The organism is Chloroflexaceae bacterium, assembly GCA_025057155.1.
Lineage (GTDB): Bacteria > Chloroflexota > Chloroflexia > Chloroflexales > Chloroflexaceae > JACAEO01.
Map to the genome: position 1 here is coordinate 217,868 of JANWYD010000005.1, position 57,671 is coordinate 275,538.

35 protein-coding genes (1 of these 35 cut by a window edge) are annotated in these 57,671 nt (G+C 65.9%); 15 read left to right on the forward strand and 20 right to left on the reverse strand.

The genetic code is table 11. From position 1 onward, the window contains the following. Positions 1 to 129: 129 nt before the first annotated feature. Positions 130 to 1,920, reverse strand: coding sequence for a CapA family protein (locus NZU74_05975; GenBank protein MCS6880862.1), 1,791 nt, complete (start codon positions 1,918 to 1,920; stop codon positions 130 to 132). A gap of 106 nt (positions 1,921 to 2,026) precedes the next feature. Beyond that, on the reverse strand, positions 2,027 to 4,684 hold the full coding sequence (locus tag NZU74_05980; protein ID MCS6880863.1) for a DUF3160 domain-containing protein: 2,658 nt from the start codon (positions 4,682 to 4,684) through the stop codon (positions 2,027 to 2,029). Positions 4,685 to 5,364: 680 nt separating this feature from the next. Between NZU74_05980 and NZU74_05985 the strand changes: the two genes are divergently transcribed. Continuing rightward, positions 5,365 to 9,747 (forward strand): tetratricopeptide repeat protein, encoded by a 4,383-nt coding sequence (locus NZU74_05985; protein ID MCS6880864.1) that lies wholly within the window; start codon positions 5,365 to 5,367, stop codon positions 9,745 to 9,747. Between the two features lie 2 nt (positions 9,748 to 9,749). Continuing rightward, positions 9,750 to 9,968 (forward strand): Franean1_4349 family RiPP, encoded by a 219-nt coding sequence (locus tag NZU74_05990; protein MCS6880865.1) that lies wholly within the window; start codon positions 9,750 to 9,752, stop codon positions 9,966 to 9,968. 131 nt (positions 9,969 to 10,099) lie between these two features. Here the strand turns inward: NZU74_05990 and leuB are convergent, their stop codons facing one another. Continuing rightward, entirely contained in the window at positions 10,100 to 11,176 is a 1,077-nt protein-coding gene (gene leuB, locus NZU74_05995; protein MCS6880866.1) for a 3-isopropylmalate dehydrogenase, read from the reverse strand. A 405-nt stretch (positions 11,177 to 11,581) separates the two neighbouring features. On the opposite strand from leuB, the gene NZU74_06000 reads away from it, so the two are divergent. Further along, on the forward strand, positions 11,582 to 11,824 hold the full coding sequence (locus NZU74_06000) for a hypothetical protein (protein MCS6880867.1): 243 nt from the start codon (positions 11,582 to 11,584) through the stop codon (positions 11,822 to 11,824). Between the two features lie 200 nt (positions 11,825 to 12,024). Here the strand turns inward: NZU74_06000 and NZU74_06005 are convergent, their stop codons facing one another. Next, complete coding sequence (locus tag NZU74_06005) at positions 12,025 to 15,543, reverse strand: transcriptional regulator (protein MCS6880868.1); 3,519 nt, start codon at positions 15,541 to 15,543, stop codon at positions 12,025 to 12,027. A gap of 174 nt (positions 15,544 to 15,717) precedes the next feature. Further along, positions 15,718 to 17,661 (reverse strand): protein kinase, encoded by a 1,944-nt coding sequence (locus tag NZU74_06010; protein MCS6880869.1) that lies wholly within the window; start codon positions 17,659 to 17,661, stop codon positions 15,718 to 15,720. Between the two features lie 233 nt (positions 17,662 to 17,894). Between NZU74_06010 and NZU74_06015 the strand changes: the two genes are divergently transcribed. Continuing rightward, positions 17,895 to 18,818 (forward strand): hypothetical protein, encoded by a 924-nt coding sequence (locus NZU74_06015; GenBank protein ID MCS6880870.1) that lies wholly within the window; start codon positions 17,895 to 17,897, stop codon positions 18,816 to 18,818. Between the two features lie 385 nt (positions 18,819 to 19,203). After that, complete coding sequence (locus NZU74_06020) at positions 19,204 to 22,281, forward strand: transglycosylase domain-containing protein (protein MCS6880871.1); 3,078 nt, start codon at positions 19,204 to 19,206, stop codon at positions 22,279 to 22,281. 95 nt (positions 22,282 to 22,376) lie between these two features. Here the strand turns inward: NZU74_06020 and phoU are convergent, their stop codons facing one another. Beyond that, positions 22,377 to 23,036 (reverse strand): phosphate signaling complex protein PhoU, encoded by a 660-nt coding sequence (gene phoU, locus NZU74_06025; protein ID MCS6880872.1) that lies wholly within the window; start codon positions 23,034 to 23,036, stop codon positions 22,377 to 22,379. Between the two features lie 434 nt (positions 23,037 to 23,470). Between phoU and NZU74_06030 the strand changes: the two genes are divergently transcribed. Then, positions 23,471 to 24,043, forward strand: a complete 573-nt coding sequence (locus NZU74_06030; protein ID MCS6880873.1) for a hypothetical protein — start codon at positions 23,471 to 23,473, stop codon at positions 24,041 to 24,043. Here NZU74_06030 and clpB read toward each other — a convergent pair. Further along, positions 23,947 to 26,553 (reverse strand): ATP-dependent chaperone ClpB, encoded by a 2,607-nt coding sequence (gene clpB, locus NZU74_06035; GenBank protein ID MCS6880874.1) that lies wholly within the window; start codon positions 26,551 to 26,553, stop codon positions 23,947 to 23,949. The genes NZU74_06030 and clpB overlap by 97 nt on opposite strands. Positions 26,554 to 26,776: 223 nt before the next feature. Beyond that, positions 26,777 to 28,714, reverse strand: a complete 1,938-nt coding sequence (locus NZU74_06040; protein MCS6880875.1) for a protein kinase — start codon at positions 28,712 to 28,714, stop codon at positions 26,777 to 26,779. A gap of 243 nt (positions 28,715 to 28,957) precedes the next feature. On the opposite strand from NZU74_06040, the gene NZU74_06045 reads away from it, so the two are divergent. The 7 genes from NZU74_06045 (at position 28,958) to pruA (ending at position 40,495) form a co-directional block, all read left to right on the forward strand. Further along, the gene (locus tag NZU74_06045) at positions 28,958 to 29,596 is read left to right on the forward strand and encodes a helix-hairpin-helix domain-containing protein (GenBank protein MCS6880876.1); all 639 of its coding nucleotides are present in this window, start codon (positions 28,958 to 28,960) and stop codon (positions 29,594 to 29,596) included. A 40-nt stretch (positions 29,597 to 29,636) separates the two neighbouring features. Next, positions 29,637 to 31,064: a pyruvate kinase gene (gene pyk, locus NZU74_06050; GenBank protein ID MCS6880877.1), complete on the forward strand. Its 1,428-nt coding sequence runs from the start codon at positions 29,637 to 29,639 to the stop codon at positions 31,062 to 31,064. A gap of 493 nt (positions 31,065 to 31,557) precedes the next feature. Beyond that, positions 31,558 to 33,042, forward strand: a complete 1,485-nt coding sequence (locus NZU74_06055; GenBank protein ID MCS6880878.1) for a hypothetical protein — start codon at positions 31,558 to 31,560, stop codon at positions 33,040 to 33,042. A 774-nt stretch (positions 33,043 to 33,816) separates the two neighbouring features. Beyond that, entirely contained in the window at positions 33,817 to 34,746 is a 930-nt protein-coding gene (locus tag NZU74_06060) for a cobalamin-binding protein (protein MCS6880879.1), read from the forward strand. Between the two features lie 313 nt (positions 34,747 to 35,059). Beyond that, entirely contained in the window at positions 35,060 to 36,886 is a 1,827-nt protein-coding gene (locus NZU74_06065) for a hypothetical protein (protein ID MCS6880880.1), read from the forward strand. Between the two features lie 267 nt (positions 36,887 to 37,153). Then, positions 37,154 to 38,893 (forward strand): PDZ domain-containing protein, encoded by a 1,740-nt coding sequence (locus tag NZU74_06070; protein ID MCS6880881.1) that lies wholly within the window; start codon positions 37,154 to 37,156, stop codon positions 38,891 to 38,893. 36 nt (positions 38,894 to 38,929) lie between these two features. After that, on the forward strand, positions 38,930 to 40,495 hold the full coding sequence (gene pruA, locus NZU74_06075) for an L-glutamate gamma-semialdehyde dehydrogenase (GenBank protein MCS6880882.1): 1,566 nt from the start codon (positions 38,930 to 38,932) through the stop codon (positions 40,493 to 40,495). Between the two features lie 167 nt (positions 40,496 to 40,662). Here pruA and NZU74_06080 read toward each other — a convergent pair whose 3' ends face one another. The 12 genes from NZU74_06080 to rpoD all read right to left on the reverse strand — a co-directional run bounded on the left by NZU74_06080 (position 40,663) and on the right by rpoD (position 54,309). Further along, positions 40,663 to 41,907 carry a beta-lactamase family protein gene (locus tag NZU74_06080; GenBank protein MCS6880883.1) on the reverse strand — a complete coding sequence of 415 codons (1,245 nt, stop codon included), beginning with the start codon at positions 41,905 to 41,907 and terminating at the stop codon, positions 40,663 to 40,665. Between the two features lie 283 nt (positions 41,908 to 42,190). After that, positions 42,191 to 42,607, reverse strand: a complete 417-nt coding sequence (locus NZU74_06085) for a YccF domain-containing protein (GenBank protein MCS6880884.1) — start codon at positions 42,605 to 42,607, stop codon at positions 42,191 to 42,193. Between the two features lie 191 nt (positions 42,608 to 42,798). Then, positions 42,799 to 43,623, reverse strand: coding sequence for a ligase (locus NZU74_06090; GenBank protein MCS6880885.1), 825 nt, complete (start codon positions 43,621 to 43,623; stop codon positions 42,799 to 42,801). A 26-nt stretch (positions 43,624 to 43,649) separates the two neighbouring features. Further along, complete coding sequence (locus NZU74_06095) at positions 43,650 to 44,420, reverse strand: IclR family transcriptional regulator (GenBank protein MCS6880886.1); 771 nt, start codon at positions 44,418 to 44,420, stop codon at positions 43,650 to 43,652. After that, entirely contained in the window at positions 44,417 to 45,250 is an 834-nt protein-coding gene (locus NZU74_06100; GenBank protein MCS6880887.1) for a putative hydro-lyase, read from the reverse strand. Before NZU74_06100 ends, NZU74_06095 begins: the two co-directional genes overlap by 4 nt. A 74-nt stretch (positions 45,251 to 45,324) precedes the next feature. Beyond that, positions 45,325 to 46,062, reverse strand: a complete 738-nt coding sequence (locus NZU74_06105) for an ABC transporter ATP-binding protein (protein ID MCS6880888.1) — start codon at positions 46,060 to 46,062, stop codon at positions 45,325 to 45,327. Next, entirely contained in the window at positions 46,046 to 46,774 is a 729-nt protein-coding gene (locus NZU74_06110) for an ABC transporter ATP-binding protein (GenBank protein MCS6880889.1), read from the reverse strand. Before NZU74_06110 ends, NZU74_06105 begins: the two co-directional genes overlap by 17 nt. Next, the gene (locus NZU74_06115; protein ID MCS6880890.1) at positions 46,771 to 47,823 is read right to left on the reverse strand and encodes a branched-chain amino acid ABC transporter permease; all 1,053 of its coding nucleotides are present in this window, start codon (positions 47,821 to 47,823) and stop codon (positions 46,771 to 46,773) included. Before NZU74_06115 ends, NZU74_06110 begins: the two co-directional genes overlap by 4 nt. Before the next feature lie 11 nt (positions 47,824 to 47,834). After that, complete coding sequence (locus NZU74_06120) at positions 47,835 to 48,719, reverse strand: branched-chain amino acid ABC transporter permease (protein ID MCS6880891.1); 885 nt, start codon at positions 48,717 to 48,719, stop codon at positions 47,835 to 47,837. Positions 48,720 to 48,860: 141 nt separating this feature from the next. Next, complete coding sequence (locus NZU74_06125; GenBank protein ID MCS6880892.1) at positions 48,861 to 50,219, reverse strand: ABC transporter substrate-binding protein; 1,359 nt, start codon at positions 50,217 to 50,219, stop codon at positions 48,861 to 48,863. A gap of 216 nt (positions 50,220 to 50,435) precedes the next feature. Further along, positions 50,436 to 52,976, reverse strand: a complete 2,541-nt coding sequence (locus NZU74_06130; GenBank protein ID MCS6880893.1) for a glycosyltransferase family 39 protein — start codon at positions 52,974 to 52,976, stop codon at positions 50,436 to 50,438. 196 nt (positions 52,977 to 53,172) lie between these two features. Further along, on the reverse strand, positions 53,173 to 54,309 hold the full coding sequence (rpoD, locus tag NZU74_06135; protein MCS6880894.1) for an RNA polymerase sigma factor RpoD: 1,137 nt from the start codon (positions 54,307 to 54,309) through the stop codon (positions 53,173 to 53,175). A gap of 630 nt (positions 54,310 to 54,939) precedes the next feature. Here rpoD and NZU74_06140 point away from each other — a divergent pair. Together NZU74_06140 and NZU74_06145 are read left to right on the forward strand one after the other, a co-directional pair. Beyond that, entirely contained in the window at positions 54,940 to 55,332 is a 393-nt protein-coding gene (locus tag NZU74_06140; protein ID MCS6880895.1) for a PPOX class F420-dependent oxidoreductase, read from the forward strand. A gap of 384 nt (positions 55,333 to 55,716) precedes the next feature. After that, positions 55,717 to 57,671: the 5' portion of a cation-translocating P-type ATPase gene (locus tag NZU74_06145; protein MCS6880896.1), read on the forward strand. 832 nt of this gene lie beyond the right edge of the window; the window shows 1,955 of its 2,787 coding nt (coding positions 1-1,955); the start codon lies at positions 55,717 to 55,719; its stop codon lies off the right edge, out of view.

The following is a 57,671-nucleotide window of genomic DNA, read 5'->3' on the forward strand; positions in this document are numbered from 1 at the left end:
CAACCCCGGGGGGGGGGTTGTCCCCCACCCCCCCCCGGCCCCCCCCCCTCCCCCCCGCGGGGGGGGGGGGGGGGGGCGCCGAGCGTAGCGAGGCGGGGGAGGGTGAGGACCAGCCCCCCGATCTTCACCTCAGGGCGCCGCCAGGATCTCGAAGCGTCTGTCGCCGTCCAGGTCCTCCAGGCCAACCCGGCGCCACCGGCCGGCCGCCGAACGCCATTCAAGCTGAAAGCCCCAGCCGTGCCAGCGCCAGACCGAGACATGCTCCCCGGCGTCTCCCGGCGCCGCCCCGCCCTCCAGCGCCACCAGTTCGCCCCGCCCATCGCCGTCCAGGTCGGCCCAGGCCAGATCCTGCACGGGTGTCGCGGGCGCCGAGCCGCCCCAGATGATCCGGAAGCGCCCTCCGCGCCAGCCCAGCAGATAGGGCTGCGAACGTAGCCGTCCGGCTTCATCGGGCTGCCACAGAAGCAGCAAGAGTTCGGCGCGCCCGTCGTCGTTGGGGTCGCCGGCCAGCACGCGGGTAATCCGCCAGGCCGGGCGTTCGTTGCGCCAGACCACCGGCGCGTCGGCTCCGGGGCCGTCGCGTAGCGTTACCACCCCTGCCGCGTCCAGCTCGGCCCACAGCGGTTCTCCATCGCCCCGCAGATCGGCGGGGACCAGGACGGGGTGTGGGGCCAGGGCGGCTGCTATGGTTACGGGCTGGCCGCTGGCGCCGTCCCAGCGCCATACGCTCGTGGCGCCAGGTTGCGCTGGCGTCTGGACCGGTGCAGGCATCGCTGGCGTCTCAGCCGGGGAAGGCGCGGACCCGCCCAGGGCCTCCAGCGCCGCGCGCCAGGCCGCGCTCTCCGGCGCAAGAGGGTAGGGCCGCCCGCCCGCCGTGGCCACCGGCGCGACGGCGAGCAGGGCGACGCCCTTATCGTCGAGCAGCGCTCGCAGCACCGCTCCGCTGCTCAGGGCCGGATTGGCCGGCCCATCAAAGAGAAAATCGCCCAGAGAATAGGCAACGATCCCTGCGCGTTCGCCTCGGGCCAGAGTTTCAACCGGCTGAAGCACGTGGGAGTGAGCGCCCAGCACCAGATCGGCCCCCGCGGCAACCAGCCGCGCCGCCCAGGCCCGTTGCCGCACCCCCGGCTCGGCGGCGTATTCCATACCCCAGTGCACCAGCGCCACCACCGCGTCGGCATCGGCGCGCGCCGCTGCTACAGCCTTCAGCGCCCGCGCGCTGAGCCAGGCGCGCCCGTGGGGGCATGGTTCCGCGCCGGGCGCACAGCCCGCGAAGTCGGGGTTCGGCCAGGCGCGATCGTCGGCCGGGGCCAGCCCGCCGCGCTCATCGGCAGGGTCGCGCACGTCGTTGAAGGCCAGCACCGCCACACGCAACCCGCGCGCCTTCAGCATCACCGGCGCCAGCGCCGCCGCCTCGCTCTGACCGGCCCCGGCAGCGGCCATGCCTGCCTCGCGCAGCGTGGCAAGCGTCTCGGCCAGGCCCTCCGGGCCAGCGTCGAGGGCGTGGTTGTTCGCCAGACCCAGCAGGTCGAAACCGGCGGAGCGCAACGCCGCGACGTGCGCCGGCGCCGCCAGCAGACGATACGGCCCCGGTCGCGCGGGGGCGCTGGCCGTAGTGAGCGGGCTTTCCAGGTTGCCCAGGGTCAGATCCCCCGCTAGCAACGAGCGGCTATCCGCCAGCAGCGCCGCTGCGCCCTGGCGCTCGACAGTGCGGGCCACCCCGCGCGCCAGCATCACATCGCCGACGGCCCGCAGATCGAGCGTGGCGCCGCCGGTCCACCCTGGTCGGATGTAGAGCGTCTGCCAGCCGCGCAGGTCAGGCAGCGCCGCCGGGCGCGCCGCGCACGCGCCTGCCAGCGCCGCCAGAATACCGACCAGCAGCGGGAGGGCCACGATGTGGATATGCCGGCTTGCCATCATCTGGCGGTCCTCTTATATCATTTTAGATTGTGGATTTTGGATTGCCGTATACGTCGGCCTCAGTGAGATCTGGCGATGTCACGCATGCACACTATTCAACAGAGTATTACGGCGCCTGCCATGCCGGAGGCTCCGGCGGGTCCAGCACGATGCGCGTGATGCGCCACCCTTCCCCTTCGCGCCGCAGGGTGTAGGTCACGTCGAGGGTGTACGGGGCGCGCACGCCAATCCGCACTGGCTCTCCCTGCTGGAGCTGGTCCTCGAAGTAGGGACTGCCGCGGTACAGTTCATCGCTCCAGCTCTCGCGGGTGGTGACAATGGCGTTGTCAGCGTCCACGAAGTCGAAGGAACGGAACTGCAGCATCAGCAGTTTGGAACCGACGAACTGCCCGGCCCGCTCCAGACTGGCGATGTATGCCCGGGTATCGGCCAGTTCCTCGGGGCCGAGATACTCAGCCACCCGCTCGGCGTCGGTGTACCAGATGGCCTCCACCAGCCGCTCGTTGAAGCGGCGGATAGTCGTCGCCAGCGGTTCGGCCGCGTTCGCCGCAACCATAAAGCTCTCCGTCCAGGCCGCCAGGGGTGGCGCCTCGCCAGCGTCCAGCCGGGCGCGCCATGCCTCGTCGGTCAGACGGTCGCTCAGCGGCTGTACGAACTCGTAGTGCGAGAAGACCCCGCCTTTGGTCAGCACCAGGCGTCCTTCAATCGGGGCCACGACGAAGATCTCGAAGACGCGCCCCACGGCGTTTTCAAGGACGACTCCTTCGACACCGTTGGTGGCGATGTCGGCGACCACCGCCGCCTGGAGATCCTCGCCGCCCGCGGGGGTGCCGCCGCGCCCCTGGTAGAAGGCTTCGTCGTCGGCGGCGAAGGTCAGGGCCTCGATCTCGGCCCCGTAGAAGCGGATCAGTTCATACTCCTCGTCGCTCAGGGCCTCGCCGCGCAGTTGCTTTTCGGCCATGATCTTCAGGCGCGTCGCCAGGCTCTCCATCGCCTCAAGCAAGGCCCGGTCCTCCTCCGCCAGCAACCCCCGCGCCGCCAGGCCCTCGATGGTCATGCGCGACAGACCGGCCACCCGGGCGAAGAGTTCCGGCACCGGCTCGACATAACCTTTGGCACGCTCGGGTTCGGGCGGTTCCAGCGCGTCGTAGCCCCGCTCAACATACACCTGCTTGGCGTAGAGAATGGTGTCGCGCTTCAGTTCGGTCCACGAGCCGAGGGCCGTGGTCAGTTGCTTGTCCAGCCAGGCTTCCGAGCGCATAAACGCGGGGTAGCCCTCTCCTGCCGGCTCGAGCAGCGGGCGCAGGCTGTGGATCCAGCTCCAGTACAGGTTCTGCGTCCAGGTGGCTTCATCGTAACTGGCGAAGGCGGCCCGCAGGGCGTCCATATTGGCGCGATACTTCGGCAGCGCCGTGTCGCCCAGGTTCTCCAGATGGCGCAGAGCGCGATCAGAGCCGATGGCGGCGAAGAAATCGAGGGAGCGGGGCAGAGTGCGATCCGGAACGTTCGGAATGATGAGCTTCTGGAAGACGAAGGCATCGGGCACGAAGCGTTGCCCCATCAGACGCAGGCCCTTGACCAGTTCCTCCGTCGTGCCGGGGATAACGACCATTCCCATAATCTGCGGTGGGCGCAGTTCCTTGACCGCTGCCTGGAAGGCGGCGAACTTCGCCGGGTCGAGCAGGTCGCGCGGGTCGCTCACCGGGCCATAGGCCGCGGCCAGGGCCTCGCCGTACTCGCGAGGCGTCAGGTCGTCGCTGCGGCCCACGAAGAAAACCGTCGGTTCGTAGATCCCGGCCCAGACCTGGTTGGCCGGCAGGCCGTCCACGCTGGTCTGCTGGTATGCGAGCGTGAGCAGCGCGGCCTGCTGCGTCTCCAGCGTGTCATTGGCGCGGAAGGTCATCCGCCCGTGCCACATCATGGCCCGGAAGTAACGCTTCAGGTCCTCGTTCTTAGTGTAGTGACCGCGCGGCACATACTGGCTCCAGTCTTCGCCCCGGGGGTAGCCGGGGAAAATCGCCGAGGGGCCGATGCGATTGTGAGCGGCGATGGCGGCCAGATCCGGCTCGGCCAGGTCGCGCAGTCCGGCGGGGATCTCCCAGTCGGGGTCGAGCAGTTTGAGCGCCACGGCGAAGTAGGCCGCGTTCCGGCGCGCGGCGTCGGCCCAGGGCGTGCCGGCCAGGGCTTCGTACTGGGCCACCGAGGTGCGCAGCAACTCGGCGTTGAGGCGCTTGAGCATCGGAATGAAGGCCGTCATCTCGGCGCGGCGCAGGGTCCTGTCGAAGAGCAGATGGTAGACGTGCAGCAGCGAGTCGGAGGTGACAAACACGGGGATGTTGTCGTAGCGCGCCCGTTCGTACAACTCGTAGAACTCCTTCGTCTCGCCAGGGCTGACGACGAAGCCGTTGGCCGCCACGCGGGCGCGCTGTTCAGGCGAGAGAGGCACGCTCAGGATGACGTTGCTCAGGTCCGCGGCCACCGGTTCGGCCCTGACGCGGGCCTCGACCCGCACCGGCGGCGGCTGGAAGGGCGCGAAGCCCGACCCTTCGGCGGGGCGGAAACCGGCGGGAAGGGCGACGGCGGGCAACTGCAACGCGCTGACGGATAATCCAGCAATTGGGGTCGGGACGATTACCATCGTAGGGGCCACGACAGCGGTTGGCTCGCCCGCTGCCGGCGTCGGGGCGGCCTGCCTGGGAACGCAGGCCGGCAGGAGCATCAGCAGTACCAGGGAGGCCAGGGCGAGAGCGCGTGAGGGCTTCATAGAACACCTCCTGATAAAACCCAGGAGCGCGCCGAAGACGCTTATCCTGAGATAAGACGTTGCACTGCCCTGCCGAGTTCCAGTATACCGCGAAGTAAGGCCAGAGCGGCGGCTCAGCCGCTGCCCTGGCCTTACGGCTGCTCCCGGCGTTCCGTCCCGACCTTATCTGTCGGTCCGGGCCGGTAGCCGGTAGAGTAGAGGCAGGCGTCCGGTCGCTTCGACGGCGCCGTTGCCGGCGTAGGGAGGCAGGTCGCACCCGCGCCAATACTTGTGGGTAATGCAAAAGCCTCCCCCTGGGCGAAGGCGCCCAATTCCCTCTCAGCGAGGGAGGATTAGCGAGAGGACAGGTTTAGGGGTGGGCAAAGCGGATCTCGCGGGCCTTTGTGACAGTTCCTTCATCTAAATGTCATCCCATGTATCGTTCGATCAGATGTGGCGATGACAGGCTCGTGGTTGTTTGAGCAATGTGCGCCTTCCACTGCATGTACAAAGCAAAGCTCTCCCAGACCCGCGGGAGCATCGGGGAGCCTGGTTCGTTCACCCCGTATGCAACCCGCAGGGTTGCTGCCGTCTCCAATCGGGCAGCGTAGCTTGCAAGCATGTAGCTCTAAGCAATCTCATTGTCATGTGAAGGGTCTATAATAACAGCACTAGCGAACCTCGACACACCGTGGAACCTGATGTGCCAGTCGACTGACCATTCTCTGCCGGTGCCGGAATCGGACGCTCTGGCTGCACTGTTGGCGCGCCACCTGGGGCCTGGCCCCGCCGCAGTGATGCTCGGCGCGACCCCGCGCCGGCGTCACTGGCAGGCTATATGCACGCATCTGCTGGCGGCGCGCGATACCATTGCCACCTACCTCCCCCGGCGCCTGCTGGCCCGCGAACTCGCCACCGACAGCGCCCCGCCCTGGATCGAGTGGGTCGAAGGCGCGTTGCTCTTTGCCGATGTGAGCGGTTCCACCGCCCTGGCCGAGCGCCTGGGCGCCCTGGGGCACGAGGGCGCCGAGATCGTCACCGAGACCCTCAACGCCTATTTCGCCACCATGATCCGCATCATTGCCGGAGCAGGGGGGGACGTGCTCGGCTTTGGCGGTGACGCGCTGCTGGCGCTCTTTGAAGGTCCGCAGGCTACTGCCGTTGCCGCCTCCGCTGCGCTGGACCTGTTGCGGGAGCTGGCGGGCTTCGAGCGCGAGGTGCCTGGAGTGGGCCGGTTTCCGCTCACGATGCATATCGGAGTCGAATCCGGAGCGATCGCCCTGGTGGGCGCCGGGCAGGCCCATTCGCGTCGCTACAGCGCGATGGGAGCGACGGTAAGCACTGTGGCTCGCGCCGAAGCCTGCGCCGGGCCGGGCGAGGTGGTGCTCGGTCCGCGGGCCTGGGCGGCGCTGGCCACCGTGGCCGAGGGCGAGTTGCTTGAGGGCGGCTTCGCGCGCGTCCGGGCGCTGCGGGTCGCGCCGCCGCTGGTTGCATTGCCTGCCCTGCCGCACGTGGACGAAACCGCCTCACCTTCATCCGAGATGATCGCCCATCTTGCAGCGCAGGTCGAGCGTTGCGGCGCCTATTTGCCTATCGAGCTGGTGACCCGGATCATTGCCGACCCCCGGCGCCCCCGCGTTGAAGCTGATCTGCGCCCGGTCACGGTGCTCTTTGCTCAGTTGGCGGGGTTGGAGGGGCTGATTGAGGGCCGGCCCGCCGAGGAGTCGGCCGCAGCGGTCAATGCCATCGTCAACCCGCTGCAGGTGGCGGTCGAGCGCTTTGGCGGCTTCGTCAACAAGCTCGATCTGGCTGAGGAGGGCATCCGGCTGATGGCCGTGTTTGGCGCGCCGCTGGCGCTGGAGGATCATGCCGAGCGGGCCGCGCGCGCCGCGCTGCTGATGCAGGCGGCCGTCCAGGCGGCCGAACAGCCGCTGCGCTTCCGCGCCGGGTTGAACACCGGCAATGTCTTCGCCGGCAACGTTGGCAGCGCTGAACGCAAAGAGTATACGGTGATGGGCGACGCGGTGAATGTGGCCGCCCGCGTTATGGCCGGCGCCGAGTGGGGGGAGGTGCGTTGCGCGAGCGCGACGGCGGCGCGGATCACCCATGCGCTGGTCTGCGCTGATCGGCGGAAAATCGCCGCCAAGGGCAAGCGTGAGCCGTTGGAAGTGCTTCGCGTGCTTGGCGAGCGCGAGCATCCCCTGGAGCCGGTGTACGCGGATGCGCCGCTGATTGGCCGCGACCGCGAGCTTGCCTGGCTGCGCGAACTCTGGGTTGCCGCCGCCGGCAGCGGCCGGGTGGCGCGGGTAAGCGGCGAGGCCGGGATCGGCAAGTCACGCCTGGTCGCCGCCCTTGCTGCCGAGGTCCGCGCCGCTGGCGCGCGCGTCTTCACTGTCCGCTGCCTGGCCTACAACAGCGCCACGCCCTACGCTCCCTGGAGCGAACTGCTGCGGTCCATGTGCGCCATCGCCGCCAGTGACGACCCATCTACGCGCATCCGGAAGCTAGCCGCTGCCCTGGAAGCTGCCGGCTTCGCCTCGACTGACTGGCTATCGCTGGTGGCTGATCTGGCCCGCGTCCAGGTTGAAGAAAGTTCCGTCGTGCGCGGTCTCGACCCCCAGCAGCGACGGACGCGGCGCTTCACGATCATGCTGGCGTTGCTGCGCGCGGCGGCCCGCCAGTCCCGCCCGGAAGCGCTGCCGGGGGCGCCAGTGGTGGTCATTTTCGACAATCTGCACTGGGCCGACCAGGTCTCGCTTGAACTCTGGCGGCATATCGCTACCCATCTGAGCGATGCGCCGATCCTGCTGCTGGGCCTTCACCGCGGCCCGCTGGCTTGGGAGGGCGACCCGGCCGCCGATGGCGCTGCGATGCTTGAACTGCGTCCGTTGACCGCCCGAGCGAGCGCGGCCCTGCTCGATGCCCTGGCCCCCTCGCGTCCTATTGCGCCCCATCTGCGTGACCGCCTCGTGGATCGCGCCGCTGGCAATCCGCTCTTTCTGGAAGAGTTGCTGCGGGCGGTCAGCGAACGGCCCGACGCCGCCGATGCTCTCCCCGACAGCTTGAGCGGCCTGCTGCTCTCACGCATTGACAGGCTCGATGAGACCTCGCGGGCCATTCTGCGCGTGGCCGCCGTGGTGGGCCAGCGCTTCCCGGCCAGCGTCGTCGAGTCGGTCCATCCTCTGGAGCACGAGGTGCTGATTCGCCAGTTGCTGCTGCTCGACCACGCCGAGATCACCACAACCGAGCGCGAGCATCCTGAGCGCATCCATCTCTTCCGCCACGCTCTGCTGCACGAAGTGGCCTACCAGAGCCTGCTCTACGCCCGGCGGCGCGAGTTGCATCGCCGGATTGGCGAGCACCTGGAGACACGCTACGCTGCCGAGTTGGCGCGGGTGCGCGCCTATTACCGCGACGACCGGAGCGCCTATCTGGTGCCGATCGGCCGCAACGGCTCGCTCCTGAACCGGAACGTCCAGGCCAGCGGCGCGCCGATCTTCCTGCTGGCCCATCACTTCCGGCTCAGCGACGCCGCCGAACGCGCCGTGCCCTACCTGTTGCTGGCCGGGCACATCGCCCGCGACAACTATGCCAACGACCAGGCGGTGCAACACTACCGCTGGGCGCTCGACATCCTCGCTGGCGCCTCAGGCGACCCGCAGGTCTGGGAGGCCCGCGAGGCCCTCGGCGACGTGCTCTGCACCCTCGGGCGCTACGATGAGGCCCAGCGCGAGTATGCCCTGCTGCTGGGCCGTGCGGGGTCGGATCCGGCGCCCGCGGTTGATCTGCCCCCGGCCGTGGCCGGCGAGGTGCTGCGCTCCTGGGGCGAGGCGCTAGAGAAGCAGGGGCGTTACGCCGAGGCCCTCGACCGCCTGCGCGAGGCCGAGGCGATCTGCCGGGCGCACATGGATGCCGTGCCGCCGCTGCTGCTGGCCGCCATTTACGTCGATATGGGCCAGGTGCTGCGCCGCCTCGGCGACTTCGACGCCGCCCTCGACATCTGCCGCACCGGGCTGAGCCTCATCCGCACTGACCGCCACAGTGTCGAAGATGAACGCATTGAAGCCGATCTGCAAACCCTGATGGGGTCGCTGTTTGCTATGCGCGGCGACTACGAGCAGGCTCGTTACCACTTTACCAGCGCCCTGGCGGCCCACGAGGCCATTGACGACCTCTACGGCTGCGCCCGCACGCATAACAACCTGGGGTACCTCGCGCAGTTGCAGAGCGATTATGGCCGCGCGGTGCGCCATTATAGCGAGGCCGAGAGTCTGGCCAGCAAGGTGCAGTCGAAGTACACCCTCAGCAGCGTGCTGCTTAACGCCGCCTACGCCTACTTTTGCCTCAGCCGCTATGAAGAGGCGCTGGGCGCCTGCCGCGACGCGCTGGCGTTGTGCCAGGAGATGGGCGATCAGCTCGGCGTGGCCCAGGCCGCCGACACGCTGGGAATGACCGTGTACCAGCAGGGCGACTACGCCGCCGCTGCCGCCAGTTACCGGAAGGCCCTGGCGATCTACCGTGAGCAGGCCAATCTCTTTCAGGAGGGGAACACCCTGGCGCTGCTCGCCCGCGTCACCCTGGCCCAGGGCGAGCCTGCCGCCGCGCGCGCGCTGGCCGAAGAGGCCCTGACCATCGCCCGCCGCGTGCACGCCCCGCAGCACGAAGCGGAGGCGCTGACCGTGCTGGCGGAGATCGCCCTCAGCGTCGGCGCCGAGGTGGTGATTGGCACCAGCCGCGCTGCGTTGCTCGATGAGGCGCAACGCTGTGCCACTGCAGCGGCGGAGCTGGCCGCGCGGCTCGGCAGCCAGCTCGACTATGGCGTCGCCCGGCGCCTGCAGGGCGAGATCGCCGCCGCCCGGCGCGAACCCTTTGCCGGGCATTTTCTGGCCGCCCTGGAGACCTTGCAGGCTATTGACAGCGCCTTCGAACGGGCCTGTGTCGAGGCGCGCTACAGCGAAGCCCTGGCCGCCCTGGGCGATCCTGCCGCTGCCGAGTATCGAAAACGCGCCGCAGAGACGTTTAGAAAGATCGGGGCCGTCGGCGAGTTACGCCGTCTTGGGCTCAGTGATGAAAGGAGTTGCTAGGGATGTCGCTCGAAGCCGTTCAGCAGGTTATTGGCCGCGCTGTGACCGATGCCGAGTTCCGCCAACAACTGATTGATAATGCCCGGGCCGCCTGTGCGGGCTACGATCTCACTGAAGAAGAACTCGACGCCCTCGAAGCCCTCGACCAGACCAGCCTGCAAGCCTTCGCCGGCACGCTTGATCCGCGCCTCTCCAAGACTGGCGGACGCGGATTTATTTGATAGTTACAACCTGGTGGAGCTTCACCTCCCCACCTCCACACCTCCACACCTCTACACCTCCACACCTCTACACTGGTTATGTGGAGGTGTGGAGCTGTGTAGCGTTGGGATGGCTGACCCCAAACCATGCCTTACGCGGCAATCCGCTCGGCGACGGCGTCGCCGACCGCCGCGGTGCTCGCCGGGGCCTGGCCCGGGCGAGCGATGTCACTGGTAAGAATCCCCGCTTCGATCACCGCGCTGACCGCCGCCTCGACGGCCCTGGCCTCCGCCTCAAGGCCCAGGGAATGGCGGAGCAACAGGGCTACGCTGAGGATTGTCGCCAGCGGATTGGCCCTGCCCTGGCCGGCAATGTCGGGGGCCGAACCGTGGATCGGCTCGTACAGGCCGATCGCTCCCGCGCCGAGGGAGGCGGAGGGCAGCATGCCCATGGAGCCGGCCAGCATTGAGGCCTCGTCGGTAAGAATGTCGCCGAACATGTTTTCGGTGACGATGACATCAAAGTCAGCCGGCCGGCGCAGGAGGTGCATGGCGCAGGCATCCACCAGCATCCAGTCATAGCTCAGATCCGGGTACTCAGCCTGAACAATCGCGCTGGTCACGCTGCGCCAGAGCCGGCTTGTCTCCAGCACATTGGCCTTGTCCACCAGCGTAAGCCTGCCGTTCCGGCTGCGGGCCAGGTTGGCGGCGACACGCACCACGCGGGCGATCTCGGTCTCGTGGTAGATGCACAGGTCGCTGGCCCATTCGCCCTCGGCGTCGCGGCCGCGGCGCTTCTCTCCGAAGTAGATCCCTCCGGTCAATTCGCGCACCACCAGCAGATCCACGCCCTCCAGACGCTCCCGGCGCAACGGCGAGGCGTCAATGAGGAGCGGATGCACCGTAACCGGGCGCAGGTTGGCGTACAGCCCCAGTTCTTTCCGCAGGCCCAGCAGCCCCTGCTCAGGACGCACACTGGCGCGCGGATCGTCCCATTTCGGGCCGCCAACCGCGCCGAGGAGCACGGCGTTGGCGGCCCGGCACGCAGCCACCGTTTCAGGCGGTAGCGCAACGCCGGTGGCGTCAATCGCCGCGCCGCCGATCAGCGCCTCCTGGAAGGTGAAACTGTGCCCGAAGCGCGCGCCAACAGCCTGGAGCGCCTTGACCCCCTCTGCGGTTACCTCTGGTCCGATCCCATCGCCTGGGAGTACCGTAATTGTGTAGTTCACGTGTCCCTACCTCGGACGTTTATGCGCTGTGTACACACTCAGGTTGGTACGGGTTCACACTGCTCCTGGGAGCGAGGGCATCTTGCCCTCGAATCCTGATGAGGGCGGGACGCCCTCGCTCCCAGGTCTGCGGGCTTGCCCCAACTCTGAACACGTACTCAGGTTTCGCTGCGCGGCCTGTTACGTACCTGTTCGGACAGGTGCGGAGGGCTGATGTTAAAATAACCGATAACCAATAGACGATAGTATGTCGCTGGTGTTTTTATCGTGGCAGTATGCGCCCCGCGAACGGCGCTTCGCCAGTGGTAACGAACCCGTTATGTGCCCAACGTATGCTTCACGCGTAAGGCGATGCCTGTCTGCAAGATGAGCGCGCCGCATAGAGCGGCGAGAGAGGAAAAGCGCATGGCTACGCGCAGGGTCGAGTCCTTCCTGCTCCGGATCGTTGTCTCGGAGGATCGCGCGGCGACTCCGCAGCGCTGGCGGGGCAGGATCCAGCATATTGCCACTGGCGCCGAGCAGCAGATCGGCGAATTGTCCCAGGTAGTGGATTTCATCAATGCTCACCTCTACGCCATAGCTGAGCCGGAGGCCTCGAATACCGGTGCGGAGACGCCGGATTTACCCGCCTTCCCCAATCCATCGTAGCATGCTGCCGAGAGCGCCTCTCGGCGGGGGTGGTGCAGTCAGCGGGCCCCCGCACGTTTCCTCATACCGACGCGGCATCGCTACTCCGTGCCGCTCAGAGGACCTTTGCCCCTTCGAGCTGCCCGATGATCGCAACCAGAGCGCATCGCAGGAGGGCCTTGCGCTGCCAGCGTCACGCCCCGGCGGACGGGAGGCGGCGCTTACGGCGTCAGAGGATGGTTCCCGCGGATTTTCTGATAGATCGCCACCGTTTCGGGGAGCGGCTCAACGCCTAGCTCCTGGTGCAGCGCGGCCACGCAGCGGTTATAGAGTCGCAGCGCCGTGCTACGTTCACCCAGAATGCCGTAGGCGCGCATGAGCAGTTGGTAGGCTTCTTCCTGGGCCTGGTCATACTCCAGCACGCGCCAGGCCAGACCGATAGCCTCGTGGGGATTGCCATCTTCGAGCAGCAGGGCGCCGAGGCGCAGCGACGCCTCGGTGAAGAGCAGCTCCAGACGTTCCCGTTCGACGACGGACCAGTCCTCGTAGAGGCAGTCGGGCAAGAACGGGCCGCCATAGAGGCTGATGGCGTGGCGGAAGCGCGCGATCGCCTCGGCGCGTTGCCCGCGCTGCAACGCGGCGCGTCCCTGTTCTACCGCCTCCGAGAACTCCGCGGCGTCATAGCCGTGGTCGCTTTCGATATTAAAGCCATACGTATCGCCCTGTTGCAGGATATAGTACATTGGCGCGCCCTCGGGCCGGTTGGGTTCGATCGCCTTGGTCAAACGGCTGAGGGTGACGCGGAGGTTGTTGGCCGCAGCTTCGGTCTCAAGGCCGGGCCAGAGCATATCCATGATCCGGTCGCGGGGCAACATGCGCCCGCGTTCGACCAGCAGCAGTTGCAACAACTGACGCGCCTTGATGCTGCGCCAGTCGCGATCGCGGATCTCGACATCGCCGCGCCAGACGCCGAAGGCCCCCAGGGTGCGCACGTTAAGGCGATACGCCGGGCGATACACCAGGCGTTCCAGGGAACTCTCGGCGGCGCTCCGCACATCGGGATGGCGCTCCTTGAGCATCGTACGCAGGGTGGCGTAGGCCTGGGCCGATCCCAGGTCGCCCAGGAGGGTGGCGATGCGCGCGCGGATTGCCGGAGTAGTATGCCTGGAAAGCATCTGCATAAGTAACGCCGGAGCGGTCCTGGGGATCTGGCGGCGCAGCACCTGGCCGACCGCCTCGGGCGCAAGGCCCTGTTCGATGGCGCTGGCGACGGCCTGTTCAACTACGGTCTGCGGCAAGCCGGGCAAAAAACCGAAGCGGTGGCGCTCACACAGGTTCCAGCCGGCCCGCAGCGCCTCCAGAGCGGCCTCGGAGTGGCCGAGGCGTTGTTCAAGGGCTGCCCGGTAGATCTGTACCGAGGCCAGAAACAGGCCGTCGCCCCGGGCCAGCATCTCTGCGGCAAGCTCGGCGGCCAGGTTGGCGGCCCGCTCAGTTTCACCGCCTTCGCCAAGCACCACCAGCAGGTAGAGTTGGAGCCACAGATCGTGCGTGCTCTGGGCGGGAGGCGCCAGGTCGCCTGGCGCCTGGTTCCGGCGTGTCGCCGCGGCCGTCGCGAGATCGGCGCCTACGGCGCGAGCGTGTCGCATCAGGTCGAGAGCCGCGGCGGTGGCGGCGGCCTCTTGTCCGCTGCGGCGGGCCAGATAGGCCTCAATCACCCGGGCGCGGGTAAGCAGTGCAGCCAGGCCATTGGCATTCGCGATGCTCCGGGCGCGTGAAAGGTACGTCGTTGCTTCTTCTATTTCGCCCTGCTCGGCCAGCAAAAGGGCCAGGAAAGCGGCGCTCACACCGATGACGCTCTGTTGTTCGTAGACGCTCAGACGGCGATAGGCGTCGAGGGCCACGAACACCGCTTCGCTGATCTGACCCTGCTGGTAGAGCGCCAGGGCCTTGAGCAACAGCAGATTCTGGTGCAAACGGTCGTCCCGTTCCACCTGAGGCATCTCCAGGGCCTGGCCGATGGCGGTGAGCGCGGCTTCAGGGTAGCCCTGTTGCGTATGGATAGAACTGACAATCATAGCCAGCAGCCACTGCCAGAAGACGCTGCGCGGATGGCGCGTGGCATGCGCGGCGACGCGCAGGGCGGCGGCGTAGCGCCCCCGGCTGTAGAGCAGGGCGGCGGTCGAGGCCAGGGCGGCGCCCCTGGCCCAGGTGTCGCGCACGCGATTGGCGGCGCGCACGGCGCGCACGCAGACATCGGCGAAATCCGCGGGGCGCCCTTCCCAGAAGATCAGCGCGGCCACGTCGCTCAGGGCGCGCAACTCGCGCTGGTAATTCCCTTCGCGGCTGTACAACTCCGCGGCGCGGCTGATCGCCTGGAGGGCCTGGTCGGGATGCGAGGCGGCCATGCTCCAGCCCCACATATGCAACAACTCCGCGTCGCGCTCGCGTCGTTCAACGGGCAGGCTCTCCAGCCAGGCGCGAATGCTGTCGCGCTGCGGGCTTTCAATCAACGGCCAGGCCCGGCGGCGCAGGGCGCCGGCCATGGCCTCATCATCGCCAGCGGCGCTGTAGTGGGCCATGGCCACTTCGAGGCGGGACCGGCGCTCGAACGCCGCGCCGTAACGGGTGTGCAGTTCCACCAGCGCTTGCGGGCCCAGGGTTTGTTGCGCGCGTTCGCGCAACAGTCGGCTCCACAGCGGATGAAACCGGTATGTTGGCGCGCCGCTTTCTCCCGTATCAACCGGCGAGATCGGCAGACCCAGTTGCACACAGCGATTGATAAGCGCCTCGGCATCGGGGCGTCCTAGCACCTCGGCAATCAGCGGCGCGTCGAACTGATCGGTCAGCGCGGCCTGGGCAAGAAATTCCAGCAGATCCGGTGGCAGATTCGCCAGCACCTCTGAGGCCAGGTAGTCGAACAGACTGCGCTCACTGCTATCGAGGGTCTCCAGGTAGGTGCGGCGCTGCTCGGGCGCGAGGCGCGCCAGCGCTCGGGCGGCCAGTTGCACGCTCAACACCCAGCCCTCAGTGCGCTGGAGCAGCAGATCCAGTTCCCCGGCAGGGAGGTGCACCCCCGCGCGCGCAAGCAGTTCCGCCGCCTCCTCGCGGTTCAGCGACAGATCACCCTGCTCAACCTCTACCAGGGCGCCCTCGGCGCGCATGCGCGGAAGAGGGGAGATGTCAATCATGCGCCGCGAGGCCAGAATGACGTGCAAGGCGGGTGGCGCGGCTCGCAGCAGGTAGCCGATGAGCGCCGTCGTAATCGGCCCGTCGCTGATCAGGTGGAGGTCGTCAATGATTAAGAACGTCGGCGTGGTCAGCGCCGTCTGGAGTTCGCTCAGCAGCGCGCCGGCGACCACTGGCCAGTCGCGCTCCAGATCGGCAGCCGAGTGGATCACGCGCCACGACTCCTCGCCCACCTCGGGCAGATGGCGCTGGAAGGCGCGCACCAGGTAGGCCAGCAAAAGCGACGGGGCCTGGTCCTCGGCATCGAGGCCGAGCCAGAGCACGTGTGCGCCGGTGCGTTGCAACTCGTCGGCCCACTGGGCCAGCAGCGTGGTTTTGCCATACCCTGCCGGGGCGACTACCAGGGTCACGGGTCGCAGACGCACTTCAGCCAGCAGCGCCTGCAGATCGGGCCGTAGCAGGGTTTCGCTGCGCGGCACTGGCGGCGACAGTTTTAGCGGGAGCAGTGCCGGCCCCGGCTGCGATGCGGATCGAATGGCGGCTACCTGGGTCATATGTCTCGCTCCACGGATTAGCCACTGAGAGCCTATCCGGATACTATGTGTTGCAATTATAGCTCAGAGGTTGTGGGCGTCATCTGAGTTGCAAGACCATCTTTTTTCGGACAGGAAGAGATATGCGGCAATCAGGCCCCCCAACCCTTTGGCAGAAATTATTTAGACAGGTTCTTAATTGTCATTGTAGCGCTCGAATCTGCCGGTATTGTAAAGCACAAATATACTTGCGCGTTCAGCGGATCGATAGATCGGCGTGTAAATCATCGCGCCTTGCTCGTAGAATTGAATGACGCCGGGCGTGGCGTCGTCCAACACGATCTCCGGACTCAGCCAGGCGCCCAGGGTTTCGCGCACTCCGGGCTGGTAAAAATACACCCGTCCGAAACCGCGCACAGGCTGGTTGGGATCAGGCCCGGGAGTCGGCGCAGGCCCGAGGTCAGCCACGGCCGCGGGTGAGAGGGCCTGGTACGCGCCCTGATCCAGCCCTTCAAACACGAAGATATAGTCGCGCCACCGGGTGCGATTGGCCAGATCCCAGTACAGCATCGTCCCCCCTTCAAAAAACTGCACCGATCCCTTGCCGGCGCTTTCCGCGACCAGAGGGCAGCCCAGGCCCACGCGGACATTGACGTTTTCCCTGAACAGTCGCCCGAAACCGCCGGCCAGCAACTCATCCCGGCAGGCGGCCACTTCCGTGGCCGTGGGGGTCTCGGTGGGCCTGGGGGTGGCCGTTGGCGCTTCGGTAGGGATGGGCGTGGCCGAGGGAAGAGGCAGAGCTGTGGGGGCCTCGGTGGGCCTGGGGGTCGCCGTAGGATCGGGAGGCGCCGTGGAGGCCGCGGTCGGGGTGATGCCCGGCGTTGCCGTTGGCGCCGGGCTGGCTGTCGCCGTCGAGGTTGCGCTGGTGGTTGCCGTAGGCGCCGCGATCCCCGGCACGGTTGCCGTGGGTGGCTCAGTGCTGGGACTGGTCGCCGCAGTCGTGGTTTCGCCGAGAACCAGAGGCAGACTGGCGGAAGGCAGGGGCGGAGGTGGCGTACCGCCTGCGGAGCCGCCTCCGTTCGTAATCCAGACCAGGGTCAGCGCCAGCCCGCCCAGCGCCAGCACCGCTGCCAGAACCGTTAGCCACGGGCCAGACTGTATGCTTTGCGTCGCGGGACTCCCGGCTCCGGCCGTTGCCACGGTTGCGGCGCCCGGCGCCGGAGCGGTCGGCAAAGGGGCCGGGCGGGCGAGAGTGGCTCCGGCCAGCGCCAGGGCGGGCGTAGGGCCGGGCATAGTCGCCTCGCCGGCGCCCCGGGCCACGAGCCGCAGATCGCGCACAAAGGCCCCGGCGCTCTGGTAGCGATCAGCGGGGTTGCGCGCTGTTGCTCGGGCAAGCACCGCGTCAAGCGCGGGAGGCAGGGCTGGATTCACCTGTGACGGCGGGGCGGGTTGGCCGTACAGATGACCGAGGAGCACATCCTGGACGCTGCCATCGAATGCCCGGCGACCGGTCAGGGCGCGGTAGGTCAGCATGCCCAGAGCGTACACGTCGCCTGGCGGGCCGACCTGGCCTCCGGCGATCTGTTCGGGGGCCATGTAATCCGGTGTGCCGATCAGCGCCCCCGTTGTCGTCAATCCCGGCATATCGAGTTGCTTGGCGATCCCGAAATCGGCCAACACCACGCCGGGACCCTCGGCGGCATCGCTGAGAAAGATATTGCCCGGCTTCACATCCCGGTGGATCACGCCCCGCGCATGGGCGTAGTCGAGCGCCTCCGCCACCGGCGCCAGCACCTCGAGCAACGCCTCCAGGTTCAAAGTGCCGGTTTCCTGGAGCCGATCTTGCAGGGTTCGCCCGGTTAGCAACTGCATGGCGATAAAGACCAGGCCATCCTGTTCGCCCACGTCGTAGACAGCCACGATATGCGGATGGGCCAGCGAGGCCGCTGTAACAGCCTCGCGTTTGAAACGCTCCACCACTGCAGGGTCATCGCTGAAGTGGGGATAGAGGACCTTCAGGGCCACATCACGTTGCAGCACGGTATCGGCAGCCCGGTAGACTGCGGCCATTCCGCCACGGCCAAGCAACTCCTTGATATAATAGCGGCCAATATGTTGATGGATGAGGGAGCGTACCATAATAGCGGTGTGCGACCTGCCGATCCGGGCGCATTAGAGCTATTGTAACATACGCTTTGCCTTCGGCAAGTTATGTCATGCATCTATGCAGGCAATCCTCCGGGTGACGCTGCCCGCAATTCGGAGGGTTGCAACATAGGGATGAGAAAAGTTTTCTGAGAGGGCCTGGCTCTCCCAGACCCTTGCCTCGGGCATGGAGAATACCGCCTTCCCTCGTGCACCGAAGTGTTGTCATGAATGAAACGTTGCGCACCCGGCTTTTGGCGGCGGGGCGGCCATTGCGCGACCTGGCCCCGGCACGCATCGGCCCGGCGCTGCCGGCGGCACTGACCGCCGCCCTGCGCCTCACCCGGGCCGAGCGTGATCGGCTGGTAATCTTCGATCCGGCGGTCGCGCCGCTCATCCGTCCATTGAGCGACGCGGAGGATCTGGCCCCCTGGCACGTTGGCGCCACGGGGCGCTGGCTGATTGCCGTGCCCGCCTCTCGCGCCGCCGACCTTCCCGCGCGGCACCCGCAGCTCGCCCGGCATCTGGCAGACTTGCCCGTGCCGCCTGACGCCGCGCTAACTCGTCCCTGGTGGGTTCTCCCGCCAGACCAGGAGCGCCCGCCCGAAGCGCCGCGGATCATCGTCAGCGGTTCGCTGGTGGCCTGGGACGAAGCGACCGGTCCGGTTGGCGGCCGGGCGACGGTGATTGCCGCCGCCGAACCCTACTGGCTGGCGGTGCTGGCCTCTGCCGTCGGGCGCGCGCTGCTGGCCGCGGGCGTCGCCGTGGAAGATATGCCCATCCCCGAAGCTCCGGGTCCGGCGCGGGCAAACCTGGCGGGGCTGGCGCTGAGCGCGGCTACGCTGGCGGCCCGGCGCGATGAACTGGAGCGCTCTGTCACGCGCCGACTGATTGCCGACTTCGGGCCGCCCGGCGTTCAGCCGGGGCCGCGGCTGCGCCGCTGGTGGGAGCTGAGCTTCGCCGAGTTGCGCGCCGCGGTGAAGGAAGAGTTGCGTAACGATATTCCTGAGCGCTACCATCCCACCTGGACCGAGATCCACGCCGATGAGCGGGCCGCCCACGCCGACGCCTCGGCCCGCCTGGCCGACCTGGAGCGGGCCATTGATGCGCAGGTGGCGGCGCTCTTCGGGGTGGAAGTGGGCGATCGGTGAAGCCGAGGTTGTGGCGCTCACCCACCCCCCCGGCACGCTCTCGCTCCTCCTGCGGCAGAGCGGGAGCGGGCGCCGAGCGTAGCGAGGCGGGGGAGGGCGAGGACAGCGCCCGCCGGGATCGGTTTCCATTGGCGTGCCTCCAGGATGTTCGTTCCCCTCAGTATCCTATCAGCGCCATGCCAGACGACCCGTGCTATACTTGGGCCGTTTCATCGGAGTGGGCAAACTGGTTTCTCCACGCCCCACCTGAGGGGAGGGTTCGAGAGGGCCTGGCCCGCGGTTTTGCGCGACGCTGACGGGAGGCTTCGGGAGGGCCCGGCCTTCCCGGCATACACCTCCCCGCCACGATCAGGGTGGGGCGCCACCGGGTCGGGGATGAGAAGGCATGTATAGAGAACGTAAAATCAGACGCACCTATGGCGGCCACCCGGTTCCGCGGCGGCCGGCCTACCCCCGGCTCTTGAGGAAACGCCCGGCGACTGCCGGGAATGGAACGCGCCTTGTCGCCAGACTCACGCTCGCGCTGCTCCTCGGCGCGCTGGCAATCATCGCGGGCGTCGGGGGGGCGGGCTACTCGCTCTATGCCAGCACCGCGGCGAGCCTTAAGCCGCGGCTCGATGCGCTGGAGAATCGCCAGTTGTTCCAGTCGTCGCGGATCTACGACCGCAACGGCATATTGCTCTACGAGTTCTTCGATACCGGGAAGCGCACCAAGGTCTCGATTGACGAGATCTCGCCGCTGCTGATCCAGGCGACGATCGCGATTGAGGACAAGACCTTCTATTCCAACCCCGGAATCGATCTCCGCGGCATCCTGCGCACATTGATCAGCAGCCTCCAGGCTGGCGAAGAGACCGGCGGCGCCTCGACCATTACGCAGCAAGTGATCAAGAACAGCGTGCTCACCGATGAAGAGCGCGCGCCGGAGCGGCGCTACGAGCGCAAACTCAAGGAGATCATCCTGGCTCAAGAGCTTGATAAGCTCTACACCAAGGATCAGATCCTCGAACTGTACCTGAACGAGAACTTCTATGGCAATCTCGCCTATGGCATCGAGGCCGCCAGCGAGGTCTACTTCGGAGTGCGCGCGCGCGACCTCAATCTGAACCAGGCCTCGCTGCTGGCCGGTTTGCCGCAGTTGCCAAGCGTGTACAACCCGATCAATTACCTGGAGCGCGACGCGCAGGGTGGTTATCTCCCCGGCGTCGTGGTAGGTCCGGGTTGGCTGGACCCCGACTACGCGCTCCCGAATGACGCTCCCGCGCCCCGGCGGCGGCAGGCGGCGGTGCTGCGGCGCATGGTCGAAGATGGCTACGTGAGCGAGGCCGAGGCTCGCGCCGCTCTGGCTGAGCCGCTGCGCTTCGCGCCGCAGGAAGTGCCGCTCAACGCGCCCCACTTTGTCTTCTATGTACGCGATCTGCTGCAGGAACGCTATGGCCAGGAGACGCTCTTCGGCGGCGGGTTGCGTATCACAACCACCCTCGATCTGAACCTGCAACGCATGGTGCAGCGGAAGGCCTACGAACGGATCAGCGAACTGCGGGTCCGCAACATCCATAATGCCGCGGTGGTGGTCATGCAACCCAATACCGGCCAGATCCTGGCCATGGTCGGCAGTATTGATTACAACGCTATCAAACCAACCTCTACGCCGGGGGAAACCGGCAACGTCCTCGATGGGCAGGTGAATGTGACTACGCGCGAACGGCAACCCGGTTCGGCGCTGAAGCCCTTCACCTACCTGGCGGCGATGGAACGCGGGATGACCCCCGAAACGGTGATCTGGGACGTGCCTACCGAGTTTCCCACCGGCAACGCCGGCTTTGATGAGTGGTACGCGCCGCAAAACTATAATGGACGCTTCAACGGTCCGGTGCGGATGCGCACTGCCCTGGCCAATTCTCTGAACATCCCCGCCGTTAAGGCCCTCAGGTTCGCTGGCGTGCAGGAGACGCTGGACCTTCTTGATCGCGTGGGCATCAAGTCTGGTTTGAAGCGGGGCAAGGATTTTTATGGCCTGTCGTTGACCCTCGGCGGGGGCGAGGTAACGCCGCTGGAACTTACTACGGCCTATAACACCCTTGCCAGCGGCGGGCGCTACTACCCGCCCGTAGCGGTGTTGCAGATCACCGATGGCGAGGGCCGGGTGCTCGACGAGTTCACCCCGCGTCCGGGCCAGCAGGTGGTTGATCCTGGCCTGGTGGCGATTATCAGCGACATGCTGAGCGATGACCGCGCCCGGCAGGCCATCTGGGGCTTGAACAGCCCGCTCAAGCTCTCGCTGCCCGCAGCGGTGAAGACCGGCACCACCAATGACTGGCGCGATGCCTGGGCCGCTGGCTACACGCCCTTCGTGACCGTTGGCGTCTGGACGGGGAACAACAACAACGAACCGACCGCCAGGGTTGAAAGTCTTACCGGAGGGGGGATCATCTGGCGCAATGTCATGGAGGAGATCTTCGCCTGGATTCGTAATGATCCGCGCTACCGGGCCTTGTTCGCCGCGCCATTTCCCGATGGCGTGATCCCGACCGAATTTCGTCTGCCCGCAGACGGCAGCGTGCAGCGCCGCCCGATCTGCGCCTTGCCCGGGCCTTACGGCGGCTACAGCGAGGAGCTTTTTACCCGCGCGATGCTCGCGGCGATGGTCACTCCCACCCCGCAAAGCGTGTTTGGCGCTCCGCTCGCGCCCACAAGCCCCCCGCCTGACAACGTTGAACTGGATCAGGCGCTCAACGAAGTGAAGGTGCCCTGTAGCGCCTTTCGGCGTGTGACGGTGGTGCGTATTCCCGGTTTCACCGATGATGGCGCGGAAGGAGAAGGAGCCGGCTCCGCGGAGCATTTTTGCCGCCCCGTGGGCGGGGTGAGCTACCCCCCTGAACTGGTGCGCAGTCTGGTCATCTGGAAGTTGCCGCCACCCGATCCGGACATGCGCGAGCGTTTTGTCTGGCAGGGCGGCGGCGTATCGGCGCTGCGCGTCGAGGCGTTGCCCGCGTGCGACCCGGCGATGTTCACCCCGCCGGCGCCGGCGCCGCCGGTGGCCGGAGCGATCAAGATGCCCGACCTCAGGCGCCTTGGCGAGAGTCAGGCTCGCGGATTACTTGCCGCCCTGGGGGTTGATCCGGGCAGCATCTACGTTGACTACCAGACGCGCTCCCGCATCCCGGATGTCTTCGACCAGTTCGCGCCCTACGCGGTGGTCAGCACCCTGCCGGCCGCTGGAGACTGGATCATTCCCGGCACGACCGTCGTTCTCGGCGTGCGCGCCCCCGAGGCGTCGAGCGAGCCGGCGCCCGGAGGGCAACCAGCGCCTTCCGAGTCGCCCACGCCCGTGCCGCAGCCGACGGCGCCTGCGCCAACCGAAGAGCCGGCGCCGCAGTTCCCCACCCCGGGCCAGCCACAACCAGGGTTGCCGTTGCCGCCCTCGTTGCCCCAGCCGATACCGCCGGGGAATAACCCGTAATTATCATTTCGGATTGTGGATTGCCGTCTATGCGGCTCTGCCCCCTTAGAGATCTTCTTGCTGTCTGAGCATAGCACGAGACGTGCAGGCCCTGACTAGTTGATCGTCTCTGTCGTGCTGGTGCACAGGTATATCACCCGCTCGCCGATGTTGGTGGCGCGGTCGGCGCTGCGTTCCAGTGCATGGGCCACTTCGAGCAGCTCAATGATCCCCTCAATCTGCTCGGGCCTGGCCTGCGCCTCAGCGATCAGATGCTCGCGCAGGCGGTCTTCGAGTTCGTCAACCCGTTCGTCGGTCGCGGTGAGACTGTGGGCCAGATCGGCGTCCTGGCGGAGAAAGGCCTCCAGGCTAGTGTTGATCATCTGAAGGGCGAGCGTGGCCATCTCATAGATCTGCGCGGGCGGCATGACCAGGACGGGCCGGCGCACCGCCCGGCGCACGCGGCGGGCGATGCTGTTGGCGTAATCGCCGATCCGTTCAAGTTCTCCAGCGATGGCGGTCACGGCGGTGATCAGCCGTAGATCGCCAGCGACGACTGGTTGCTGGGTTGCGAGCAGGCGGATGGTGCGCTCTTCAAGGTCGTGCCACACGGAGTCGATCTTCGGTTCCTCGTCAGCAACCCGGGCAGCTTCCAGCGCGTCCCACGTCTCCAGGGCGTGTAGCGCGCGGAGCAGGGATTGCTCCACCATGCTCCCCATGCGCAGCAGGTCTTCGCGCAGGCTGTTGATCTGGCGCGCGTAGCGCTCGCGTAGCATGGGCGTTCCTTCCTAAATATGGGCAAAGGGGAGTTATCCGCCCGGCTCTGAGCCGCAGCACCGGGATGGACCGACTCCTTCCCGCCCCGCCTGTTAGTTGCCGAATGCGTCGCTCAAGCCATATGGCGTTAATGGTACCACATATGTACCGGCTTTGCCCGGTATGATACCTTATACGTGGCGCCGGCAGATAGTCTTTGAGGTTATTGGTATCTGTAAACGAGGTTTGCTTGCAGTTCGGTTCCGTTCCCCGGCCTTCAGGCTGAGAGAATGCCGAGAGGAGGCTGCAATCCGCGAACGTCACAGACCCGTGGGATAACGTAATGAGTCACCGATGGTTGGCCGTGTTGACTGCCCTCGCAGTCGCAGGTCTCTCAGTCTGCATAACTGCCGAAGCTCAGCCGCCCCTTCGGATCTACCTGCCTGTTACGAGCATGCCGGCCCAACCGGCACTGTTCGCCTTTCAGAGCGATCCGGACTCTCTGTCGCGACCAGACGTAAAGGTGCAGGCCGCTAATCTCGGCGCTCGCTGGGTGCGCCTCGATGGCTTTCTCTGGCACAACGTCCAGGCGCAGCCGGGTGGATGGTACGACTGGCAGGCGCTCGAACGGGTGGACCGTGCACTAACGGTCGCCGGTGAACCGGGTCTTACCCCTGTAGGGATTATCCGTGGCGCGCTGGTGTGGGCCGGGGTAGTCCCCTCGAACTGCGCCGCCATTCGTGATGAGTATCTCGGTGAATTTGCGGCCTTTCTGGATGTGATTTTGGATTTTAGATTTTGGGTTTTGGATTTTGGGTTTTGGATTTTGGGTTTTGGATTGCCATATATGGCGTTCAAGGCGTCGGGAAAAAAGGGCGCGGAGGTGACAGCCCTCCGCGCCTCCCTTTCCACTACGCAACGGGCTGTAGCTCAGGCCGGCTGCGCCGCGCTGACCTCGCGGCGGAAGGTGAACCCGTCGGGGCCGGCGTCCACCATGATCGTATCGCCTTCGTGGAACTTGCCCTGAAGCAACTCCAGCGCCAGAGGATTCTGGATGCGCTGTTGAATGGCTCGCTTGAGCGGGCGCGCCCCGTAGATGGGATCATAGCCCTCTTCGACGAGGCGGGCGCGGGCCGCTTCGGTCAGTTCCAGGCTGAGCTTGCGATCGGCGAGCAGCTTGCGCAGCCGCCCCAACTGGATCTCGACGATCCGCCCGATCTGCTCGCGGTTCAGCGGGTGGAAGACGATCACTTCGTCAATACGGTTCAGGAACTCTGGGCGCAGTTCGGCCCGCAGCTCGGTCAGCACCGCCGCCCGGATCTCCTCTTCACCGGCCCCTTGCTGGGCCATCTCCTGGATCATGGCCGAGCCGATGTTGCTGGTCATAATGACCACGGTGTTCTTGAAGTTCACCACCCGGCCCTGCCCGTCGGTCAGGCGCCCGTCGTCGAGCAACTGCAGGAGCACGTTGAACACGTCGGGATGGGCCTTTTCAATCTCGTCGAAGAGGATGACGCTGTAGGGCTTGCGCCGCACCGCCTCAGTAAGCTGGCCGCCCTCTTCGTAGCCCACGTAGCCGGGCGGGGCCCCGATGAGCCGCGCGACGGTGTGCTTCTCCATGTACTCCGACATGTCAATGCGGATCATGGCCTGCTCGTCGTCGAAGAGGAACTCCGCCAGCGCCCGCGCCAGTTCGGTCTTGCCGACGCCGGTGGGGCCGAGGAAGAGGAACGAGCCAAGGGGCCGGTTCGGGTCCTGCAGGCCGGAGCGCGCCCGGCGCACGGCGTTGGCCACCGCCTGCACCGCTTCGTCCTGGCCAACGACACGCTGATGCAGGCGCTCTTCCATGTGGATGAGCTTCTCCACTTCGCCTTCGAGCAGCTTGCTCACCGGGATGCCCGTCCAGCGCGAGACGATCTCGGCGATGTCCTGTTCGCGCACCTCCTGGCGCAGGATGCTCGCGCTCTGATCCAGACGCGCCTCGGCTTCCTGGAGTTGCCGCTCCAGGCTGGCCAGGGTGCCGTACTGCAACTCGGCGGCCTTGTTGTAGTCGTACTGGCGCTGGGCTTGCTCGATGGCCGCTCTGGTCTGCTCGATCTGCTCCTTGATGGACTGGATGCGTTCGAGTTCGCGGCGCTCGTTCTGAAGCTGGATCTCCAGGCGGTTGCGCTCCTCGCGCAGGTTGGCCAGTTCTTGCTCCAGTTTCTCCAGCCGCTCCTTGCTGGCCCGGTCGGTCTCCTTCTTCAGGGCCTCGCGCTCAATCTCCAGTTGCATCATGCGCCGCTTGAGGTCGTCAAGTTCCTGCGGATCAGAGGTGATCTCCATGCGCAGGCGCGCGGCGGCCTCGTCAATCAGGTCAATCGCCTTGTCGGGCAGGAAGCGGTCGCTGATGTAGCGGTCGGAGAGCACTGCGGCCGCCACCAGGGCCGCGTCGGTGATGCGCACGCCGTGGTGGGTCTCGTAGCGCTCCTTCAACCCCCGCAGGATGCTGATGGTGTCCTCGACGCTTGGCGGATCCACCAGCACCGGCTGGAAGCGGCGCTCCAGGGCGGCGTCCTTCTCGATATGCTTGCGGTATTCATCGAGAGTGGTCGCGCCGACCATGTGCAGTTCACCGCGGGCCAGCATCGGCTTGAGCATGTTCGAGGCGTCCATCGCGCCTTCGGCCGCGCCGGCGCCGACCACGGTGTGCAACTCGTCCACGAAGAGAATGATGTCTTCGCGCTCCTGGATCTCCTTGAGCACGGCCTTGAGCCGTTCCTCGAACTCGCCCCGGTACTTCGCGCCGGCGATCAACGCGCCCATATCGAGGGCCACCACGCGCTTGTTCTTAAGCGCCTCGGGCACGTCGCCGCGCACGATGCGCTGGGCCAGCCCCTCGACGATGGCGGTCTTGCCCACGCCCGGTTCGCCGATCAGCACCGGGTTGTTCTTGGTGCGCCGGCTGAGGATCTGGATCACCCGGCGGATCTCCTCGTCGCGCCCGATAACCGGGTCGAGTTTGCCGCGGCGGGCCAGTTCGGTCAGGTCGCGCCCATACTGCTCCAGGGCAGCGTAGGTGCCCTCGGGGGTGGGGCTGGTGACGCGCTGGGCCCCACGCACCTCGCGCAGGGCGGCGAGCAGTTTGTCGCGAGTGAGGCCAGCCTGCTTAAGGACGCGCTCGGCGCCGCCGCCGGCGTGATCGAGGATCGCCAGGAGCAGATGTTCGGTAGAGACGTACTCGTCGCCGAACTGGCCGATCTCATCATAGGCGCGCAGGAGCACCGTGCGCATGCGCGAACTGTACTGCGGCTCGACCTTTGCGCCGCTGACGCGCGGCAGTTTATTGATCTCGGCATTGACCTGCTGCTTGAGGGCCCCAACTGCCAGGTTCAGGCGCGTCAGCACCTGGGGCACAACGCCGTCGCTCTGTTCGAGCAGGGCGTAGAGCAGGTGCTCGGGCTGCACCTCGCTGTTGCCGTTGCGTTCGGCGATCGTCTGCGCGGCGATGATCGCCTCGGTGGATTTTTGTGTGAGACGACTGGTATTAAATGACATAGGTGTATTCCTCCCCCTGAATGATGCTGAGCGTATCGTAACACGCGCGCATCTGCCCCGCACTAGTGAGGTATTAGCGTTGTGTTAGACTCCCTCCTGCCGGTCCAGACGGGCGGCAGGTCGGCGGCTGCCGCGTATGGGCGATGCATAGCAGGTGGGACGAAGGGATCTGGGGAGACCCGGTTTCCTCGCCTGGTTTGTTGGGAGAGCTGCGCCCGCCCAATCACTCCAGGCTCCAGAGCAGCACCGTGCCATCGAGACCGGCGCTGGCCAGCGTCTGGCCGTCCGGGCTCCAGGCCACGCTCTGCACCCAGTCGCTGTGACCGGTAAGCCTGGTAATGAGTGCGCCATCGTGACTCCATAGCCGGATGGTCGAGTCGGCGCCGCCGCTGGCCAGGGCCTGGCCGTCGGGACTCCAGGCTACCGTATAGACATAATTCTGGTGACCGGTAAGGGTGGTGCAGAGGCGCCCGTCGCTGACGCGCCAGAGCCAGAGCGGTTCGCGGCCGTCGCCTTTGCCGGAGCCTGCCAGCTTGCCGATCGGACTCCAGGCCAGGTTAGCGGCCCAGTGGCGGTGTTTGCGAAGTTCCTGTATCAGGCGGCCCTTGGCCAGACGCCAGAGGCGCACGCTGTTGTCGGCGCTGGCGCTGGCGAGGATCTGCCCGTCCGGACTCCAGGCCACCGCGTAGACGTAACCGGTGTGTCCGGCAAGACTATCGCATGTTGGCGGCTCGCCGAGGCTCCAGAGGCGCACCAGGCCATCGCTACAGGCCGTGGCCAGACTCTGCCCGTCAGGACGCCAGGCCACGCCATAGAGCCGGACGTGAATCTCGGGGCGCAACTCATGCGTTGGCCCGTCGTCGGTGGTCTGCCAGAGGCGCAGGGCGCCGTCGGCGCCGGCGCTGGCGAGCAGCTCGCCGTCGGGGCTCCAGGCGACGCCATGAACGGCCCCGGCGTGGCCGTCGAGGACGCGCAGCAGCCGCCATTCTCCGGCCCGCCAGAGACGCACGCTGCGGTCCGCACTGGCGCTGGCGAGCAACTCGCCGTCGGGGCTCCAGGCAACGCTCAACACCCGGTCGGTGTGGCCCTCCAGACAGGCGAGCGGCGCGCCATCGGCGACCCGCCAGATCCGCACGGCGCGGTCGGCGCCGCAGCTTGCCAGCATGCGCCCATCGGGGCGCCAGGCCACCCCATGCACGAAGCTCGTGTGCCCGGCGAGCGCGCGGCCAATCCGCGCGCCGCTGATGTAGCGCTGCGCCCGGCCTCGCAGATCGCGACAGAAAGCCTCGACGTTGGGGTAACGGTCCTGGGGAAGGCGCGCCATGGCGCGCATAATCGCCTGCGAGACCTGCAGCGAAACGCGGCGGTTCACCTGGTGCGGCGGCTTCAGCGGGTCGCGCGCACTGCTCATCCGCCGTGGCGCGCTGAGAGGATAGCGATTGGTGAGCAGGTGATACAGGGTCGCGCCCAGGCTGTAGATGTCGCTGCGCTGGTCGGTGCCGCCCGACCAGTCGAATTGCTCCAACGGCATGTATTCGAGCGTGCCCAGACCGTGGAGCGTCTTGCGCGTGCGCTGCACCCCCTGCTTGAACAGTCCGAAGTCCACCAGCTTCACCTGGCCCTCGGGAGTGACGCGGATGTTGTGCGGTTTGATATCGCGATGGATGATCGGCGGATGCTGGCTGTGCAGGTAGCCAAGCAGATCGCAGAGTTGCTCGGCATAGGCCACCACCAGTTGTTCGGAGAGGGGACACTTCTGGCGGGCAAGGATCTCGTCGAGACTCTGGCCGGGCACGAACTCCATCACCAGGTAGCCCCGGCCATCGGTCTCGAACATCTCGAAGTAGCGCGGCAGATTGGGGTGGCGCAGGTTGGCGAGGGCTTCAAACTCGCGCTGAAAGCCGCGCGCCGACTGCGCCTCGAACGTTTCCTTAATCGCCACCCGGCGTTCCGGGTGGCGCGTGTCCACCGCTTCGTACACCGCGCCAAAACTGCCGTGGCCCAGTGCGCGAACCACTTCATAGGCGCCGATCCGTTCGCCTGGATCGCGCAATTGGACGGCGAATTGCAGCGAACGCCCGCATTGAGCGCAGATGGTTGCGTCGTTGGGGTTGATCGCCCCGCAGCCTTCGCCGTGCCGCTGATCTTCACAGATGCGCATACTCTCCTCGTATGCCGTTCCGCAATGCGTGGCGGTATTGTACGTGACCTCGCCCAACTCGCCTATCGAGCGGAGGTGCAGGGCAACCGGGTCGCCCCACCGTCCTCTCGGCAAGCCCTCCCAGAAACACAGCTTTATCCGGCGATGCGCCTGCGGCGCGCGGGACATTCCCGCGCGAACCTTTCGCGACTCGCAGCGGTACATACAGCAAACAGCATAGTTCACGTATGCGAGGAGGCGAAAATGGACCCTGCAACGCTCTGGCGTTCGCCGCGGCTGCTGGCGGCAACGCTCTGCTTCGTCCTGGGGGCGCTGATCCTGGCGACCGGCCTGGCGCCCCGGCTGCTGCCGCAACCATCGCCGGCGCCTCAGGGCGCCGATGCGCTGGACGGCCTGCCGCCTCTCGATGCTTCGGCCCTCCCCGACGCCGAGAGTGACGCGACTGCCGATCTGGTTGTCTACATCAGCGGAGCAGTCTGGTATCCTGATGTCTACCGCCTGCCCGCAGGAGCGCGCGTGGCCGACGCGGTCGCGGCGGCAGGCGGGCTGCGCCCCGAAGCCGCGCGCGAGCGGGTGAACCTGGCTGAGCCGCTTCGAGACGCTCAGCACGTGCATATCGCATCGGTCAGCGAGGTTGCCGCCGCGCCGTCCGCGGAGGCCAGCGCCGCCGGGGAGAGCGCTGGCGGACGGCTCGATTTGAACCGCGCCAGCGCGGCGGAGCTGGAAGAACTGCCCGGCATCGGGCCAACCCTGGCCGGGCGTATCGTCGCCCGGCGCGAGGAGCAGGGACCGTTTCGCACAGTCGAGGAACTGCGCGAAGTAACCGGGATTGGCGAGAAACTCTTCGCGCAGATCGCGCCCCTGGTCACGGTCGGTCCCTGAGCCTGGCCCGGAGCGGGGGTGGAGAGGAGCAGAAGAACTCATGCGCCGGACCAAGATTGTGGCGACCCTGGGGCCCGCCACCAGCACGCTCGAACGGATTACCGAACTCATCAAGGCGGGGATGAACGTCGCGCGGCTCAACTTCTCCCATGGCACTCACGCCGACCACGCCGCCAGCATCGCCCTGGTGCGCAGCGCCGCCGCCGCGCTGGGCCGGCACGTCGCCATTTTGCAGGATCTCCAGGGACCCAAAATCCGTACCGGCCCCCTGGTGGACGACCGGCCCGTAGAACTGGTGGCGGGCCAGCGCTTCATCATCACCACCGAGCCGATCCCCGGCACCGCCGAGCGGGTCAGCACCACCTACGCCGAGTTGCCCAGGGATGTTCGCCCCCGCGACCGCATTCTGGTCTCCGATGGCCTGATTGAACTGCTGGTGGTAGCGCAGACCGAAACCGAAGTGGAGACGCAGGTGCTGCATGGCGGGCGCCTGAAGCCCAACCAGGGCATCAACCTGCCCGGCGTGCGGGTGAGCGCCCCGGCGGTCACGTCCAAGGACATTGACGATTTGCGCTTCGGCCTGGAACAGGGCGTGGATTACGTAGCCCTCTCCTTCGTGCGCAAGGCCGGTGATATCGCCGACGTCAAGCGGTTGATCAACCAGACCGGCAAGACCACGCCGGTGATTGCCAAGATCGAACGGCCCGAAGCCCTGGAGGTGCTGCCGGAGATACTGGCCGTCGCCGACGGCATCATGGTCGCCCGCGGCGACCTGGGGGTCGAGATGCCGCCGGAGCGCGTGCCATTGATCCAGAAGCAGATCATTGACGCCGCCAATCGCGCCCTCATCCCGGTGATCACTGCCACCCAGATGCTCGAGTCGATGATCCAGAATCCGCGGCCCACCCGCGCCGAGACGAGCGACGTGGCCAATGCCATCCTCGACGGCTCCGACGCGGTGATGCTCAGCGGCGAGACGGCCATCGGGGCCTATCCGGTCGAGGCGGTACAGATGATGGCCACGATTGCCGACGCGATCGAGGGCGCCGACACCCATCATGGCAGCGACATCGCCGCGCCGCGCTGGGCCATCCCCGAGGTGCAGAGCAACCCGCGGGCGATTGCCGCGGCGGCGGCCTCTATCGCCACCATGGTGCCGGTGCGGGTCATCGCCACCCTGACGCGGAGCGGGGCCAGCGCGCGCCTGATCTCGCACTACCGGCCACGAGTGCCTGTCCTGGCCTTCAGCCCGAGTGAAGAAACGGCGCGCCGCGCGGCCCTGTACTGGGGAGTGACGCCGATGGTGGTGCGCGAGGCCGAGCGCCTGGACGACCTGGAGCAGCAGATCCAGCGGATGCTCCGCGAGCAGGGCATCGTGCAGCGCGGCGATACCATCGTGCTCACCGGCGGCCATCCAGTCTACCGCTACGGGCCGACCAACTTTCTAAAACTGATCACGGTAGAGTAAGGCCGCTCCTGTTCTCGACTGTAGATTGTCGCACCGGGAGGGCTGCGCCCTTCCCAGCCATTCTCCTGGAGACGGGCGTGGGTAAACCGGGTTTCCTCACCCTCCGGTAGCGGGAGAGAGGGCGCTCGCGCCTGGCATCCCAACGTTCTCTTACCCCCTTCGACAGGCACAGAACAGGCCCCGCTCCGTCAAGCGGAGAGGTCCGCCCTGAGCTTAGGGGGTTGAGGAGAGAGGTGCAGAGGCCGTGGCCCAGAAAACCCGCTTCTGGGAGGAGTTCGGGAAGGGGGCGGAGCGCTGCGAACAGCGCATCACCCCCGAACCGCGACTATTCGCTCTGATCGGCGCAACGCAAACAGCACTGCGTGGACAGTATAGTACTTTTCTCCTATCTTCGCATCCCCCACTCAGAGCGCGCAGATAATGTCCTAAGGTTGCATTGATCGTTCCGGAATTGACAGCTAGTCTACAAAGGGTGCAAGAAGAGATTTTTTAAGTGTTTCTTAAAATGCTATATCAGATCAGGATCAAGAAAATTATCGTATACATTACGATGATTTTCTTGTTCACAGATGCGTTTGCTCAAGAGCAACAGCGGTACTATACCTACCTGCCGGTAATGACGGGAATGCCAGCGTATGTTATCCCTCCGGAGGCTCCGGCGCCTCCGGAGCCTCCCATATTCCGCCCCTCGCCTTTCGCTGTCCAGACTCAGCCAGGCTATCTGATTAGCGAACCTTTCCGCACCCGCGGGGCTGAGTTAGGGGTGCGCTGGATACGCTTAGACGGCGTCCTCTGGCACGAGATACAGCCTGAGCCGGATGGGCCTTACCGCTGGTCAGTGCTTGCCGGTCTCGAGCGGGATATTGATGCCGCTCTGGAATTGGGATTAACTCCGGTAGTAATTATCCGCGGTGCGCCGCTGTGGGCTGCCGTTGCACCGGCGCTTTGCGCCGCGGTTCGTGACGAACGGCTCCCTGACTATGCGGCATTTCTCGAAGCGCTGGCCCGACGCTATCGCGGCAGGGTCGACTACTGGGAACTGGGGAATGAACCTGATGTTGACCCCCGTCTGGTTGCTGCCGACTCGCCTTTCGGATGCATGGGTGACATTGACGACCCCTACTATGGTGGCGAGCGCTACGGGCGCATGTTGCAGGCAGCCGCTCCCGCCTTGCGTCGTGGAAACCCCGAGGCCAGGGTGGTCTTTGGCGGGCTGCTGCTGGCAACCTCCAATACAACCGATCCTTCCCGAGGGAGACCTGAGCGCTTCCTGGAAGGCGCCCTGCGCGCTGGCGCAGCTCTATATTTTGATATTCTGGCTTACCACTCCCATGTGCCCTACTTTCAGCGGCCAGATGATGACCATGATACGTCAGTGTTTTCCTGGTGGAGTGATCTGGGTGGCTGGACCGTAGGCAAGGCGCGATTTCTGCGCGAGGTGATGGCGCGCTATGACGTAGACAAACCGCTCTGGCTGAATGAGACCTCATTGACATGCGATCGCCGCTTTGCGGCCTGCCATGAGCCGCCCGCGACGTTTCTTGAGGTCCAGGCTCAGCACCTTACCCGGATTTACGCCCGGGCTATAGCTTTCGGCATCGAGCAGATCGCCTGGTATTCACTTGACGGAGGAGGCTGGGAACAAACCGGGTTGCTCAACACCGATCTCACCCCTCGACCGGCGTATCGCGCGCTTCAACACATGGCACGCGCCGTACAACCCTTTCAGCGTGCCCATCGGATATACAGCGACGGGGATCTTGAAGGGTATCGGTTTGTAAAGGAGACAACAGTGGTCGATATCCTCTGGACACGACAGGGAGGGCTTACGCGAGCGGTCAATCTGCCCGCCGAGAGGCTTGTTGCCATACGCCGGTATGATGGGACAACCGTATCGCGACACATCGTCGCTGGTATGGCGTACATCACCGCGAGTTTTGAGCCCGTGCTGGTTGAATGGGCGCCTGGCAACTCCTGAGGCCCGCTCGTGGCTTCCCGGGCAGACAAGGAAGCAGATCAGCCGGCTGCCCTTCCGCCTCTTCCGGCGCAGCGGCAAGGAGAAGGCCTGTCCATAGAACGCTCGGGATATCCATTGCGCGATAGCGTTGTTACGGCATAGCTGCGTAAGGTATCTGGAACCTACAACGGCAACGAGGATCCTTGTTGAGCCAGTCAGGAGGTGGTACTATGGGTCGCCGTATGAAGGCATGGTTCGCGTTGGCTGTTGTCGCAATGATTCTGGGGTTGGGTGTCGCAGTCTCGAATATGTACAGCTTTACCGTTCAGGCCCAGAACGATGCCGGAACCGAATTTGTAATCCAGCAATCCACCGCAACGCCTCTTCCCCCGACCGCAACGCCTCTTCCCCCGACCGCAACGCCCACCTCACAGCCAAAGCTGCACATGCCTTTCATTAGGCGCAATGAATAGGCGGTAGGGCCAACATAGAGGGGCGGGGAGAGCATCGCTCTCCCCGCCCTCCTGTAGTGCGATTGCCGCTTGCAGATTTGCGGGTTGTAGATCGAGCGCGCTACAGATGTGACGCGCTGAAGGGCGGCTGCCATAGCCGGTTGAGGAGGACAGGGGTGCCGTGGTTTCGCCCCTGTCCCGCTTCGTTGTCGTCACGCTCCTGCAAGCGAGCAACGAGCGCGAGGAAAGCCGGTTTCCCCATCCCTCTTCCATCACCCTCTCGCCTTGACACACCATCGCGCGGATGCTACCCTGTAATCCGTGAAAGAGATGGAGGGTACGTATGCGGATCGTCTCGCTGCTGCCGAGCACCACGGAAATAGCTTTCGCCCTGGGGTTGGGGGATCAGGTTGTGGCGGTGACGCACGAGTGCGATTACCCGCCCGAAGCGCGTCAGCGCCCCGTGATTACCGCCAGCGCCCTCGACCATCACCATGCCACGTCTGCGGAAATTGACGCGGCGGTGCGCGGGCAGTTGCGCGATGGCATCTCCATCTATACCCTCGATACGGCAATGCTTGAACGTCTGCAGCCCGATCTGGTGCTCACCCAGGCCCTCTGCGATGTCTGCGCGGTCTCCTTCGGGGTGGTGGAGCAGGCCGTGGCGCAGGTGAGCGCCGCTCCCCGCATCCTCTCGCTCGAGCCGACCGACCTGGAGGGCATCTTTGGCAGTATCCTCGCCGTGGGCAATGCCACCGGACGGCGCGCGCAAGCCGTTGAGCTGGTCGCGCAGTTGCGCGCGCGAGTGGAACGGGTGCGCCAACGGGCGGCCCGGGCTACATACCGGCCCCGTGTGGCATGCCTGGAGTGGTTCGATCCGCCCTTCGGCCCCGGTCACTGGCTCCCTGAACTGGTCGAGCTTGCCGGCGGACGCGCGGGCCTCGGCGCGCCGGGCGAACCGTCCCGGCGCGTCGCGTGGGACGAGGTGGTTGCGTTTGCTCCCGAGGTGATCGTGCTTGCCCCATGCGGTTTCGACCTTGAGCGCGCCCGCAGTGAGGCGCTGGCGACGCTGCCCCGGCGCCCCGGCTGGGATGCGCTCCCCGCCGTGCGCGCCGGGAGAGTCTTTGCCGTAGATGCGAACAGCTACTTCAGCCGTCCTGGACCGCGGGTGGTTGACAGTCTGGAGTTGCTGGCGCGCCTGATCCATCCCGATCTGTTCCCTGGCTGGGGGCCGCCTGAGGGCGCCTCTCGGCTGGAAGAGGCGGTTGCATAACCCTGGCTGGTGTGCCACCTTCTGCAGGGTGGAGGCAATCCTGATGAGGATGAAGAAATGAATCCGATATGCCGCGATGATCCTTGCAGCATCATCGCGCGCTGCGAGCAAAGGCCCTCGCTCAGGATGGGGAAGGAGCCGGACTCCCCCCCAGCGGGGGAGGGTTGGGGAGGGGGCAGGGGTTTGGCGAAAGACTTTGTTCACAGACTTATAAGGTTGCCCCATATTCCGGCTTAATAAGATATTCAATCCTGGATCACTCGACCACACGCCCCGGCGTGGCAGCATTGCCCATCTGATGGAGCAGGGGGCTATGACACAGCATGAGCCCACAATCGCCAGCATTTTACGCGGCCTGGCCCACGAGTACGACGGACCGGTCGAGGAGCGCCGCATCCTCGAACGAGTGCTCGAACGGCGTCCGAGCAGCGCCAAGAATCCCTACGCCACCATTCGTGAGCGCCTGCGCTGGGATGGTTTGAAGTTGGGGTGGGTACGCTTGAATCGCACCCAACTGGTGCCCCTGCGGGTCGCGCTCGAAGGGTTGCGCTTTCGGTGCCTGCCGCGCCCGCAAGACGTGGAAGCCGGTGTCTTGCCCCTGGCCCATTTGCAACCCTTCGCTGGCCAGCACAGCGGCCCCTGCGAATTGCGCAGCCCGGATGGCTCGCTGCTGGCCACGTTCCCCGCTGAGGTTGAGGAACACCCTGCTGCGCTTCCGGCGTTCAACTTGCAGGCCTGGTACGCACGGAGCGGATTCGTTCCCGGCGATAGCATTCTGATGCGGGTGGTGCGCGCGGAGCCGCTGGTGGTGGAGATTGAACGCGAGGCTCGTGACGACTTTCGCTCCGCCGCTGTTGCCGAGCAGGATGCAGAACTGATTGAGGCGATCATTGAGCGGGTTCGTCGCGCCCAGGTTGCCCTGGTGCCGTGCAACGAGGTCATCCTGCCGATCTTCGCCGCGGCTTCCTGGCGCGCCAGTTATCCCGGCAGTCCCTGGCAGCATCTGGTGCTCCGCGATGGCCGGGTGTATCTGGTGGACGATACGTTCCTCACGACCCAGCCGATAGGGGCGCTGCCCATCTTTGGCGCCGACGAGGTGTTTGAAGCGCCAGCCGCTGGTCTCCTTCGCCGGACCAGCGATGATGCTCTGCTCGCCGAAATTGACGCATTGCAGCATGACCTGCTTCAGGCTCGCCAGCGCGATGCCGAGGCGGGTCTCTGGAGCGGCCAGGTCCAGCGGGCCTCGGCCTTCGGCGCCGCCCGCGCCAACCCTGGCCGCTCATCGTTCTTCAGCCGACTGAATCACGATGACGACGACGACGACTGGTCGAATGATGAAAGCTGGGATGCCGACACACTCGCCGACGGCGGTACGATTGACCCGGACGATCCGATGGTCATCCTCGCTGCGCGCGAGCGGATGCTCTCGCTGCTGTCGCCCGAAGCGGCGGAGCAGATCCGGTCGGCGCGCCCTGAGGATGTGGAGTTGCTTATTACTCGCCACCTGAACGATCTGCTCGCCCGCGCCCCGGATCTCTTTCCGCGTCTCGAACTGGTCGTCCCGGAAGAGCAGAGTGATGATGATCTGGTGCTGGATATGCTCAGCGCCGGTGACTGGCAAGAGGTCTGGGAAGGGGCGGGACTTGATGATTTTGATGATGATCTCGATGATGATTTCGATGGCGATATCGATGTTGATGAATCAGATGATGTTGCCCGCGCGAATGAGGATTTGCTTGGGCAGTTCCAGGATTATCTGCTGGAGATGGGCAAGAGCGCCACGACAGCCCGCGCCCGCGTGCGCGCCCTGGCGATCTACGCGAATTTCCTCGAGTCGTACTACGGGCGCAACCTTGCCGAGGGCGATTACGCCACGCTCGACGAGTGCCTGTTTTACTACTATCCGCACCGCGTAGGGAACACCTCGGCACGCCAGGTGCGCGAGATCTGCACGGCGATCAAGCAGTTCTACGCCTTTCTGCAACAGCGTGGCGTGGTCAGCGATGGGCGCTTCGCCGAGGCGCTCTGGCGCCGCCGTGACCAGGCCGCTCGCGTGGTGGAGATCTACGAGCGCATCTCATCTGAGTCGCCCAATTTCGATCTGCTCTTCGATCGGCTTTTCCGTCCGTATACAGACTGATGCGGGAGGGGGGAAACCGGGTTTCCTCTCACCCTTGCCTGAAAGGGTGTGAGAGGGCGACGTCTCTTCAGGGCTGAGGCAACGTCTTCGGGGCAAACCGCGAGCTTCGGGTTTTTCGTTGGTTCTGGCGGTGTAGTCTCCAGAACCGCGAAAAATGATCCCGTCTGGCGGTGTGATCGTCCAAAACCTCGCGCCAGAGGCAGACGTTGGATCAGCCCTGCGTTGTCCTATGCCCTTCTCATGCGCAAGCCGTCCTCTGCCCAGACCATGATCACCTATACTATCAGTATGCCCCAGCCGCATACGCACCTCTTCCACGTCACGGTCGAGGTTGACAGGATAGCCGGGGCCTGGGTCGATCTCATTCTTCCTTCCTGGACGCCTGGTTCGTACATGATCCGCGAATACGCGCGGCACGTGCAGGGCTTTGGCGCAGTCGACCCTGCTACGGATGCGCCGTTGCCCTGGCGCAAAATCGCCAAGGATGCCTGGCGCGTCGAAACCGGCGGCGCGGAGCGCGTCCAGGCCCGCTACCAGGTCTATGCCAACGAACTGACGGTACGGACCAGTCACCTGGACGGCGCCCACGGCTACTTCAACGGCGCCAGCGTCTTTATGTTCGTGCCGGGCCGCGAGGCCGAGCCGTTGCGGCTACGGGTCGAAACGCCGCCAGGCTGGCGAGTGACGACCGGGCTTGAGCCTGCCGATCAGCCCAATGAGTTCCTTGCCGCCGATTACGACGAACTGGTGGATTGTCCTGTCGAGTGCGGCACGCATCGCCTGCTCGCCTTCGAGGTGGACGGCGTGCCCCATCGCATCGCCATCTGGGGGCGCGGCAACGAGGATGCGGCGCGCCTGGTCGCCGATACCCGGCGCATCGTCGAGGCGCAGCGCGACTTCTTTGGCGAGCTTCCCTATCGCCACTACACCTTCATCCTCCATCTGCTCGATGGGCGCGGCGGCGGGCTTGAGCATCGCAATAGCGTCACGAACCAGGTTGACCGCTGGACGTTCCGCCCCGAGCAGAACTACGAGCGATACCTGTCACTCACCTCCCACGAGTTGTTCCATGTCTGGAACGTGAAGCGTCTGCGACCGGCGCCTCTCGGTCCGTTCGACTATCGCCGGGAGAACTATACCCGGCTGCTCTGGCTGGTGGAGGGCGCTACCAGTTACTACGATAACCTGCTGCTCGTGCGAGCGGGGTTGATGACCCCGGAACGCTTCCTGGAGCGGCTGGGCGAGGCCATCGCGCAACTCCAGAACCAGCCCGGGCGCCTGCTGCAGAGTCTGGAGGAGAGCAGCTTCGATGCCTGGATCAAGTTCTATCGCCCCGACGAGAATAGCGCCAATTCCAGCGTCTCGTACTATCTGAAGGGCGGCCTGGTCTGCTTCCTGCTGGATATGGAGATCCGCGCACATACCAGCGGCTGGCGTTCGCTTGATGATCTGATGCGCCAGCTCTACGCCGCCTATCCCGTTAACGGCCCGGGGATCCCCGAAGAAGGGGGCGTGCTGGAGGCGGTGGAGGAACTGACGGGTGACCGGAAGGGCGTCTTCCGCGATTTCTTTGCGCGCTACATATCTGGTGTGGCGGAACTGGACTACGCCCGCGCGCTGGCGGTGGCGGGCCTGGAGATGCACTGGGAGCGGAAGGGGCCGCAGGCATGGCTGGGGTGCAGCCTCAAGCGCCAGGGTGAGCGGACGATCATTGAGAGCGTGCGCTCCGATGGTCCGGCCTGGACAGCGGGGGTGTATGCCGGTGATGAGCTGGTGGCCCTCGACGGCTGGCGCGTCAACGATGAGCGGCTCGCCGAGCGGCTGGAGGAACGGCGGCCCGGCGATGCCGTGCGCCTGACCCTCTTCCGCGGCGACGCCCTGATCGAGGTGAGCGTGACGCTGGCCGAGGCGCCCCCTGATCGGGCGGTGATCACGCCGCTTGCGTCGCCGGACGAGGCGCAGCGACGGACCTACCGCTCGTGGCTGGGCGTGGGGTTGCCGGGCTGATTTCCAGGGTTTGACAATTTACGAAGGAGCAGGAAGATGCTGCCAGAGTTTCGAAACGAACCATTCGGCGATTTCTCCACCTCGGAGCGGCGCGCGGCGATGCAACGCGCCCTGCGCCACGTGGCCGGCCAGTTCGGCGCGACCTATCCGGTGGTGATCCACGGCGAACGCATCTTCCGCGAGGAGAAAATCGCCTCCATCAATCCCGCCGAGCCGAAGAAGGTGGTGGGCTACGCGGCGAAGGCTGACCAGGCCCTGGCCAACCAGGCGCTGGAGGCAGCCGAGGCCGCCTTCCACCGGTGGCGGCGCGTTCCAGTAGAGGCGCGCGCCCAGGTGCTCCTGCGGGCGGCGGCGATTATGCGCCGCAACAAGGAAGAGCTGGCTGCCTGGATCATCTATGAGGTCAGCAAGACCTGGGTCGAGGCCGATGCCGATGTCGCCGAGGCGATTGACTTCTGCGAGTACTACGCGCGCCAGGCCCTGCACCTCCAGGGAGACCGGCAACCGCTGACGCCTTACCCCGGCGAGTACAATGAACTGCGCTACCTGCCCCTTGGACCGGGTCTGGCCATCCCGCCGTGGAACTTTCCGCTGGCGATCGTCACTACCCTGGTCGTGGCGCCCGTTGTGACCGGCAACACCGTGGTGCTCAAGCCCTCCCCGCGCGCCCCGGTGATGGCCGCGAAGCTGCTGGAGGTGCTGGAGGCCGCGGGGCTGCCGCCGGGGGTGGTCAACTACGTGCCCGGCGATGACGCCGTGCTTGGCGACTACCTGGTGGATCACCCGAAGGTGCGCTTCATCGGCTTTACCGGCTCGAAGCAGGTCGGTCTGCGGATTCAGGGGCGGGCCGCAGTCCGCCAGCCGGGCCAGAACTGGCTCAAGCGCGCTATCCTCGAGATGGGGGGCAAGGACGCCACCGTCGTGGACGAAACCGCCGACCTGGACGCCGCGGCCGCGGGGATCGTCGCCGGGGCCTTCGGGTTTCAGGGCCAGAAGTGCAGCGCCTGTTCGCGGGCCATTGTGGTTGACGCGGTCTATGACCAGGTGTTGCAACGGGTGATCGAGCGCACGCGCGCCCTGCGCCTGGGCAACCCCGCTCAGCCCGAAACCGATGTGGGGGCGGTGATTGACCAGCGGGCCTTTAATACGATCAGCGAATACATTGCCATTGGACAGGAAGAGGGTCGCCTGGTGGCCGGCGGCGAAGTGGTGGACCACGAACTGCTCAAGGACGGGGGGTACTTCATCAATCCTACGATATTTGCCGATGTCCCCCACGAGGCCCGCATCAGCCAGGAGGAGATCTTCGGCCCGGTGCTGGCCTTTACCCGCGCGCGCGATTTCGACGAGGCCCTGGCCTTTGCCAACGGCACCGAGTACGGTCTGACCGGCTCCCTCTACTCGCGCTCGCTCGAACGGCTGGAGCGCGCCCGCGAGGAGTTCCATGTAGGCAATCTCTACCTCAACCGGAAATGCACCGGCGCGCTGGTGGGAGTGCATCCCTTCGGCGGCTTTAACATGTCGGGCACCGACAGCAAGGCCGGCGGCCCGGATTATCTGCGTCTGTTCACCCAGCCGAAGGCCATTGCCGAGAAGCTGTAGTTCGCGCCTGAGGGGAGGGTTGGAAGGGCCGGCGCAACGTCCGCATTCAGTGGTGGTGTCCGGGGCGGCTATGCCACCTGGCAGGACGGAGTCGGGGGCTTGCCCTGGAGACTTTGATCAGCTCTGGGAGGTTGAGAGGGGCATGGCCCCTCCAGGAGGCGCATCGCCTACGACCCCAGCACCTGCCCCGCGAGGTAATTCGCGATGGCGGAGACATTGGCGTAGTACTCGTTGCTGAGCACAATCACCGTCACCCCCTGGTCGGGGTAACGCCCGAACCAGGTGGCGGCGCCGCTCATCGAGCCGGGATGGTAGACCAGCCGGTGCGGCCCGCGCTGCTCGATCTTCCAGCCCAGACCATAGCCGCCGTGTCCGGGGGTGGTCATCCGCGCTGCCAGGTCGGCTGGCAGCAGTCTGCCAGCATCGAGGGCCTGGGCCAGTTTAAAGAGGTCCTCGACGCTGGAATAGAGATCGCCAGCGGCGAAGAGATTGCTTACATCGAGAGGGATATCCGGTTGCCCTCCGGCATAGCCGCGCGTGCCCTTGAGCGGGCCAAAGTCGCCGGGATCGAGGCCCGTATCCTGCATATCCAGGGGCTGAAACAACTCGCGGCGCATGAACTCCTCGTAGCTCATCCCCGCGACCTGTTCGATCAAACGGCCCAGGACGACGTAGTTCGAGTTGGTGTAGTGGTACAGCGTACCGGGAACGAAGCCAAGCGGCAGGTCGCGAAAGAGAGCGATGGTTTGCTCCGGGGTGGAAGGCGACAGTTCCAGATCGGCGAACTCGGCAAAGTCGGTGTAGTTTGCCAGACCTGAGGAGTGACTGAGGAGATGGGCCACAGTAATCGGCCCCCAGGCCGCCGGGCAGGGATCGAGGTACGCGCAGATCGAAGCGTCGAGGTTAAGCTTGCCGGCGGCCGCCAGGCGCAGCACGCCGAGGGCCGTCAGCGGCTTGGTCACCGAGGCCAGACGGTAGCGGGTGCTCGCCGTCGCGGGAATGGCCGCCTCGCGGTTGGCCATGCCGTAGCCCCGGCTCAGCAGAACGTGGCCCCGGACCGCCACCAGCACCGAACCGCTGAACCTGCCCTGCCGGGCCAGTGAAGCTATGTAGGCGTCCATCTGCGCGGCGCGAGTGAGCATGTCCGGCGCGAGGGGCGCGCCATCGCCGGTACGGACCGGAGCCAGCACCGCTGCCAGCGGGGGGGCGGCGGGCGGCTCCAGCACCGGGGTCGAAGCCGCCATCGGTACAGGGGTGACAGTCGGTAAGACGGTAGGGCCGAGGACCGCGGTTGGCGGGGCAACAAAGGCGGCCACGCGCACCTGACGCCCGCCGGTAAAGGGGAGACTGCACGTGGTCAGCAGTACCAGCAGACAGGCGGCAAACCCTATCAGACGGGCGTAGTGACGCATGGCGCCTCCAGAGGGCATCGGCGGCCGCAATTATCGGTCTGACACCGTGAAGATACCGGACGCCGATGGGAGGGAGCGTGGAAGGGCGAAGCCCTGCCCGCAAACCATCAACCCGGCATAATCATCGTGTCAGGCCACTGATGAAAATTATACACTATTATCGAACGGAGCGCGACAGGAGAACCATGCCTGGCGAGGGATGTAAAACGAAGACCGGGCGACAGGCGGGCGTGGCGCGCCCGGACGCCGTCACCCGGTCGATGGCGCTGCGGCGCCGCCAGCGCTACGTTCGCGCCAGGGTGATGATAGCCGGCACCTGGTCGAACATCCAGAAGCTGATCGGCAAGCCGATGATCACCGCCGAGAGCGCCCAGGCAATCGAGAGCCACACGGCGCTGAGCCACCAGCCCACCAGCAGGAACCACAGCGCCCGCACCAGGAACGGGCGTTGCGGAATGTCCTTCCGGTAGATTTCGCCGCTGGCGCTCACCACCAGATCGCCCCGCTGCGGACGTAACGTGGTGACCTGGGGGAGACGGTTGAGCATCCACAGGCCCAGCGGCAGCCCGATAATCGTTACGCAGAGCACCCAGGCCACCGTGGCCCAGATCGCGCTGAACCACAATCCGAACACCAGAAAATAAATCGCGCGGAGGAGCAGGTTCACCCCGCGCTCCTGACGAACTACGGTTGTTGTCATTGTGCCATCTTCCTCTCTCAAAACCGGTTCATTCCCGGCGGAACGTTCCGTGTTCTATGACGACCGGTATGCCGGGAAGGTTGCGTGTCTGTGAAACTCTCTTCTGATGGAAGGGCGCAGGGAGGCGCAGCCTCCCCGCGCCTCGCGTTCCGTCCGCGGCGGAGCGTCACGGCCTCAACCGCGCATGCCCCTTATGTGATGGGCGCGAAGCGCGCCTGCGCCGCGGCGGCAAGCGCCAGTTCGTCCTCGCGCCAGTCTGCGGGGGCAAGGCTCACACCGTGCTGGTTGGCCAGCACCCGGCCGAAGGCGGCGATGATCCGCTCCGGGAGTGGCGGCTCGGGCAGCAGATCGGCAAGTCCCGCGGCTCTCCCTTCCAGGAGCGTTGCCAGACGCTCGCGCCCGGCGGGGGGCAGGCGCAGCAGGGCGGCCAGTTCGCGGCCCGGCCAGCACGTGTAGAGACCCGCCTGCAGCAATGCGCCGGGGCGCCGGCGGATCTGCGAGAAGCCTGCCACCTTGCGTTCGCCAACCAGCACTTCGTAGGGCGACCGTCCGCCGAAGCAGGCCAGGCGGGCCAGGGGATCGAGGATGTGCGCGTCGGCGCGCGCCTCGGGGATGCTGACCAGCCGCGCGGCGATCCCAAACTCGCCCAAAGTGGCGACCCATGCCTCGCCGAGCCAGCGGTAGGACTCGCTGACATCCTGCTGGTGCAAGGGATGCTCGGCGGGCAGAGCGATGTCCTGCATCAAAAAGCCCGGCGTGAACAGCACCGCCGCGCCGCCGGAGGCGCGCCGGTGCAGGGTGATGCCTGTCGCCGCCAGCACCGACTCATCTACATCGGCGAGGCGCTGGCCTGAGCCGATCACCAGGGCCGGCCGGCGGGCGCCGTACCAGCGCAGCGCCGGGCGCGGCAACTGTGCCAGACCGGCCAGCAGCGCCTCGGCTCTGGCCAGTTCAACCTCTGGCGGGTCCTCACTGTAAGGCAGGAAGCGCCAGGAAGTGGCGGGTGCACGGCTCATCGTCAGTTGGAGAGGCGAGTCCTGGCTCACGCGACATGCCCGAGGCGCGCCGAGATCCGTTGGGCGGTTGCAACAACCAGTTCGATAACCTGAGGGATATTCGCGGCGCCGATTCGCTGTTCGGGGCCAGCGGCGCCAATCGCGGCGACAACCTGGCCGCTGCGGTCATAGAGGGGTGCGGCGGCGCAGAAAATGCCCGGCACGGTTTCGCCGTGATTGAGTGCGTAGCCCCGGGCGCGAATCTGGGCGATTTCGGCCCGCAGGCGCCGGGGGTCAACGATCGTGCAGGGCGTAAACGCCTGCAACGGGCCGGCAAGAATGCGCTCGATTTCGTTTTCGGGCAGCGCGCTTAGCAGCACCTTGCCCAGGGCGCCGCTGTGTAGCGGCCAGCGTGACCCAAGGGTCACGTCGGTGCGGATCGCCTGTTCGCTGAGAATGGTGTCAATATACACGATATGGTCGCCATCGCGCACCCCCAGGAAGACCGTTTCGTGGGTTGCGCGCATCAAGTCAACCAGGTGTGGGCGGGCAAGTGATGGCAACCCGGCGCTGTTCAACTGGCGCATCCCCAACTCGAGGGGTTTCAGCCCGAGCGTCCAGTGGCGTGTCACTGCGTCCTGGCACACGTATCCGCGCTCCTGCAAAATCTGGAGCAGGCGATGGCACGTGCTCGGGCTCAACTCGACCTGCTGGGCAAGATCGCGGATCCCGATCGGATGGGGTTGCGCGGCGAGAAACTCCAGAATATCCAGACCGCGCTGCAAGAGGCGGCTGTGGCGATCATCACGGATTGTCATGACTGCACCGGCGAGAGAGTCTGCTCTGCAAGCGCCGCAATAGGCAAATCGGCGACCAGCATATGGCCCGGGGCATGGGTAATCATGAGAGAGACTCGGCTTTCCAGCGCCACGGCCTGAGGAGTCACCCCGCAGGCCCAGAACATCGGCACATCGTCAGGTTGGGCGACAACCGGCTCGCCCCAGTCTGGCTGGTTCAAATCGGCAATGCCCAGCGATTCGGGATCGCCGATCTGGACGGGAGCGCCATGGAGGAGGGGATAGCGGGCGCTGATGGCCGCAGCCCGCTCAACCAGAGCTGTCGGCATCGGGCGATAGGTCACCACCAGGTTGCCCTGGAACGGCCCGGCCGGAACGCAGGGACGGTTCGTGCGAAACATGGGCACATTGCGTCCCTGTTCCAGGTGGCGCACCGGCAGGCCGGCGGCCAGCAGCGCCCCATCGAAGCCAAAGGAGCAGCCGAGCAAAAACGCGACCAGATCGTCGCGCCAGAGATCGCGCAGATTGTCAACTTCCGCGACGAACCGACCTTCCCGGTAGATCCGATAGCGCGGGATGTCAAAACGGATGTCGGCATCGGCGGCCAGTGCCGCCGGCACCCGTGGATCGCCGGGGGGCAGCACTGCCAGCACCGGGCAGGGTTGCGGATTGCGATTGCAGAACTGTTGGAAGGCGGCAGCCTCGTCAACGGGTAACACGACCAGGTTAGCCTGGACATGGCCGGGCGCCAGGCGCTCAGTTGAACGCCGCCACAGGCCGTTGCGGATGGCTGCGCGAATAGCTGCCGGTCTGGTTTCGGGGAGGGGCCAGGGCATCTGATGATCAGACATAACCCTCCAAACTATCCACGCTGGCAGGAGATAGAGGAAGCCTGGTCGCCCGACTCGATATCTACGCTGGAACGCTACAATCCCAGATACGCCCGGCGCACCAGATCGGATTGCAGTAAATCAGCGCCAGCGCCCGTGGCGACGATCTGACCGACCTGGAGCACATAGGCGCGATGGGCCAGCGTGAGCGTCTCCTTTACATTTTGCTCGATGAGTAAAATAGTCATGCCGCTCGCGCTCAGGGTGCGCACCACATCGAAGATCCCTTCGACGACCAGGGGCGCCAGCCCCAGGCTTGGCTCGTCAAGCATTAACAGGCGCGGGCGGAGCATTAACCCGCGTCCGATGGCCAGCATCTGCTGTTCGCCGCCCGAAAGCGTGCCGGCGCGCTGGTGCAGACGTTCGCGGAGACGGGGGAAGAGGGTCAGCACTTCTTCCAGGGTTTGCTGCTCGGCGGATCGCGCCGCCCGGGTATACGATCCCAGCAACAGGTTCTGTAGAACGCTGAGCCGGCTGAAGATCCGGCGGCCCTCAGGAACGTGCGCAATTCCCAGGGCCGCGATAGCGTGTGGAGGCATCCGATTGAGCTGGTGGCCTTCCAGTCGGATCGAGCCGCTATCAGCAGGAATGAGACCGCTGATCGCGCGCAAGGTTGTAGATTTGCCGGCGCCGTTGGCGCCCACCAGCGCGACCACCTCACCCGCACGCACCTCGAACGAGACGCCATAGAGCGCCGGAACGCCGCCGTAGCTGACCCGCAAATCCTCCACGGTCAGCAACGGCGAGCTGGCGCGGTCAGGACGGGTTTGCATAACTGGACCCCAGATACGCCGCGATGACTTCTGGATTACGGGTGATACTATCGGGCGTTCCTTCAGCGATCTTTTTGCCGTAGTTTAACACCAGCACCCGATCAGATAATGGCAGCAATACATCCATAATATGTTCAATAAGCAAGATGGAAATCCCTCGCCTCTGGATGGACCGCACCAGCGCAACTGCCTGCTGGCGTTCCTGGGCATTGAGGCCGCTCATCACCTCATCGAGCATGAGCAGCCGTGGCCGGGTTGCCAGCGCGCGCGCCACTTCGAGGCGTTTCTTATCGGCAATGGTCAGGTTCTTGCCGAGCGTCTGGGCGCGCGCCTCAAGGCCGGTGAAGGCCAGAACTTCTTCCGCAATTCGCTGTGCTTCGCGCACGGCGCGGGTGCGCAGAAAAGCGCCGACCATCACGTTTTGCAGCACGCTGAGATCGGGCAAGGCGCGGACGATCTGGAAGGTGCGCACCAGCCCGCGCCGGCAGATGCGATCGGGGCGCATCCCGGTGATGTCTTCGCCCGCAAAACGCACCCGCCCATTGGTAGGCTTCAGGAACCCGGCGATACAGGCGAAGAGCGTGGTCTTGCCGGCGCCGTTTGGCCCGATAATGCCCAGCACCTCGCCGTCGTTCAGTGTAAACGAAATCCGGTCGTTGGCCACCAGGCCGCCAAACGTCATCGTCAGGTCAGTAACTTCGAGCAAGCTCATGAGCGGATGCTCTCTTCCATCTGCGTGTCGGCTGGAGCGGCAGGGGCCACACGCGCGCGCTGCCGCAGGCGAAAGCGCTCGGAAAGGCCGGCCAGCCCTGCGGGTTGAAAGACGGCGATCACCATGATGAGCAACCCGTAGATCACCAGATCGAAGGCCGTTCCCCGCCCGCCCAACTGGCTGCGGGTCACCTCGGCGAGAGGGATCAGCACCGCCGCGCCCAGGAACGGCCCCCAGAGACTGCCGGCGCCGCCCAGGATCGCCACCAGGGCGATCAACACCGAGAGCGACAGGCCAAATACGGTTTCCGGATCGACGAACAACAAGTATTGGGCATAGAACGTCCCAATCAGCGCCGTACAGGCTGAGCTGATCAACAGTGCGATCAGCTTATAGCGCGCCACGGGTACGCCGATGGCCGCGGCAGCAGTCTGATCGTTCTTGATGGCTCGCAGATAGAACCCGATCCACGAACGGTCGAGCAGCACGGCCACGACCTGTACCAGGCCCAGGAGTCCCAGGGCTAGATAGACATATGGCAGTTTACTGCTGTTGAATTGCAGCATCCACCACGAATCGGTCGGGCGTCCTTGCATATCGCGCGTGATTGGCAGGGAGATGCCTGCGGCCCCGCCCACGAAGTCGAGATTCTGGAAGATTACCAGGGCGATTTCCGCGAGGGCGATGGTGGCAATGGCCAGGTAATGGCCGGCCAGACGAAAGACGGGATACCCGATCAGCAACGCCAGAACCATTGCCAGCGCCATCCCCGCCAGGGCGCCGAGCCACGGCGAGACCTGGGCGCGTACCAGCAACAGGGAGGAGGTGTATGCGCCAATGCCGAAAAAAATGGCATTACCCAGGGAAATTTGACCGGCGAAGCCGCCCAGAATGTTCCATGCCTGAGCCAGGGCGGCATAGACGCCGATCAGGATCAGCGTGTGGTGGAACACATTGTTGTTGATCAGCAGCGGCGTGGTCAGAAGGATGCCGATCACGACGGCAAGCGCGGTCAGCGTGAGCGGTGCGGGCAGGCGACGGTCGAGCATGGTCGCCCCTTTCAATAGCGCCCAAACAAACCCTGGGGACGTACTAATACCACCAGCAGGTAAAGCGTGAAGACCAGGGCGTACTTATAGGCCGGAGGGATGCCGAGCAGCAGCGGGGCGACAATCTCTACCAATCCCACCAGGATCCCGGCAATGAGTGCTCCGGTGATGCTGCCAAACCCCCCAAGGGCCACGATGATGTAGGCCAGGAGGGCAAAGGTCACTCCTACGCTGGGGTAAATGTAGTAGAAACTGGCCAGGACCGCGCCGGCGATCCCGACGCATGCCGCGGCAATGCCCCATCCCAGGTCGAACATGCGTCCGGCGGGGATGCCCATCAATGCCGCGGTACTGCGGTCTTCGGCAACTGCCTGGAGCGCCAGGCCAAGCCGCGTTCGTCCAATCAGCAGGCCCAGCAGGGCAAACGCGACCGCGGCGATCACGGCTGCAACCAGTTGCGGCACTCCGATGAACACGTCCCTGCCGAGGGCGATGCGTCCCCCGACGATCCGGGACAGGAACGGATCCTGTATCGAACGAAAATCAGCCGACCAGAGATACTGGGCGCCAGCGCGCAAGAAGAGGCCCAGGCCGAAGGTCGCGAAAATCTGCGCCAGGGCCGGGGCGTTGAGCACGCGCATCACCAGGAGGCGGTTGGTCAATACGCCGACACCGAACATCAGCGCTGCGGTAATAGGCAGGCTCGTCAGCGGATCAAGCTGCCAGAGTTCCCACATCCAGAACGAGCTGAACATCGCCAGCATCAGGAATTCGCCATGGGCGAAGTTGACGATCTCCATCAGCCCGAAGATCAGCGAGAGACCTGCGGCGATGAGGGCGTAGATCATTCCGATCAGGATCCCTGACAGCACCGCCTGTACGATTGTGGCGTCCATAGCAGGCTCTTCTGGCGCTTCTGTGCGATTGTCAGCAAAATCCCGGTTCCCGGCAGGCAACCCGGAGGGTTGCCTGCCCTGATAGGGTACGGCAGGGCGCGGGGGGGCCTGCGAGGGTTCCCGCGCCCGATAGCCCGTCGCTCACCGATTGGCCCACGCGACGCCTGGGAACCGCACCTCGGAGGAGGCAAACTCGAAGGGATAGACTGTCACGTAGGCGCCGTTCTGACGTTGCACGAGGATGGCCTGACCGAGGCTATTCTGGCCCTTTTCGTCGAACTTGATCCCCTGCCAGGGCATGATCAACTGGTCAGGGGGAATGTCGGTGGCGGCAAGCGCTGCGCGGATGGCCTCAGGATCGGTTGAGCCTGCGCGGTTGATCGCTTCGGCCAGGGCCATGAAGCCGGTAAAGGCGCGCGCGGGCGCATCGGTAAGCGGGCGGTCGTGGCTTTGCCGGTACATCTGATCAATCCGCGCCGCCAGATCTTTAGCCTGGGTAATGTCGGCGGCGTAGGCCGCGCGCGAAAGGATGCCCTCGGCATCGGCGCCGGTGGTTTCGAGGAAGGCGTTGTCGAGGTAGCCGGCGTTCTGGGCGATGATCAACTGTGGCGCGAAGCCGAGTTCGCGGGCCGTCTTCACCGTCAGAATAGCATCATTGACATACGACGAAGGCAGCAGCACGTCGGCGTTGAAAGATTTGAGCTGCTGGATCTCGCCCGTCAGCGCGGCGCTCCCTGACCGATACTTCACTTCACCCAGGACCGGAATACCGTATTCCTCTGCGAAACGCTTCTGGGCGGTGGCGCTGTTGACGCCGAAGTCGGTATCCTCGTAGAAGAGGGCCACGCCGTTGAGCGTCACACCCTGGCGCTCCTGAAACTCCTTGAGGAAGGCGAACATGACCCGCGAGAAGTCGAGGTCGGTGGGGGAGGTGCGGAAGAACCAGCGGTAGCCGCGCTCGGTCAGGTCCGGCGATGAGGATTCGCCATTGACAAAGGGAATGCCAGCACGCTCGGCCACGCTGCTCGCGGTTTTGGTCACCGCGCTGTTGTAGGCGCCGTAGAGCGCCACTACCCCTTCGTTCAGCAGCCGCTCCGCCTCTGACTGGCCAATGTCAGCCTTGGCCTGCGAGTCGCCGAAGATCACCTCGATGGTTGCGCCGCCAAGATTGGGCAGGCCCGTGCCTGGCGCCAGGGCGAACGGGAGATCGCCCATATCCTGGTTGATGATCGCCAGCGCCAGCTCGATTGCCGCTTTCATGTCGTTGCCCGTCTGCGCCTGCGGCCCGCTCAACGGGTAGATGACCCCGATCTTGATGCTCGCCGGTGGAGCGGGGGCCTGGCCGGTCGGCGCGGTTGCAGGGGCCTGCGGTGTGGCTGCGGATGGGGTGGATGCGGGAGCCTGCCCGGCCGGTGCGCCGCCGCAGCCGGCCAGCGCCGTGATCAGGGCCAGGGTCAGCAGCCCGGTGAGTTGCCTGGTAACCGATAGTTTGCCAATCACGGCCTGTTCCTCCTTCCATATGCCGCAAAAAACTGCGTTTCTGCTCGCAGCGGGTATGCACCACTACCGCACGAGGCATCCCTGCCCCGCAGTGGAGGAGAGTACGAGAGGCCGACCCTGGCCGTGTTCCGTCAGTTGGAACATTGTTTTGGCAGTTGGAACGGTGTTAGGGCGAGTATAGCACGACGACCGCCTGGCGTCAAGCGAGGAGAGGCGTTACGGCCCGCCGCGCGCCAGCCTCACCGCGGCCTCGCCGCGCGCGAAGGCCAGCACCAGCGGTCGCGCTCCGTCGGGGTAGGTGGCGACCGGGCCGAGCGGGAGGCCCTCGGGGCCGAGGGCGGCCAGGGTGGCGGCCTGGTCGGCGGCGCTGGCATCACCTGGCAGCAGCACGAGGACCGGCCCGTCGCCGGGGATGGGCGCGCCGGTGTACGCCTCGGGCGGCGCGCCCCATGTCAGGAAGCGCACCGTGTCGGCGCCGAGCAACGCTTCGGGCAGCAAAACGCGCACGGCTCGCACCTCAGCATCGGCGCTGGCCGCAGGGGCCGCTGCCAGACGCCCCATCGCCGTCTCCACCATATCGAACGCGTTGTAGACCCGCGGCTCCAGGCGCATTACGCCAAAGTACAGCCAGGCATTGAAACTCAGACTGGCCAGCAGGGCCACGGCCCACACGGCGGCGCGTCCCGGCGGGGCCAGTGCCGCCAGTCCCAGGCCAGCAAGCATGGCCGCCGGGGCCAGCGTCCCCAGGGAGCGCATCGCGTGGGGCGCGTTGCCGCTGAACACGCCAGGGATCAGGTAGATCATCCCCAGGGCCAGGACCGCGGCCACGCCCGTGCGCCGACGCAGCAGCGGCAGGGCCAGACCGAGGCCCACGGCCAGCGACCACCCCGCCACCGGGTCGAGCATTGGCGCGTCGGGCATGTGGTGACGGCCGTTGAAATCGCCGCGAACGTGAAACATCAGCAGGTAGCGCTCCAGATTGCCAAGGATCAGCCCGGCGGGCGCGCGGGTGGTCAGATTGGCGCTATCGAGGATCGAAACCCGGCCCACCCGCCGGTTGTAGCCCTGCTGGTCGTTCAGGATGTACAGCGCCAGTGGGGCGATGGTCAATGCACCCGCGACAGCCGCAACGGCCAGCCCGGGCAGGGCGCGCCGCCAGGCTATTGCCGAGGCGCCCAGGCGAATTGCCGCCACTGCCGCCAGGGCCAGGGGCGCGACGCGCCCGGTATGGTAGGTGTACACCGCAAGGCCGCCAAGGACGCCCGCCGCCGCCAGAAACGCCACCCGGCGCGCCGTGCCGGGCGCTTCCTCCGGCGGGGCCAGGCCGCGCCAGAGGAACCCTATCGCCGCCAGCACCAGCAGATGGTCGAGGGTGGCGGGAAAAGCCCAGCGGCTCATGCTCAGGCTCCAGGAGGACCAGGCGACCAGCGCGGCGGCGAAAAGCGCCGCGCGCCGGCCAATGAGCGGGCTGGCGGCCCAGAAGAGCGCCAGCGGGGTAAGGGCGCCGGCCAGGGCGCTCACCAGGCGCGCGCTCCAGGCGTGCGGGCCGAACAGACCCACCGCCGGCGCCATCAGGTAGAACAGTAGTGCCGGCAGGTCGGCCCCAACCACCACGTAGATCGGGCGGTAGCCGGGATCGTTCCAGATCCGCAGCGCCTGCAGCCCGTGGCGCGACTCATCGCGCCAGAGGCCCGCGGGTTGTGCATCGAGGTTCACAAAGCGCAGTCCGATGGCCAGCAGAACAATCAGCGCAAGAGCAAGGGGCCAGCGGGCGGTGAGCCGCTGCCCGGCGAGGGTCGCGTCACGCTGTGCGGGCGACGGAAGCCCCACCCACACCCCGACAACGAACATGGCCATCCCCGGAAACGGCGGCAGACCAAGGCGCATCAGGCCAAGGGCGACCAGGGCTGCTCCCAGGCCGATCCAGCCGATGGCGGGGCGGCGCGCCAGACGCGCGCGGGTGGCGGCCAGGCCAGAGCCGAGCCAGGGCCAGGTCGCCAGGAGGGCGAGGGGCAGCGCCGGCCACCACGGCCAGCCAAGGGTAGGCAGCCAGTAGCCCGCGGCGGTTGGAAAGGCCATCGCCCAGCCGGCCAGCATTGCCAGCAGCGCACCGCATCCCAGCGCAAGGGGCGCAGGCGTTCCCAGGCGCGTGAGCAGCAACCAGCCGATGAGCGGCAGCGCCAGGAGGTACAGCGCCCGCGCGGGCGGCAACCACGGCCCGGCCGTGGCAGCCGTGGCGCGCACGTGGCTCAGGGCCAGGCCAAGCTCGCGGGGATCGCCAGGGGGCGTAAAGGGGCTGGTTTGCAGCACCAGGGCGCTCTCGCCAATCGGACCGGTTGGAGTAAGGACGTGGTAGCGCCGCCAGTCGCCGGCAGCCGCGAAGACGCCGGAGAATTGATTATCGCGGCGCACCTGCACGACCACAGGGGCAGCGCCGGGGGGACGGGGCGCCGCGAGGCGCAGGCTGACAATCGCCGGGCGCCCGTCGAAGCCGAAGAGCACGAGGGCGGCGAGGGGCTCACTCCAGCGGTAGGCATCGGTTGCATTCCGCTCGAGGCCGTGAAAACGGACCAGCACCCGGCGCGCAGCTGGATCAGCGGCGCTCAGGTCAACGCCGGGATTAGCGATCAGCGCGCCGGCCAGCAGCAGGCCAAGGGTCAGCAAGGCCAGCAGCGCGGGCGGGGCCAGCGGAGCCAGGATCGGGCGATGCGTCGTGGCGCGGCGGGCGCCAACCCCGCCCGTAGCGAGCAACCTCATACGCGGTCCGGGGTCGGTGATTGGCATTGCCGGACCATTATATCCCGGAGATAAGACGGCCCGGCGGGCCGTCTCTGCCGTGCGGCCCGGCGGGCCGTCTCTGCCGTGCGGCCCGGCGGGCCGTCTCTGCCGTGCGGCCCGGCGGGCCGTCTCTGCCCGGCGGGCCGTCTCGGCCCTGCCGGTTGGGGAAAAGGCGTCAATCGAGGTAACCGCGCAACTTCTTGCCCAGATGGGGATGGCGCAGCTTGCGCAGCGCGACGGCCTCGATCTGGCGAATGCGTTCGCGAGTGATGCCGAACTCAACGCCGACCTCTTCGAGGGTGCGGTAGCGCCCATCTTTGAGGCCATAGCGCAACTGAATGATCTTGCGCTCGCGTTCGGGGAGCTTCTGGAGCACTTCCTCGATCTGCTCGCGGAGCATCGAAGCGGCTGCGGCATCGGCGGGGGTTGAGATACGCTCGTCTTCGATAAAATCGCCCATGCGCCCTTCGCCCTCCTGGCCCACCGGCATCTCGAGCGAGAGGGGATGCATACTTGCTTCGAGGGTGCGCCGCACCTTGCCGGCGCTGATGCCCATGGCCTCGGCGATCTCCTCGGGCGTCGGCTCGCGCTGCATAGACTGCTGGAGCTTGTGGCTGGTGCGCTTCACCTGGCTGATCGCCTCACCCATATGCACGGGGAGGCGAATGGTGCGGCTCTGGTCGGCGATGGCGCGGGTAATGGCCTGGCGGATCCACCAGGTGGCATAGGTGCTGAACTTGTGGCCCTTCTTGTAATCAAACTTCTCAACCGCGCGCATCAGGCCGATATTCCCTTCCTGGACCAGATCCATCATGGTCAGGCCGTAGGAAGTGTATTTTTTCGCGATCGAGACCACCAGGCGCAGATTGGCCTGGATCAGATGCTGGCGAGCCTCCTGGCCCCTGGCGAAGGCCCGTTCAAGGGCGGCCTTCTCGGTACCGCTCTCATACTCCTCGCGTTCGAGCCGCTGGCGGGCCAGGTCGCCCGCTTCCATCGCCTGAGCCAGTTCAACCTCCTGCTCTGCGGTCAGCAGGGGCACCTGACCGATCTCCTGGAGATACATCCGTACCGGATCATCGAAGGCGATCTCAGCGAGATCAGGCAGTTCGCCCAGTGATTCCTCTTCGCCGTGGCCGGAGTTCTGCTCAACATCGGCGGCCGACTCAACCACCTTGATGCCCTCCGCCTGGAGGCGGGCATAGAGTTGATCGACTTCGGCGACGTGCAACTCTGGTTGCGGAAAGGCTTCAAGGATATCGCCGTAGGTCACAAAGCCACGCTGCCGCGCCAGCTCAAGCAAGTGCTCACTCATCGGCCCCGACTCCTGTGTGGATGCATTATGCTGCGGTACCATCCTCGTCCTCAGGCACGCCTGACGGCCCTGCGCCGCGCCCCGGTGTAATTAACATAATACACCCATTGTCAAGCGTTTCCTGCCTTTTCCATTGAATACAATCGCCTGCTGTTTGACAAAACTCGCTACTTTGTCCTTCAGGATACGAATATCCTGCGTAGCGAATCAAGGGAATGTAATAGGGCCGGAGCGGGTATCTGGTCCGCTCAGGCCCTTCGCGCCGACCGGGTGTGTGATTGCTGGCAAGAAGATGGGGTCGAGCCTGAGAACTCAAACCCCATTTCGCTTCACACCTTGGAGGGACGCGAACATGGCACCCCGCTCACTTTGCCGGTGTTACTATAGCATTATGCAACGGTTAAAGTCAACCCCTCTCTGGTGAAGAATCAGCGAATATACCGCACTGTGGTGCGGTAGTACGTGTGTTCACAATTCGGAGCCTCCTGTTCCCCGCGTTCCTGCCAGATGATGGCGTTCCTCCGGTCTGGACTCAGAGAAATGAGGAAACCAGGGTTCCCCATTCCCCTCCGCGGTTTCGGGGTACAATACAGCGCGTCCATCGCTCACGACCAGGCGGAGGTGGCAGTGATGCTTCTCACAGAGGGTCAACGGCAGTTTCTTGAGGGACGGCACTACGCGGTCGTTGGCACGCTGAACGCCGATGGCAGCATTCACCAGACGGTCGTCTGGTACTTGCTGGAGGGCGAGCAGATCCGTTTTAACGTTGGCGCCGAGAGCGTCAAGGCCCGCAATCTGCGCCGCAACCCGACCATCGCGGTGACGATTGAGGACGGCGTGCGCTACCTTTCGTTGAGCGGGGTTGCCGTGGTTGAACCGCTGGACCCGGAGTTGCGCCGCCGGCTGGCGCTCCGCTACCTTGGACCGGAACGGGTCGAGGAGTGGCTGGCGCGGCGCCCCGATGTCCCGCGCGCCTCGGTGCGCGTGACAGTGCGACGGGTGCACGGCCAGGGAGTGACCTAGGGCGATTGTGGATTTTGGATTTTGGATTGTGGATTTTGGATTGAGCGCGGGGGGCGTTCACATCTCCCGAACACGTATTTACCGCGGAGGCCGCGGAGGGAGCCGCGTAGTCTGTGAACGAAGTTGTTCGCTAACTCCACCCCCTCCTCAATCCTCCCCCTCTGGGGAGGGGGGCGCCCGGTTCCTCCCCCCGGCGGGGGGAGGTTGGGAGGGGAGCGAAAATGTCAGGAAACGTCGTTCACAGACTACTGACTACTGAGGGACAAGCATCCATCCTCGCTCCCCGGCGTGCCCTGTGCCGAGTCTGAACAACTCGTCGAGGCAAGCTGCTGTTGGCGTATCGGCCCCTCAAGGCAGAGCGGAGCGATGATAAGGATCGAAGACATGCGACGGGCCTATCAGCGCCCGGTGGCCGAAGTGCTCGCGGCGCTGGGGGTTGACCCTGCGCGCGGATTGGACCCCGCTGAAGCCCGGGCGCGTTTCGAGCGCTACGGGCGCAACGAGTTGCCCGAGGCCCCGCCGCCGCCCCTCTGGCTGCGTTTTCTGGCCCAGTTTCGCGATCCGTTGACCGGGTTGCTGCTGGCGGCCACGCTGATTTCATTCGCGGTCTGGCTGATCGAGCGTGCCGATCCGCTCCCCTTCGAAGCCCTGACCATCCTGGCCATCGTGCTGCTGAACGGTGTGCTGGGATTCGTGCAGGAGAGCCGCGCCGAGCAGGCCGTGGCGGCCCTGCGTGTTCTGGCCGCGCCTCAGGCCCGCGTGCTGCGCGGCGGGCGCCCACAGACGATTCCTGCCGCCGAGGTTGTGCCTGGCGATATTTTGCTGATCGAAGAGGGCGATACCGTGCCTGCGGATGCCCGCATTATCGAGTCGATCGCCCTGCGGGTTGCCGAGGCGGTGCTGACCGGCGAAAGCGCCAGCGTCAGTAAGGACAGCGACCCGATCAAGGCTGAGGTGACCCTCCCTGACCGCCACAATATGCTCTTTAGCGGCACGGCGGTGGCTTCGGGCCGGGGGCGCGCCGTGGTGACCGCCACCGGCCAGCACACTGAAATTGGCAAGATCGCCGGCACGCTGCAACACACCGAGAGTGAACCAACGCCGTTGCAGAACGAACTGGCGCGGGTGGGCCGCTTTCTCGGCGCCGCAGTGATCGCCATTGCCGTGGTGATGAGCGTAACGCTGATCCTGGTCAGTGGCGCCCGACGCCTGGGTGATCTGGTGGACGTGCTGATCCTGGGAGTCAGCCTGGCGGTCGCAGCCGTGCCTGAGGGGCTGACCGCGATCACCACGATTGTGCTCTCCCTGGGCATGCAGCGCATGGCCGGGCGCAACGTGATCGTCCGCAGGCTCGCGTCGGTCGAAACGCTCGGCTCGACCACGGTGATTTGCACGGACAAGACTGGCACGCTCACCCGCAATGAGATGACCGTGCGGGCTGTGGTAACCCCCAGCGGCCGGGTGAGTCTCGACGCGGAAGGCGAAGGGACGGGAGGGACGCTGAACATAGATGGCCGGCCCATGAGCGATCCGGCGCTGCGGGAGGAGGTGCGGAAGGCGCTGCGCGCGGCCCATATGGCCAACAATGCGCGGCTGGTTCAAGAGAACGGGCGCCTGGTCATTCGCGGCGACCCGACTGAGGGCGCCTTGCTGCTGGCGGCGCGCCGGGTGGGCCTGACCGACGATGAGTTGGATGAGCGGTTTCCGCGGGTGGGCGAGGTGCCCTTCACCTCGGAGCGTAAGCTGATGAGCACCGCCCACGTTGACCAGGAGAAGGAGCGCCTGATCGTCTTCACCAAAGGCGCGCCTGATATTCTACTGGCCCGCTGCGACTATGAACGTGTCGGGCTGGAGGGAGAGGTGCGTTCATTAACTGCGGAACGCCGGCGCGAGATCCTGGCCTGCATCGAGGAACTGGCCGACCAGGCCCTGCGCACCCTCGGAGTGGCCTACCGCACGCTGGCGCGCGACGCGGCCAGCGGCCAGTTCAGTGAGGACGTCGAACGGTCGCTGGTCTTCCTGGGGGTGCTGGGGCTGATTGACCCGCTGCGCCCCGAGGCGCGCCAATCGGTAGCGCAGGCGAAACGGGCGGGCATCCGCCCGATTATGATCACCGGCGACCATCCGCGCACCGCCGCCGCCATCGCCGCCGAGGCTGGCATCGGCGCGCCTGGCCAGTCGGCGATGACCGGCAGCGCCTTGCAGCAGATGGACGACGCTGAACTTCGGCGCGTTCTGGGCGCGTGTTCGGTCTTTGCGCGGGTGGCCCCGGAACACAAGTTGCGCCTGGTGCGGGCGCTCAAAGCTGACGGCGCGATCGTGGCCATGACCGGTGACGG

What these genes read in the sequence shown, in the direction of transcription:
- NZU74_06020 (MCS6880871.1), top strand. Translation starts at nt 19,204, where the DNA reads ATGTATAGAGAACGTAAAATCAGACGCACCTATGGCGGCCACCCGGTT.
- NZU74_06000 (MCS6880867.1), top strand. Translation starts at nt 11,582, where the DNA reads ATGGCTACGCGCAGGGTCGAGTCCTTCCTGCTCCGGATCGTTGTCTCG.
- pruA (MCS6880882.1), top strand. Translation starts at nt 38,930, where the DNA reads ATGCTGCCAGAGTTTCGAAACGAACCATTCGGCGATTTCTCCACCTCG.
- NZU74_05975 (MCS6880862.1), bottom strand. Translation starts at nt 1,920, where the DNA reads ATGATGGCAAGCCGGCATATCCACATCGTGGCCCTCCCGCTGCTGGTC.
- NZU74_06085 (MCS6880884.1), bottom strand. Translation starts at nt 42,607, where the DNA reads ATGACAACAACCGTAGTTCGTCAGGAGCGCGGGGTGAACCTGCTCCTC.
- NZU74_06105 (MCS6880888.1), bottom strand. Translation starts at nt 46,062, where the DNA reads ATGCAAACCCGTCCTGACCGCGCCAGCTCGCCGTTGCTGACCGTGGAG.
- NZU74_06005 (MCS6880868.1), bottom strand. Translation starts at nt 15,543, where the DNA reads ATGACCCAGGTAGCCGCCATTCGATCCGCATCGCAGCCGGGGCCGGCA.
- NZU74_06100 (MCS6880887.1), bottom strand. Translation starts at nt 45,250, where the DNA reads ATGTCTGATCATCAGATGCCCTGGCCCCTCCCCGAAACCAGACCGGCA.
- pyk (MCS6880877.1), top strand. Translation starts at nt 29,637, where the DNA reads ATGCGCCGGACCAAGATTGTGGCGACCCTGGGGCCCGCCACCAGCACG.
- NZU74_06140 (MCS6880895.1), top strand. Translation starts at nt 54,940, where the DNA reads ATGCTTCTCACAGAGGGTCAACGGCAGTTTCTTGAGGGACGGCACTAC.
- phoU (MCS6880872.1), bottom strand. Translation starts at nt 23,036, where the DNA reads ATGCTACGCGAGCGCTACGCGCGCCAGATCAACAGCCTGCGCGAAGAC.
- NZU74_06045 (MCS6880876.1), top strand. Translation starts at nt 28,958, where the DNA reads ATGGACCCTGCAACGCTCTGGCGTTCGCCGCGGCTGCTGGCGGCAACG.
- NZU74_06070 (MCS6880881.1), top strand. Translation starts at nt 37,154, where the DNA reads ATGATCACCTATACTATCAGTATGCCCCAGCCGCATACGCACCTCTTC.
- NZU74_06130 (MCS6880893.1), bottom strand. Translation starts at nt 52,976, where the DNA reads ATGAGGTTGCTCGCTACGGGCGGGGTTGGCGCCCGCCGCGCCACGACG.
- NZU74_06015 (MCS6880870.1), top strand. Translation starts at nt 17,895, where the DNA reads ATGAATGAAACGTTGCGCACCCGGCTTTTGGCGGCGGGGCGGCCATTG.
- NZU74_05990 (MCS6880865.1), top strand. Translation starts at nt 9,750, where the DNA reads ATGTCGCTCGAAGCCGTTCAGCAGGTTATTGGCCGCGCTGTGACCGAT.
- NZU74_05985 (MCS6880864.1), top strand. Translation starts at nt 5,365, where the DNA reads ATGTGCCAGTCGACTGACCATTCTCTGCCGGTGCCGGAATCGGACGCT.
- NZU74_06080 (MCS6880883.1), bottom strand. Translation starts at nt 41,907, where the DNA reads ATGCGTCACTACGCCCGTCTGATAGGGTTTGCCGCCTGTCTGCTGGTA.
- NZU74_06090 (MCS6880885.1), bottom strand. Translation starts at nt 43,623, where the DNA reads ATGAGCCGTGCACCCGCCACTTCCTGGCGCTTCCTGCCTTACAGTGAG.
- NZU74_06095 (MCS6880886.1), bottom strand. Translation starts at nt 44,420, where the DNA reads ATGACAATCCGTGATGATCGCCACAGCCGCCTCTTGCAGCGCGGTCTG.
- NZU74_06065 (MCS6880880.1), top strand. Translation starts at nt 35,060, where the DNA reads ATGACACAGCATGAGCCCACAATCGCCAGCATTTTACGCGGCCTGGCC.
- NZU74_06040 (MCS6880875.1), bottom strand. Translation starts at nt 28,714, where the DNA reads ATGCGCATCTGTGAAGATCAGCGGCACGGCGAAGGCTGCGGGGCGATC.
- NZU74_06030 (MCS6880873.1), top strand. Translation starts at nt 23,471, where the DNA reads ATGCCGGCCCAACCGGCACTGTTCGCCTTTCAGAGCGATCCGGACTCT.
- NZU74_06010 (MCS6880869.1), bottom strand. Translation starts at nt 17,661, where the DNA reads ATGGTACGCTCCCTCATCCATCAACATATTGGCCGCTATTATATCAAG.
- NZU74_06110 (MCS6880889.1), bottom strand. Translation starts at nt 46,774, where the DNA reads ATGAGCTTGCTCGAAGTTACTGACCTGACGATGACGTTTGGCGGCCTG.
- NZU74_06060 (MCS6880879.1), top strand. Translation starts at nt 33,817, where the DNA reads ATGCGGATCGTCTCGCTGCTGCCGAGCACCACGGAAATAGCTTTCGCC.
- NZU74_06120 (MCS6880891.1), bottom strand. Translation starts at nt 48,719, where the DNA reads ATGGACGCCACAATCGTACAGGCGGTGCTGTCAGGGATCCTGATCGGA.
- NZU74_06115 (MCS6880890.1), bottom strand. Translation starts at nt 47,823, where the DNA reads ATGCTCGACCGTCGCCTGCCCGCACCGCTCACGCTGACCGCGCTTGCC.
- NZU74_05980 (MCS6880863.1), bottom strand. Translation starts at nt 4,684, where the DNA reads ATGAAGCCCTCACGCGCTCTCGCCCTGGCCTCCCTGGTACTGCTGATG.
- rpoD (MCS6880894.1), bottom strand. Translation starts at nt 54,309, where the DNA reads ATGAGTGAGCACTTGCTTGAGCTGGCGCGGCAGCGTGGCTTTGTGACC.
- clpB (MCS6880874.1), bottom strand. Translation starts at nt 26,553, where the DNA reads ATGTCATTTAATACCAGTCGTCTCACACAAAAATCCACCGAGGCGATC.